Raw genomic sequence first — 56,321 nt, forward strand, 5'->3', positions numbered from 1 at the left:
GTCGTCGCCCTCGCCGTCGGTCGGGCTGCTCAGCCGGTGTAGACGGTGCCGGCGATGCCGGCGCTGGCCGGTGCCGCCAACAGCGTCAGCACCGACGCCACGTCCTCGGGACGGCCCAGCGCCGCCTCGATCCGGGCGACCTGGGCACCGTCGGTGCCGTTGGCCCGTGCCTCGTCCAGCGACCGCCGCATCAGCGGGGTGTCGATGTCGCCGGGACAGAGGGTGTGCACCCGGATCCCGCGTGGGCCGAGTTGCCGGGCCAGCGTCAGTGCCAGGCCGTGCAGTCCTCCCTTGCTCGCGCCGTAGGGTACCGAGCCGGATCCGGTCAACACGCCCGCCTTGGAACCGACCAGGACGAGTACCCCGTGGCCGTCGGCCAGGTGCCGTACGGCGTGCTTGGCGACCAGGAACGGTCCGGTGAGGTTGACCTCGATCACCCGCTGCCACAGTTCCAGCGGCAGGTCGGTGACGTCGGTGCCCTGCCCGGACATGACACCGGCGACGTGCAGCACCGCGTCGATGCCGCCGAGGTCGGCGGCGACCGCGTCGAGCACGTCGGCGACCTGCGTCTCCCGGGTCACGTCGACGGCGTGGGCGCAGGCGCTCGCCCCGGCGGCGCGGGCCTGCGCGGCGGCACCGGCGGCGCCGTCGGCGTCGGCGTCGAGCACCGCGACGGCCGCACCGGCCGCAGCGGCGGCCCGTACCGTGGCGAGCCCGATGCCGGAGGCACCGCCGATGACGACCACCCGGCGTCCGGTGAGCAGGCCGGCCGCCGGGGCGACGCCGGTCACCGGCGGACCGTTGCGCGGACCGCCTCGGCCACGTGCTCCGCCTCGGGCACCACGGCCTTCTGCAGTGCCGGTGCGGCCGGCATCGGCACGTCCGGGGCGGCCACCCGGGCCACCGGGGCCTTCAGGTCGGCGAAGCACTCGGACGTGGCCCGGGCGGCGATCTCCGCGCCGAATCCGCCGGTCAGGTTCGCCTCGTGGGCGACGACCAGGCGGCCGGTGCGCGAGACCGAGGCGCCGACGGTGTCGAAGTCCAGCGGGTTGAGCCACCGCAGGTCGATCACCTCGGTCTCGAACCCCTCCGCAGCGAGCTGGTCGGCGGCGGCCAGGGCCGCCGGGACCATCCGGGACCAGGCCACCACGGTGGCGTCCCGGCCGTCGCGGACCACGCGGGCCCCGCCGATCGGCTCGACCGGCGCGTCGGCGCGTACCGGGCCCCGGGTCGGGTAGAGCATCCGGGCCTCCGCGACCACCACCGGGTCGTCGCTGGTCACCGCAGTCCGCAGCATCTGGTACGCGTCGTCCGGGGTGGACGGCAGCGCCACCCGCAGGCCGGGGGTGTGCGCGAAGTACGCCTCCACAGAGTGCGAGTGCTGGGCGCACGCCCCCGGTGAGTACCCCTGCTGCATCCGGATCACCAGCGGGGCCTTCCACCGGCCGGCGCTGGAGTAGCGGATGGTGGCGATCTGGTTGACGATCTGATCCATCGCCACGAAGGAGAAGTCGGCGTACATGATCTCGGCGATCGGCCGCAGGCCGGTCATGGCCGCGCCGAGCGCCATGCCCAGGAAGCCGGTCTCGGAGATCGGAGTGTCGAAGATCCGGTCGCTGCCGAACCGCTTGTGCAGTCCCTTGGTGGCGCCGAACGGGCCGCCGGGCAGCGCGACGTCCTCACCGAAGTAGACGGTGTCGGACCGGCTGTCCAGCGCCCAGGCCAGCGCCGCGTTGACGGCCTGGATGTACCGCAGCGACTCAGACATAGACGTACTCCTTGACGGTCGCCGGGTCGGGGAACGGCACCTCGCGGGCGGCGGCGACGGCGGCCTCCACCTCGGCGGCCACCTCCGCGTCGATGGCGTCGAGCCGGGCGGTCAGCTCGGCGTCGGCGGCGGCCCGGATGCGGACCAGCGGCTCGCGTTCGCGGGCGGCGGCGATCTCGCCGGCCGGCCGGTAGTGCTGCACGTCGCCGCTGTAGTGGCCGACCAGCCGCTCGGTCATGGCCTCCACGATGGACGGGCCGGTGCCCTCCCGGGCGCGGGTGACCGCCTCGGTGACGGCCTGGGCGACCGCGTCCGGGTCGTTGCCGTCGACGACCCGGCCGGGGATCCCGTACCCGGCGGCGCGCTCGGCGAGTTGCCGGATGCGGACCATGTCCTCGATGCGGGACATCTCCGAGTAGACGTTGTTCTCCACCACCAGGACCAGCGGCAGGTCGAGCACGGCGGCGAGGTTGATCGCCTCGTGCACGTTGCCCTGGTTCATCGCGCCGTCACCGATGCTGACGACCGAGACGGCGCCGCTGCCGGTGCGCTGCGCGGTGAGCGCGGCGCCGGTGGCGATCGGCACGCCGGCGCCGACGATGGAGTTCTCCCCCATGAACCAGCGTCCGGGGTCGGACAGGTACGGCGAGGCGGCCCGGCCGCCGTTGACCGCCGAGTCACGACCCATCATCTCGGCGAACAGCCCGGTCATGTCCACACCTCGGGTCAGCGCCCAGCCGTGCCCACGGTAGGTCGCGGTCACGTGGTCGCCGTCGCGCAGCGCGCGGGCGGCACCGACCGGGATCGCCTCCTGACCGTTGCACAGGTGGATCGAGCCCGGGATCTCACCGTCGTCCTTGAGGGCGGCCAGCCGCTCCTCGAACCGGCGGATCCGGGCCATCGCCCGGTAGTCGTCCGGCAGACCCATCACACCCCCATAGATGAATAAGAGCCCTATTCCGGCTCGTTCGGATTGGAGCCTAGACCAGGGACATCATGCTATGGAAGAGTGCATGAGCAAGTTTGTGGCCGTTATAGGGCTCTAATTTGGGGGCAGCATGGAGATCACCGCCGTCGAGTCGGTGGTGCGGGGCGACGCGCACTTCGCCGCGGTGCACACCTCGACCGGGCTGGTCGGCGTCGGGCAGTCCGCCTGCTGGGGGTATCCGGGAGCCGTCCACGCGGTCGTGGAGGCGTTCCGCCCGCACCTGCTCGGCGCCGACCCGAGCCGGATCGAGCACCACTGGCACCACCTGTACCGGATGGGACCGTTCCGAGGGTCGGTGCTCACCGCCGCCGTCTCCGCGATCGACCTGGCGCTGTGGGACCTGCTCGGCAAGCGGCTCGGCGTACCGGTCTGGCAGTTGCTCGGCGGTCGGGTCCGAGACCGGATCCGGCTGCACCTGCTGCTGCCCGGCAGCGGCGCACAGGACCTCGCCGCACAGGCCGCGGCGGCGGTCGCCGACGGGTTCACCGCAGTGAAGTTCGACCCGCTGCCGGCGAACTACGGTGACCTGTCGCTGGCCCGACTGGTCACCGAGACCGAGGCGACCACCGCCGCCGTCCGGGACGCGGTCGGACCCGACGTCGACCTGATCATCGAGCTGCACCGCAAGCTCACCCCGTTGCAGGCCGAGGCGATGATCCCGGCGGTCGGCCGGCTGCACCCGCTGATGGTCGAGGACGCGATCCAGATCGACAGCGTCAGCAGCCAGGCCGAGGTCACCCGCCGCGCGCTCGGAGTGCCGATGGCCAACGGCGAACGGCTGCACACCATCTGGGAGTTCAAGGAACTGCTGGCGCAGGGCGGGGCCCAGTACGTCCGGCCCGACCTCGGCCTGGCCGGCGGCATCAGCCACGCCCGTAAGATCGCCGCGTTGGCGGAGTCGTACCACGCGGCGGTGGTGAGCCACAACTGCCTCGGACCGCTGCTCACCATGGCCTCGGTGCACCTGGACACGGCGATCCCGAACTTCGTGACTCAGGAGTACTCCCCGCTCGACGACCTTCTCGCCGACGGTCCGGCCCGGGCCTGCGTCCGCCGCGAGGGCGGCTTCCTGCCGATCCCCGAGGAACCCGGTCTCGGCGTCACCCTCGACCTCACCGACGAGACCCCGCTGGACCTGACCGGCCGCCCCCTCACCCACATCCCCCACCGCGCCGACGGCTCCATCGCGTACGCCGTCTAGAGCGGCACGGATGTAAGGAGGGGTCCCCTGCTATGCACGAGGCGTTAGCAGGGGACCCCTCCTTACATCCGACGGCCCGAGTGCTGGAAGACCGGGTACGCCCACAGGGGCTCGCCGTCGGCGTCGGCGATCTCGGCGAACAGGTGCGCCAGCGAGGCCGTCCAGCGCGCCTGCACCTCGGAGGCGCCGGTGACCCGGCCGGCGTGCTCGAATCCCCACCGGGTCCGCAGGACACAGATCAGCAACAGACCGTGCCGGTAGATGTGGTAGTCGTACACGCCCGCCTCGTCGAGCAGGGCGGCCATCTCCGGCCACAGCTCGGCGTGCCGGCGCTCGTACTCGGCCGCCGCCCCAGGCCGCAGGCGGTACAGGTGGCACACCTGCACTCCCGGCCCGCGGGCCGGTCCCGTCCCCGATCCGGTGCCGGGATCGGGGGCGGGACCGCGGTGACCCGCGCTCGGACATTGAGGAGTATCCGGGTCGGGCCGGTCGGTCGGTGTGCTCACCTGCCGGAGCCGGCGAGCGCACCGGAGACGAGCTGGCGCTGGAACACCAGGTAGATGATGAGCACCGGGAGCAGGGCCACGATCAGGCCGGCGCTGACCAGCGGCACCGACACGTCGTACTGGCCGCTGAGCAGGGAGACGCCGACCATCAGCGTCTTGGAGTCCGAGCCGCCCATGATGACCAGCGGCAGCAGCAGGTCGTTCCACATCCAGACGAAGTTGAAGATGGCCAGCGCCGCCAGGGCCGGGGTGGCGATCGGGGCGAGCAGCCGGAACAGGATGGTGAAGTGTCCGGCCCCGTCGACCCGGGCCGCCTCGATCAGTTCGTCGGGCACCTGCTGGAAGTAGCCGGCGAGCTGGTACGTGCCCAGCGGCAGGCCGAAGGCCGCGTACGCCAGGATCAGCCCCTGGTACTCCCCGGACATGCCCAGGTCCAGCACGGTCTGGTAGAGCGGATAGATGATCGCCTGGCTGGGGATGGTCAGGGTGATGATGATGAACAGGAAGACCAGCTTGCCGCCCCGGAAGCGCAGCTTGGTCACCGTGTACGCGATCAGCATCGCGGCCAGCACCGACAGCACCAGGCCACCGACCGTGGTGATGATGGAGTTGAGCAGCAGTCGGGGCATGTTCATCCGCTTGAACGCCTCGACGTAGTTCTCGAAGGTGATCCCGGCCGGCAGCCCGAGCGGGTCGCGGGCGAACCCGGTCTGCGTCTTGAGCGAGCTGACCACGGTGAAAAGCAGCGGGTAGAGCGCCGCCACCGCGACCACCACCAATGCAAAGACCAACAGGTAGCGCCCGATCTGGGCGGAGTGTCGCCGGTTCATCGCGGCTTCCGGGTCCCCTCTTTGAACATGTGCCGCACGCTGAAGATCGACAACACGGCGACGAAGACGAACAGGGCGATGCCGATGGCCGAGCCGTAGCCCCGGTCGAGGAACTGGAAGGTGGTGAGGAAGACCAGGTACTCGGGGAGCATGGTGGCGTTGCCGGGGCCACCCTGGGTCAACGCGTAGATCAGCGGGAACAGCCAGATCAGCACGCCGGAGGCGCAGAGCACGCTCCAGTACGCCACGGTGGGACGCAGCATCGGCACCACCACGGAGAAGAGTCGCCGCCAGAAGCCGGCCCCGTCGAGGTACGCGGCCTCCAACACCTCCTCGGGGATGGTGGCGAGCCCGGCCAGGTAGGTCATCACGCCGAGGCCGAAGAAGCTCCACAGCGCCACCGCGACGAGGGAGAAGAGGGCACTGTTCTGCCCGTTGAGCCATTCGATGGCCAGCGGCTCCAACCCGACCGCGCGCAGCAGGGCGTTGATCGGCCCGTCCGGGCTGAGGATCTGCCGGAACATGATGCCGACCACGATCGGCGCGATGGTGTACGGGACGAAGTAGACGGCCCGGAAGAACTTCCAGCCCGGTGCCCGTTGGTGGATCAGCACCGACAGCACCAGCGGCAGCACGATCCAGACCGGCAGCGTGGCCACCACCAGCAGGGCGTTGCGGAAGCTGGCCAGCACCACCGGGTCGTCGAACATCCGGGTGAAGTTGTCCCAGCCGGCGAACGAGCTGTCGCCGAACCCGCTGGAGGACTCGAAGCTGGTGATGACGCCCCGGATCAGCGGCACCAGTTTGAAGGTGACCGCCAGGGCCATCCCCGGCAGCACCAGCAGGGCGCCGAGCCACCATTCCCGGGCGTGCAGCGGTCGCCGGTTGCGGCGTACCGGCGGGGGTGGGTTCGTCGCGACGGCCGAATCGGCGGCCGACGCGGTGGAGATGCTCATCGGGCTGTCCTCCCCGGAGGCTGGCGGGTGGGGTGGCGCCCGGCCACCCCACCCGGTGCGACTAGTTGCCCTGCTTCTTCGTCGGGCTGCGCTCCAGCGCCTGCTGCATCTGGTCGGCCCACTTGTCGACGGTGAGCTGACCGAGCGTGATCTGCTGCCAGCCCCGGGCCAGCGCGTCGGCCTCCGGGCCGGAGAGCATGACACCGGCGTGCAGGGTCGGCTCGGCCACGAACTCCTGGATCTTCTTGAAGGCCGGCGACGAGGGCAGCAACGCGGGGTCGACGTTCTTGTTCAGCGGCTGGCTCTTGGCGTGCTTCACCCAGAGTTCGCCGTTATCCTTGCCGGCCAGCCAGGTGATGAACTCCAGGCCGGCTTCCTTCTTCTCGCTCCACTTGGTCACGCCGTAGACGGCGCCCTCGATGCCGGAGAACTTGCCGGCCAGCGGCGCGGACTGGTTGATCACCGGCCACCGGGTGACGCCGAGCTTGTCGTCGCCGAGGGCCTTGCCGAACGCCTCCCAGTTCACCGCGTCCGAGATGATGGTGCCGGCGAAGCCGGCGTCACCGCGCTGGAAGATGTCCGCGCCGTCGGGCAGCATCGTGATCGACGGGGCGTTCTTGTTCGTCCAGCCCTTGGTGGTGATCTCGGCGAGCTTCTCCAGGACCTGGACCAGCTTCGGGTCCTTCCAGGACAGCGTGCCGGCGAGCAGGCCGCGAATGTCGTCCTCGGTCAGGTAGTTGCGGGCGATCTCCGGGAAGTCCCAGTACGCCGGGAACGTGCCGGACAGCCCCAGCGCCAGGCAGGTCTTGCCGGAGTTCTTGATCGCCTCGCAGGCCGCGCCGAACTCGTCCCAGGTGACCGGCGGGTTCTCCGGATCCAGCCCGGCGCCGCGCAGCACGTCCTTGTTGAAGTACATCACGTTGCCCTGGTACGAGAAGGGCACACCGAAGCAGTCCTTGCTGGTGTCGAAGCCCTCGCAGGCGCCGCTGTAGGTGACCAGGTCCTTGTTGATCTCGGCGGCCCGATCGCCCAGCGGCACGTACGCGCCCCGCCGGTCGAACAGCTCCAGCCCGGCGTTGTTGGCCATCACGTCGGGCCCGGACTGCGAGGTGATGTACGGCCCCTGCACCTCCGGGTACTTGTCGAACGGGACCGACTGCAGGTCCAGCTTGATGTTCTGGTGGCTGGCCTCGAAGGAGGTCTTCACCTGCTGCCAGTACTCGGAGCCGCCCGGCTCCCAGGTGAGCACCTTCAGGGTCACCGGGCCGTCGGCGGCGTCGCCACCGCATCCGGCCAGCATCGCGGCGGTGGCCACACCGGCGGCGAGGACGCCGGTCAATCTACGTCGAAACATCGGCGCAAGCTCCTGTCAGGAGAGGGGTTCGAGGGAGATCCGACGGGGTTCGCCACCGGCGGCGGCGCTGTCGGCCATGGCCGTGGCGACCTGCACCACGTGCAGTCCGTCGGCGAGCGGGACGACCGCCGACGTCTCGGCGCCGGTCACCTGACCGACGAAGTGGCGCAGCTCGGCGGCGAGCGCGCCGCCGCCGTCGGCCGGCGAGAGCAGCCAGTCCGGCGCCTCGGTCTGCCCGGCCTGGACGAGCAGCGTGGGGTGGCCGAGGTCGACGTGGGCGACCCCGTCGGTGCCGTACACCTCGACCAGGTCCGAGGTGTGGTTGGGCGTGGTGTCAGGCAGGAGGTAGCTGTTGCGGATCGACGACACGACGTCGTTGGCGTGCCGAAGCTCCGCCCACACCAGGACCGGCGAGGCCGGTCCCGGTCGGGTCCGGGTGGTCGCGCGGACCTCGACCACGGGCGACTGGGCGTACCAGATGGCCAGGTCGACGTCGTGCACGGCGGTGAGCAGCGCCGGGTGCTCGTCGGGGAACAGCCGGCTGAGCGCGCGCGGCCGGTCCCGGCGGGAGGAGACGGCCAGCACCTGGCCGAGCCGGCCGGCGCGGACCGCATCGTACAGCGCCCGGTGCGGGGCGCTGTGGCGCAGAATGTGTCCGGGTTGGCAGAGGACCTGGTGGGTGCGGGCCGCCGCGACGATCGCGGCGGCGTCGGCGACCGTGGCCGCGAGCGGCTTCTCGACCAGGACCGGCACCCCGGCGGCGAGCAGCGTGACCGCGACCGCCCGGTGGGCGGGTCCGGGCACGCAGACCGAGGCCGCCTGCGGAGCACCGGCGGCGAGCAGATCCTCGACGGTGCCGAAGGTACGGGCGACGCCGTGCGCGGCGGCGGCCCGGTCCCGCACGGCGGGGTCCGGGTCGACCAGCGCGGTCACCGGCACGCCGAGCGACCGGTACGCGGCGACGTGCCGCAGCCCGAACGCGCCCGCGCCGACGACGGCGACCTCCAGCGCGACGCTCATGCCGCGCCTCCGCCGAGCCGGGTGCCCGGGGCCGACACCGGGAGGCCGCCACGGATGACGACGCGGTTCATGCCGACACCGCCGCAACGTTCGCGTCCGGCCCGGCGGGCACCGGTACGGTCGCCGCGCTGGAGGTCGGAGCGGCGGTGAGTCGACCGTCCAGCACGGCCCGGGTGAGCCGTTCGAAGGCGGTCACGCCGACGTCGAGGCACCGCTCGTCGACGTCGAACGATCCGGAGTGCAGTGGCGCACCGCCGCGCTCGCCGGTGACGCCGAGCTTGACGTACAGGCTGGGGCCGAGCGCGCCGAGCAGCGCGAAGTCGTCGGTGGTCAGCGGCGGCACCGCGAGGTCGACCACCTGCATCAGGCCGGACAGTTCGGCGTGGGCGAGCGCGACGAGTTCGGCCGCGTTGCGGACCGCCGGCATCTCGTTGGCCCAGGTGAAGCGGACCCCGAGGTCGAGTGCGGCGGCCTGCTGGCGGGCGACCCGCTCGATGACCGTCTTGAGCCGTTCGCGGGTGCTCCCGTCGTGGGTGCGCAGGGTGCCGGTGGCCTCCGCGTACGCGGCGACCTGGCTCTGGCTGGCGCCGCCGGAGATGGTGCCGATGTTGAAGGCGACCAGTTCGTCGGCGTTGCGCGACCGGGCCACCGCGGCGTGCAGCAGGTTCACCATGCCGCTGAGGCCGAGGATGGCGTCGCGGCCCAGGGCCGGGGTGGCGGCGTGCGCGGCCCGGCCGAGGACCTCGATGCGGAACGCGTCCTTGGCCGCCATGGCGGTGCTGCGGTCCACGCCGAGCGTGCCGACCGGCAGATCCGGCCAGCAGTGCAGCCCGAGTACGGCGTCGAAGCGCCGGCCGCGCAGTGCCTCGTCGGCGAGGACGGCGGCGGCGCCGGAGTCCTCGCCGAACGGGATCTCCTCGGCGGGTTGGAACAGCACGGCCACAGAACCCCGGGCCGGCGGTTCGGCGGCGAGCCGCGCGGCGGCGCCGTAGGCGACGGTCATGTGCACGTCGTGTCCGCAGGCGTGGCAGACCCCGGCGTCGGCCGACGCGTACGGCTCGGTCTTGGCGTCCTGCACTGGATAGGCATCCATATCGGCCCGAAGGAGTACCGACGGCCCCGGCAGAGGTCCTTCGAGTTCGAGGAGCAGCCCGGTACCGGCGATTCCGGTCCGCAACCGCCCGAACGGCTGAAGCTTCTCGGCCAACGTCCCGGCCGTGCGGTGTTCAGTAAACCGCAGCTCGGGGTGGCGATGGAGCTGACGCCTCAGCCGTACCAGCTCATCAACCCCGTCGTGTCCCCGCGCCACTCGGTCCACCCCTCGCTCGCGACCTGCAATCCGGACCTAATTGAGACAAGAACCTAAGTCAGGGGGGTGTCCGCGTCAATAACCAGCCAGAATTTGGGTTATCGTCCGTGACCATGGACCGCGCTGACGCCCATCTGCACCTGTTCGCCGACGGCTACCCGGGCCGGTACGGACGCTCCCCGGCGGGCGGCCAGGAGATCGCCGCATATCAGGACATCCGCCGCGCGCACGGCATCGATCGGGCCCTCGTGGTCGGGTACGAGGGCGAGCCACGCTTCGCCGGCAACAACGACTACCTCGCAGGGCTGGCCGCCCGGCACACCTGGATCGCCCCGGTCGCCTATGTTCCACCAGGTGGACCGGCGGACGGGCAGCTGGCCCGCTGGTGGGCGGCGGGGTTCGTGGGAATGGCCGCGTACCTGACGGACGACGCACAGGCCGACCGCTTCACCGCCTGGGCGACCGGCCTCGCCGCCGAACTCCGCGCGGCCCGGGCGGTGATCAGCCTCAACGTCACGCCGGCCGCCACCCGCCGACTCGGCCCCGCGCTCGCCGCCCTCGACGAGTGTCCGGTGCTGGTCAGTCACCTCGGACTGCCCGGCAGCCAGCCCACACCCCCGTCCCCACAGCAGGCCGCCGAGATCCTGGCGCCGCTGCTCGACCTTGCCCGACTGCCGCACGTCGGGGTGAAGATCTCCGGCCTGTACGCGGTCAGCGATCCGCCGCACGCCTGGCCGCACCCGGCGGCCCGGCCCTTCGTCGAACTACTCCTGGGGCGCTTCGGCAGCCGGCGACTGTACTGGGGCTCGGACTTCCCGCCCAGCCTCGATCATGTCTCGTTCGTGCAGACGCTGGAACCCGTCGGGCTGGACGGCCTCTCCCCCACCGAGCGGGCGGACGTCCTCGGCGCCAACCTGTGCCGCATCCTCGACCAGGCGCCGGGGCGGGACGCGTCAGCGGCTGCGCCGTCCTGAGGGCGAACCGGGGGACCGGAACGCCGGCAGGTCACACCGCACCCGCCACGGTATCGGGGGCGGGCAGGCCGAGGACGTCCACGGCCAGCCGGTGGATGGTGTCGAGGGTGAGGTCCCGGCCCCCGGCCGCCTCCACCATGAACAGCAGATGTCGTACGCCCGGCAGCGCCGCCGCCCGGGCGACGGCCTCCCGGCAGCGGCGGGGCGAGCCGACCGGATGGATGTCGATCAGGTGCTCCACATAGCGCACCGGATCGCGGCGCCCACCTGTGACGCCGTCCAGGCGGACGTACTCGGCGGTGCCGGCCAGCAGCGGGGGGAGACCGGCGCGGACCGCCCGCGCCGCCGCGTCGTCGGTCCCGGCCACCTGGGCGAGATGGGCGCTGGCATGGTGGATGCCGGCGGGATCGTGCCCGTGTGCGCGGGCCACCCGCGCGTGGCGGGCCAACAGCTCCGCCTTCTCGGCCAGGTCGGCGTGCAGGCCGAGCAGGAGCGGGAGGCCGTACCGGGCGGCGAGGTCGACGGTGCCCGGTGAGGTGGCGGCCACCCAGAGCGGCACCCGGCTACGCGGTCGCGGCACCACCGGCACCGGCCGGAACGGGAAACGCGCGTTGCCGGCCACCGTCGGCGTCCCGGACAGCCACCGCAGCAGCACCTCCATCGAGTCGCCGAAGCCGTGCCGGAACCGGTCCAGGCCGGTGCCGAAGACCTCGAGGTCCACCCACGGCCCGCCCCGGCCCACCCCCAGCCGGAACCGGCCGCCGGAGAGTTCGTGCAACAGCACCGCCTCCTCGCCGAGCGCCACCGGATGCCGGTTGGACAACACACAGGCGGCGGTGCCGACCGCGATGCGACTGGTGGCGCCGAGCAGGTGCGCGGCGAAGGCGACCGCCGAGGGGCAGACACCATAGGGGATGAAGTGGTGCTCGGCGATCCACACCCCGTCGAATCCCGCGGCCTCCGCCGCACGGCCGTACCGGTGGGCGCCGGCGAGCGCCTCGGCGTGGGTACCGCCGGGGCGGTGCCCGGCGAGCAGGAACAGGTGCGCGTGGACGTCCGGTTCCGCTCGCCGGGCACGGTGGGGATCAGCAGTCACGCAGCTCGGGCGACTGGTTGAGCAACTGGCCCCGGGTGGAGACGAACCGGCGGTAGGTGTCCGAGTCGACCGCCGACGGCCGGAAGGCCGCGACCCGATGGCAGTTCTGGAAGGCCAGCTTGACGCCGAAGTGACGCTCCAGGCTGGACCGGATGGCGTCGCTGGCCAGCGCCCGCAGCAACTGCCCCCGCTCCGCCTCGCTGGGCGGCGGGAGCACATTGTCGGCGAACTCCTCGCCGGAGGTGGCCAGGTCGGCCGCCACCCGGCTGACGGTCTGCCAGGCGTACGGCAACGACTCCCGTACGCAGGCCACGAACTCCTCGTCGCCGACCGGACCGGACTCGGCGGCCCGCATCAGGTCGGGCGGTACGGTGAGAGACATGCTCCTCCTCAGTTAACGATCACGGTTGTCGCTTTCGTTGGGCTGAGCACATCACGACCGTGACCACGCGTCAATGCCCCGAACACGGAAGGGCACGACGCCGTCCGGTCTGCCTTCGGTAGATCTCCATCGATCACACCGCGTCGCGGCGGCGCCGGTGGTTGCCGCAGGTCGTCGCTGCCGGCGTGGCAGCGGTGGCCGTCACAGGGCGGGGCGGACGACGAAGGTGGCCGAGGACGAGGAGGCACCGTCGCCGAGTGGGGACACGTGCATCTGCCGGTGCCCGTCGTGGCGCAGGTAGCGGTTCGGGTAGTTGTAGGACCGCAGTGACGTGTGCGTACCGCTGATGCCGGCGACCTGGCAGAACGTCGCGTCGGCGCGGAACAGGTCGCTGCCGTCGGCGCGGTGCAGGAACACCCGGAACTCGTGGTGCCGCAGGTAGTGACCGGGGAAGTTGACCGATTCGAAGGAGTGGCAGGCACCGGCGAGCCCGGTGCGTACGACGAATGCGGCGTCGGCTCTCGTGCCGGCACTGCTGCCGGGGTCGACCGCGTCGACGCGGGCCTGGAAGCCGGCGTGTCGTACCCGGCGGCCGGGGAGGGCGGCGACCTCCAGGCCGACGCGGGCACCCGGGCTCAGGGGGGTGCCGGCCGGCGCCGTGGGCGTGGAGGGGGGACGCGCGGAGTCACCGGCGGCAGTTGGCGGGACGGCGGGGACGGGATGCGCCGACGTGGCACCCGGGGTGGCCCGGCGGGACAGGCTGGCGCCGCCGCCGGCGGTCGGGGTGACTCCCGGCGGGAGGGTGGGGGCTCCGGTGGCACCCGGGGGCGCGATGACCTCGGGATCGCCCGAGCCCAACGGTGGTCCGTCCGGGCGCGGCACCGCTGCGGTGAACTCGCCGCGTACCGGGTCCGGCGTGTGCCCGTCGTACAGTGCCGTCGCACCGACGATGGTGCTGACGGCGACCACCGCGAGCCCGCAGAGCAGCAGCTTGCGTCGGGCATCGGCCGCACCACCCGGGCGGTGCGGCGCGTCGGAGCGCGGCAGCGAGCCGGTGGCGGGTTCGTCGCCGGGACGCTCCGGGGCGGGTCCGGTGCCGGCGGAGGTACGGATCCGTTGGGCGGGTGCGGACAGGACCATGCGGAGCAGGACCGGAGCCGGAGTGCTCCGTCCCGGAAGATCGGCGGCTCGGGCGTGCTGCCCGCCGCTGCCCGGTCGGGTGACCGCTGTCGGAACGGCGTCGGCGTCGGTCGGGGAGATCCAGCCGCCGATGCGCAGGCGTGGCTGCTGAGTGCCCTTTTCGGACATGATGGTCTCCTGCCGCTTTCCGCGCACGCGTCCGCCCGGACAGATCATCTGGTTGCGGCACATACGCTCTCATCACCACACGGGTTGACGCCAGTCCTCGCAAGCGACTACGTCGAGCGGGCGCTGAGGCTGTCGGAGGCGGTGTCGCGGACCAGGCGATCGCCGAGCACCGTGGATATCGACGTGAGCCGGCGCGCGTCGGCTTCCACGTCGGCGTTTGCGAGTTCTCCCGACGGCGGCTCCACGCCGGGCTCGACCGGAGTGTCGGCCACGTGCCCCTGCGCGACCGTCGTACGGCGACCAGGACCGCTGCGGCCTCACCGGCGGCGGCCGCCCGGGCGTCGTCCCAGCCGGCCTCCGTGGCGCGGTGGCCGGGCGCATCACCTTCCCGGTGTGCCTCGTGGTGGTGTAGGCGGGCGCAGGGCTCGTCGCGCTTCGCGTCCCGACCGCCTCTGCATCTGACGCCGGGTGGCCCGGGGCGATGCATGCCCCGGGCCACCACTACACCTGGCAGCGCCGCTACTCGCCTGACGGCGCGGTCAACGCGACACCGAGACGCGCGGGCGAACCGAAGTTCGGGGTTCCGTCGGCGTTCCAGGTGAACTTCTGCGCGCGGGTGGAGCGGTTCATGTCGCAGCCGCCACCGGCCGAGTCGTTGGCGTGATAGACGATCCAGTCCTCGGTGCCGTCCGGGCTCTTGAAGAAGCCGTTGTGGCCGGGGGCGTAGACGCCGTTGGCGTCGCTGCGCTGGAACACCGGCGTGGGGTGCTTCGTCCAGTGCGCCGGATTCAGCGGGTCGGTGCCGGTGAGGGTGAGCAGGCCGAGCTTGTAGTCGGGTCCCCAGCACGCAGACGCCGAGTAGACGACCATGACGCGACCGTTGTGGTACAGCGGTTCGGGTCCCTCGTTGACCGGGTGGGTCTGCCGCTCCCAGGACAGCGTCGGTGAGCTGAGTCGGCTCCGGGAGCCGGTGAGGGTCCACGGGTTCGACAGTCGTTGGATGAAGTTGGACTGTCCGTAGGAGCCACCGGCGTTGTAGGTACCCATCAGGTACAGGTTGGCGCCGACCCGCAGCACGCTGGCGTCGAGTGCCCATTCGCTGCCGAGGTCGGCCTTGAAGGTGTACGGACCCATCGGGTCGGTGCCGGCGGACTCCAGCACGTGCAGGCGCTGGGTGGGGTTGAAGTCCGCGACGTTCTGCCCGGCGGTGTAGTAGAAGTACCAGCGGCCGTTGATCAGGTGGAACTCCGGCGCCCACATGTTGCAACAGCCGTTGGGCCGTCCGGCGAGGTTGAAGATCACCTGGTCGGTGGCGGTGGCCAGCCCGGCGAGCGTCGCGGAACGCCGCATGGTGATGGTGGAGTTCCAGGTCGTGGTGGCCAGGTAGTAGTAGCCGTTGTGGTACTGCAACCACGGGTCCGGGCCGTTGCGCTTGATCGGGTTGGTGAAGGTCCCCGGCGACGCGCCGAGGGCGACGAGTTGCCACTGCTGGTTCGCGCCGTCGAGGTCCTGGTACTGCGACACCCGCGCGCCGTCGGCGGTGGACCACTCCCACACGTCCAGGGCCTTGCCGCTGTTGCGGTTGATCAGCCGGATGTGTCCGCCGGCGGAGTCGGCGAGCCGGAACTGCTGTCGGGCGTCGTTGCGGTCGCTGTTCTGCACGAGTTGGATGCCGTCGGCGGTGGTGGGCAGGTCGAGCACCTTGCCGCTGTGCACCGACTGCACGCGGTACCAGCCGCCGCCGGAGTCCAGGAAGCGCCACTGCTGCCAGGCGCCGTCGTTGCGGGTGTACTGGTTGATCGCGGCACCGTCGCCGGTAGCCAGGTTGTAGACGTCGAGCGCCTTGCCGCTATGCCCGTTGACCAGGACGTACGGCACACCTGGCTGGACTGTCGCGGCGGAGGCTGCCGGTGTCACGACGACTGTGCCCACGACGGTGAGCAGGGCTATCAGTCCCGCCGCGAAGAAGGCACGTCGGTGGTGGTTACGCATGGTGATGGGGGCTCCTTCGGGGCTCAGTGGACGGACTGCCAGGCCAAGGCGGTGCCGACCGCGACGAGCGCGGACAGGCGGGGAAGCGCTTTCCAGATGGGCGGATCGGTGGAGGTCATGTCGGTCCCTGTGTGGTACGCCAGCGGCGCGGAGCAGCCACTGGCGCTGCGGTAAGCCGATGGCCGATCGCCGCCGCGAGACTTCCGATCGATCTGCCAGATCGGCCAGGCGCCCTCAATGTTGTCGCTAACATCGAAGACAGTCAAGTTAACGGTTCGGATTCCTCGCGTTCACATGAAACGCTGCGCACCGGGTCGCTGTGGCAGGCACGTTTCCGGTACGTTAGCGCAAACACAACGCCTGGTCTGGGTTCGGGTCGGCGACCGTCCGCGACTCCTACCCTACCGGCGAGCGGATGTGGTGCAGCCGCGCCCGTTCCCAGGTCGCGTCGTCGAGGTCCATCGCGTTCCAGTACGCCTGACGCCCCTGGGCCGGCAGGTCCCAGACCGTCGAGTGCTCCGCGTCGGGAAAGCCGACGGACAGGCTGCCGAAGTCGATGACAGCGTGCAGGCTCCCCTGCCTGACCAGCAGGTGCGTAGGCTTCAGGTCACCGTGCAGCCACATCGGGGCGTCGGCGGGCTCCGGCAGGGCGAGCGCCGACCGCCAGAGCCGCTCCAGCGACACCACGTCCAGGTCGCCGCCGACCGTGCCGCGACAGTCGCGCAGACACCCGCTGATCCACTCGTCGCAGGACTGCAGGGCCCCGCCGCGATACCAGCTCAGGTCACCCGTCCGGGACGCCCCCATCAGGTCCACCCGGTGCAGGTCGCGGACGAACACCGCCAGATCCGCCCCGAAGGCGGCCCAGTCGCCGACGCTGTCCTGCCGGGCCTCGTCGACATTCCCCCCAGAGCGTCCTAGGAGGATGGTCTGCTGGGGTGGCGGGGCGCAGGCGGGTGTCCGCGCGGTCGGATGTCGCACCCGTGGGCCATGATCTTTCTCAGCACGGCGGCGCCGACACCGGTCGGCGCGGCATCACCACGGCGGACGCCGAGTCCGCGGCGGGCAGGAGGATTGCGGTGACGGACGCTGACGGGACCGCCTGGCGGCGGCGGAGCGTGCTGGCGGTGGTGCCGCCGGCCCGTCCACGCAAGCTGGCGAAGGTGCCCTTCGTCGAACTGGCCGACGGCCGCCTGCAGGGTGTCGTCTCCAGCGGCTCGGACATCGAGCGGGTGTACGTCTCGTCGGTGACCGCCGGCACCCACGCCTACCACTGCAGCACCAACAACAACCGGCCCTGTGGCGGGCTACGGGGCACGCCCTGCAAGCATCTCCAGGCCCTCGCCGAGGAGGCCGTCCTCCAGTACGGCGTCGACCGGGTCGCCCGGTACCTGCGGGTCGACGCCGGTGACGGGGTGCGGAGCGGGGCCGACCTGTGGGCCCGGATGGACGCCCGGCCCGAGCCGACCCCGGCTGCCGTGGTGTTCAGCCGCTTCCTGCACCACCTGGCCTACCTCGAACTGGCGGACAGCACCACCGCGCTGCCCGAACTGCACTGGTTCCCGGCGACCGGGGCGGGTCGCTGATGCTCGGCACGCAGCTCGCGCAGTTGCAGGAGGACACTCCGGTCGGGCTCTCCGACGCCGACACGGTGGTCGCCGGCTTCGACGACGCCCTGGTGAGCGGATTCGCACGGGTCGGCGACGAGGCCGCCGCAGCCCTGGCGGCGCTGGCCGACGCGGTGGCCGGCACCCCGCTGGGCGCCCGGGTGGCCGACGCGGTGGACACGGTCACCGCCGGCGGGTTCAGGCCGGACGACCTCGCCGTCCTGGCCGGTGCCCGGTCGGCGCTGCTGGGCGCGGCGCACGACGCGCTGCTCGGTCGGTTCGACGCCGCGGTCGGGCGGGACCGGGCACTGTGGACGGCACCAGCCGGTGCGTCGGCCGAGACCTCCGCCGCGAGCAGCGCGGCCGGTGCGTGGCTGCACGAGGTGGCGGTGGCCGGTTGGCGCAACGTCGACCACGAGCTGCTCTCCGCCGCCGGGTCGCCGGTCGAGGCCGCTCTGGCCGAGCCACGGCTGCGCCGCCTGGCGGTGCTGCTCGACGGGCTCGCCGCCGAACTGCGGGCGAGCCTCCCGGTAGCCACGATGCCGCAGGTCCCGGCCCGTCGCTGGGCGGACCTGTGGACCCGGGCCGTGCTGCTCGCGCAGGACCGGACCGGTCCGCTGGACGACGGCGAGCGGGTCTCCGGGCGTCTGCTCCCGCTCGGGGTGGACGTGCACGAGCACGCCACGGCGGTGCAGGTGCAGGTGCACGCCGTCCTCGAACCGTCCGACGGTGGACCGGCCCGACTGGTCCGTACGGCGGTGGCGGCCGGGAAGGTCGAGACGATCACCGGGCCGGCGGTGTGGCGGCTGCTGCCGGCGTACCCCGTGCTGCTGGCGGCGGTGGCACAGCGGCGGACGGTGACTGTGACCCGCCTGCCGCTGCGCGGCGGTGACCTGTCCTGGTGCGAGTCGCAGGCCCGCCTGGGCGAGCACGCCGACCCGTTCGCCACCGGCCGGCTGCTGCTCGCCGACGTGACGGCGGCGGCCACCGCCCCGCTGGACCGGCATCCGGCCGCGATCGCCGAGCCGGTGCTGCTGGAGGGCTACCGGATGCGGAAGGGCGACGACGGGCTCACCCTCGACCGGGACGGCCAGTCGATCGGCATCGCCGTCGACCGGCTGCCGGCGGCCGGCCCGCTCACCGCCGCACTGGTCACCGCCTCGACCTCCTGCCTCGGCCTGGCCCGCTGGGACGACGGGCGGTGGTGGGTGCAGCCGCTGGCGGTACAGGCCACCGTCAAACGCGCGCCCGTCGAGGCGCACAACGGCGACTGGGCCGAGGGCGTCACCGACCCGAAGGTGGCCAAGGCCGAGGCCAGGGCGGGCGACGCCGTGGCCGTGTTGCGCGAGCGCGCGGGACGGTTGCTGCGCCGATGACCGACTCCCCTGACGACCAGGCCGCCGCCAACCGGCGGCAGGTGCTCTACTGGCGGATGCTGGGCCGGATCTTCGACCCGGACGAGCAGCCCGCGCTGGAGTCGGCGAGCATGGCCGTGGTCGAGGACCTGGGACTGCCGGCCGCCCTGCTGGACCCGGCGGTGTCGGTGGACACCGTGGTGCAGCGTTTCCCCGAGGTGGCCGACGAGTTGCGCGGCCTGCTCGCCGACACCGAGGCTGTGTCGACCGACGAGGACGGGTCGCATCAGCCCGGTGAGGCCGAGGTCCGCCGGGCCGCGCTGGTGTCGAAGTTGCTGCTGAACGTCTTCGCCACCGGGGCGGGGTCGGTCACCGCCGGTCAACTGGCCCGCTGGCAGGCCGACGCCGGCTGGTTCGAGCAGGCGCTCGGCAGCGCCCCCGGCGAGCTGCGCCGGCAGGGCACCGGCCTCGGTGCCGCCCTCGCCGGCATCGAGGGTGACCTGGTCCGGCGGATGCGCCTGCGGGAGGTGCTGGCGGATCCGGCGCTGGCCAGCCAGCTCACGCCCAGCATGTCGCTGATCGAGCAACTGCTGCGGGACAAGGCCAACCTGTCCGGCGTCGCGTTGGCCAACGCCAAGGCGCTGATCCGCCGGTTCGTCGACGAGGTCGCCGAGGTGTTGCGGACCCAGGTGGAGCAGACCAGCGTCGGCAGCATCGACCGGTCGGTGCCGCCGAAACGGGTCTACCGCAACCTCGACCTGGACCGCACCATCTGGCAGAACCTGACCAACTGGAGTCCGGACGACGAGCGCCTCTACGTCGACCGGCTCTACTACCGGCAGACGGCGCGCAAGACCACGCCGTCGCGGCTGATCGTGGTGGTGGACCAGTCCGGGTCGATGGTCGACTCGATGGTCAACTGCACCATCCTGGCGTCGATCTTCGCGGGTCTGCCCAAGGTCGACGTGCACCTGATCGCGTACGACACCCGGGCGCTGGACCTGACCCCGTGGGTGCACGACCCGTTCGAGGTCCTGCTCCGCACCAAACTCGGCGGCGGCAACGACGGGCCGGTGGCGATGGCGATGGCCCGCCCGAAGATCGTCGAGCCGAGGAACACGGTGATGGTGTGGATCTCGGACTTCTACGAGTTCAACCGATCTCAGCCCCTGTTCGACGGCATCGAGGCGGTGCACCGGTCGGGGGTGCGGTTCATCCCGGTCGGCTCGGTCAGCAGCTCCGGTCAGCAGAGCGTCAACCCGTGGTTCCGGCAACGCTTCAAGGACCTGGGCACCCCGGTCGTCTCCGGCCACATCCGCAAACTCGTCTTCGAGCTCAAGAGCTTCCTCACCTAGGAGAGACACCCCTGATGTCCGAGATGCTGCGTGCCCCTGCCGAGGTCAAGTACGCCGACGAACTCGACTTCCTGGAGTCGGTGGACACCGGTCCGAAGCCGTACTCGTGGCGGCTGAGCCCGCGCATGGTCCGGCTGTTCGTGCTCGGTTCGGAACGCGCCGACGGCCTGGACCGGGAGATCCCGCAGAAGTGGTTCGGTGATCGCAGCTTCGTCGAACGCAGCATCGTGACGCTGGCGTCGGACCGTGGCCTGCTGCTCATCGGTGACCCGGGCACCGGCAAGAGCTGGCTGGCCGAGCTGCTGGCCGCCGCGATCTGCCGCAACTCGACGCTCGTGGTGCAGGGCACCGCCGGCACCACCGAGGACCACATCAAGTACTCGTGGAACGTCTCGATGGTCATCGCCAAGGGTCAGTCGCGCGAGTCGATGATCCCCTCGCCGATCATGACCGCGATGGAGCAGGGCGTGGTCGGCCGTTTCGAGGAGCTGACCCGGTCCACCAGCGACGTGCAGGACGCGCTGATCTCCATCCTGTCCGAGAAGTACGTCTCCATCCCCGAGCTCAACGACGACCACATCGTCTTCGCCCAGCCCGGATTCTCGATCATCGCGACCGCGAACAGCCGGGACCGGGGCGTCAACGACCTGTCGTCGGCGCTGAAACGACGGTTCAACTTCGTCCGGATCCCGGTGGTCACCAACAGGCGCAGCGAGGCGGAGATCGTCCGGTTCCGTACCGAGGAACTGCTGCGCCGGCACCACGTGGAGCTGGACGTGCCGCCCACGCTGTTGGACATCCTGTTGCAGAGCTTCGCCGACCTGCGGGCCGCCGCCGCGTCGGCGGCCAGCGACGACGAGAAGTTGGAGTCGGCGCTGTCCACCGCCGAGCAGATCGGTGTGCTGGAGGACGCGATCCTGCACAGCCAGTTCTTCGGCGACCGGACCCTACGCGCCGAGACGCTGGCCGGGTCACTGATGGGGTCGCTGGCCCGGCGCAGCCCGGAGGACCTGGCCATCCTCAACAAGTACCTGCACGCGGTGGTGGAGCCCCGGGCCAAGCAGGACGGCGGCGAGTGGCACGGCTTCCTCGACGGTGGCCGTCAGGCGATCGCCGCCCTGTCATGAGCGCCCCCGCGACCGTCGGCACGTTCAGCGCCCTGCGTGAACAGCTCACCGACGCGGCCACCGCGTTCGCGGACGGTCCCGACGCGCTGGCCGGCATCCTCGCCGGGATGGTCGACGACGTGGACCGGGCACTGGGCGAACGGCTGGAGATCTTCCCGGTCTGCCACCATTCGCCGGCCTCGGCGCTGGCCATGGTGCGCCGGCTGCGGCGCAAGCAACCCCGGGTGATCTATCTGGAGCTATGTGAGGACCTCCAACCGCTGCTGGGGGAACTGCGCAACTGCCGGCTCCCGGTGGCGGTGCAGGCGTTCGCCTCGCAACTCGACGGCTTCCCGGCCGCATGGGGTCCGCTCAGCGTGATCGCGCCGGTCACCGAGGCGTCCGCCGAATACCAGGCGATCGCGTACGCGCTTGAGACGCCCGGGGTGGAGCTGGTGCTGGTGGACCGCTCCACCGATCACGTCTTCCAGTGGTCACCGCGCGACGAGGCGCCGTCCCCGGGCGAGCCGGCTTCCGGGGAGAGCGGCGCCGACGCGGGCGAGCAGGCGGCGCTGCACGGCGACGCGGTGGGCGTGGAGATCGGCGACCTGCGTCCCCGGTTCGCCGAACTGGAGGCGCATCTGCTGCACCACGGCAAGGTGCGGCACTGGTCGGAGTGGTGGGACCAGTACGTCGAACGGCCACTCACGGTCGCCGACCACGACACCTACCGTCAGGTGATGGTGCTGATCGGCAGCCTGTTCCGACGGTTGCGTCCCGCCGGGTCGGTCCGCACCGACCGCGACGAGGATCGGGAACGCTACATGTGGACCCGGATCCGGCAGCACCTGGCCGCCTCCGGCGCCGCGCCCGAGGACTGTCTCTATGTCTGCGGCGCCTTCCACGCCGCCAGCCGGGTCGAGCAGTTCGGCCTGGACTCCACCGCCCCGAACTTCGACATCTCCCCGCGCACCGCGACCCGCTGGCGGTACGGTCTGATCCCGTCGAGCCACTCGGCGATCGAGGCCCAGTTCGGTCTCGCGCCCGGATCGGTGTCGATCGCCGCCGCGACCTGGACGAAGGCGGTGAGCGGGTCGGGTCTGACGCCGTACCGGCTGGACGGTCAGCGTGGCGGCACGCCCCGGGGCCGGCGCGGACGCGTCGAGCCGGAAACCGTGCCGGCCGAGGCGGTCAGCGATCGGCTCGTCGGGTTCCTCGCCGCGCCACCCGCTCTGGACGGGCTCGACGAGGCGGAACTGCGCCGGTGGTGTGTGGACATCGTCCGGTTGGCGCGACGCAACGGCTACCTGGCCAGCACCGCCGACGCGATCGCGGTGTTCGAGACGTCGATCCTGCTGGCCGGGCTGCGCAACCGGGCTCGACCCACCCCGTACGACTTCGCCGACGCGGCGGTGACCTGCATCGAGAAGGACGTGGCGCCGGGTCGGCGTGACGTGCGTCGGCTCTGCGAGATCCTGCTCGGCGGGGACCGGATCGGGCAGGTCGGCTACGACGCCCTGCCGCCGTTGGCCCGCGACGTGCTGGACCGGCTCCAGCCGCTCGGTCTGGACCTGGAGAAACGGACCGTGCAGCGGGCCCTGCTGGACCTGCACGGCAAGCCGGAGTTGGCCGGCTGCGCTGACCTGCTCTGGATGCTGCGGCACGTGCTGCCGCCGGGCGCGGTCCGGCCGATCATGGGTGAGCGTCGGCTCGGCCACCGGTCGATCCAGGAGAGCTGGGACCTGGCGTTGGGTCGCCACCAGCGCGCGCTGATCGAACTCGGGTACGAGGGCGTGACCGTCGAACAGGTGCTGGAACAGCGCCTGCGTCGGGCGGCACACGGCCCGGGCGCCACCGCCGCAGGCGCTCTCGCCGCCGTCGAGGACGCCATCCGGCTGTTGGACAGTCCCCGACTGGTCGACGAACTCGGTGCCCGGGCGGTGGAGTTGCTCGCCGCCGAACGCACCGTCGACGACGCCCCGCGCGTGCTGCGCCGGATCCGTCGGCTGCTCGCCCATCACCAGGCCACCGCGCCGACGTTGCCGGCCTGGTGCGCGGCGTTCGTGACGACCGGGTACGCCCACTACTGCACGTTGCTGCCGACCGCGTTCGTCGAGGAGGAGACCGGCGTACGGCAGGTCGGTGCGATGCTCGGTTTCCTGTTCAGTCTGGAGAGTCTGGCGCTCTCCCTGGGCTGCGACCGGTCCCAGCTGGAACTCGCGGTGGGTCAGTCCCACCCGCAGGCGCCGGCCAAGGTGGCCCTGCTCTGGGCGGCCCGTCACCAGCTCGGTCTGCTGCCCCTGACCGGGTTGCGGGCCCAGTGCCGGGAACTGCTGGCCAACCCGCTGGTGGTGCCGGCCTTCCCGCAGTACCTGTCCGGGTTCGTGCACGCGCTGGAACCGGTGCCGGGGCTCGCGCCGTTCGTGGTGGAGACGATGTCCACCGCGTTCGCCCGGCTGCCCGACCCGGTCCTGCTGCCCTGGCTGCCCAACCTCGTCACCACCCTGCGTCAGCATGGTGCGGAGGCGGTGCCGCTGCTGGTCCGGGAGGCGGGGCGTACCTTCCCGGGCACGCTGTCCGCGCTGGACTCCTGGGTGCCGCCCTGGCAGGGCACCGCTTCCACCGCCACGCCGCGTCGCGTCGGCGGGGCGGCCGGGCAGCAGGTGCACGCTCTGCTGGCCGGGCATCCGGAGCCGGTGGACGCGGTCGCCGAGTTGCTCGGTGTCGGGGACGGCTGGCGGGGTCCGCGCGGCGGCGCGGCGGCCCTGGTGGAGGCCCACCCGAGCACCGCCGAGGCGGTCGCGGTGCTGCTGTCCGGCAGGTGAGCGGCGACGCGTGTCGGCGTCAGGCAGCGCGGGCCGCCGAGCCGGCCCACGCCGCTGGCGTCGTGCCGCAGAGCGGCCCCGGCGCGTCGGGCGGGGTCACTCGCAGAAGACCTGCACCTTGGCGTCGGACTGGTCGACGTCGACGGTGACGTCGTCGAGCTGCTCGACGAGGTCCTCGATGTGCTGCGGCTTGAGTTGGGTCAGGTCGATCGGTACGCCGGACTTGGCCAGCTCGACGTTGACCTTGCTGAGCGCCTGGGGCGGGACCAGGCTGGTGAGGCGTACCCCGGCGCGCAGGAGTTGCAGCGGGACCCGGATGTTGACCCGGCCCGGCCCGTCGTCGTCCTGCGAGGTCACCATCACGCGCAGGTACTTCGGTCGGGCCTTCGGCCGGGGCGGGGTTGCCGTCGGCGATTCCGGCTGCTCGCGCTCCAGGGCGCCGATGAGCTGTTCCGCCTCGTCGGCGGTGATCTTCCCGTCGGCCAGCATCTGCAGGATCTGGCGGCGCTGCTCGTTCATGTCGGTCCTCTTCCTCGACTCATCTGACGCTTACCAGCAGGGCCTTGCGGCCCTGCGCGATCTCGATCCGGGTGCCGGGCAGGGAGCACAGCACCTGTCCGACACCCCGCAGCGCGGCTGCCGGATTCACCCGGGCGACGAGACAGGCGACCAGTGCGACCGGCACGGCGAGCAGCAGCAGGGGCGCGAGCAGCAGCAGGACCGGCAGGACCGGTACGTACCGCCGCCGCCAGCGGCCGTCGGGGCGGCGGTGCCGGATGGTCACCAGCTGCGGAATCATCGTGACCTCTCCAACTCGGCAAGCGCCTGTGCGACGTCGATCTCTCCTCGCCGCAGCCGGTCGACGACGTCGGCGCCGGTGGGGGCCGGGTCGGTGTCGACGAAGTCGAGCTGCGTGGCGATCCGGTTCAGGCGGGACTTGATCGTCGGGTAGCTCACCCCGAAGATCCGTTCCATCTCCTTGATCGAGCCGTGCGACCGGACGAACGCGGCCACGAACACCTGGTCGTCGGCGCCGAGTTGGGCCAGTTGCGGCGGCTCGAACTGCCCCTCGACCGCGATGCCGGTGCCGGTGAGGCGGACCCGTTCGACCACGAACGGCTGTCCGCGGGTCAGATCCGTCAGCTCCTGCCAGTCCACCTGCCTACCTCCCACCACCGATGACCTCAGGAGTCAATTCTGGCATAAATTTTCTCAATCCCATAGCGGGCTACACTTGATTTTCTTAATTCCTACTGCACTTGGCGCGTCTCTCGACAGGGCGGGCAACCCGGAACGATTACCATCGTCATCTAGCGGGGAGAGGACCGGCACGACGACCGCCCGATGCCTCCGCCTTGGCCAGCAACCGCAAGCTCGACCACAACCGCCAGATTCGCAGGGAGAGCCATGGGTGATCGGATCGACGTCGCCGAGGCGACGCGCGCCAAACACGAGACCGCAGCGGTGTTCGACCGTGGCGCCGCCACCTACGATCGCACCGGGGTGGAGTTCTTCGGCCCGATGGGGCGGGAGCTGGTACGCCGAGTGGGGCTGCGCCCGGGACAACAGGTCCTCGACGTGGGCTGTGGGCGGGGCGCCGTCCTGCTGCCCGCGGCGCAGGCCGTGGGGCCGACCGGCGGCGTCGTCGGCATCGACCTGGCCCCGACGATGGTCGACCTGACCCGCGCCGACGTGGCCACCGCCGGCCTCGCCCACGTCCGGGTGGACGTCGCCGACGCCGAGGATCCGCCCCTGCCCGAGGCCACCTTCGACGCCGTGCTCGCCGGACTCGTCGTGTTCCTGCTGCCCGCTCCACTGGACGCGCTGCGCGCCTACCGGCGGCTCCTGCGGCCCACCGGACGGATCGGCGTCACCACCTTCGCCGCCCACGATCCACGGTTCAACGACGCGCTCACCGCGTTGGCCCGGCACCTGCCGCCGGAGCGCCGCCAGCCACCGAACAAGGGGAAGCCCGAGCACTTCGCCACGCGCGAGTCGACCGGCGAACTCCTGCGCCGTGCCGGCTATCACCAGGTCACCATCGACGACGTGCCGTTCGAGAGCCGGTTCCGTGACATCGACCACTTCGTCGCCTGGGCGTGGTCGCACGGGGCCCGCGCGATCCTGGAACGCATCCCTCCCGACCGACTGCCCGCCGCCCTCGCCGATGCGGCACACGCCCTGTCCCCCACCGGCGAGAGCCTCCAGTTGACCACCAGCGTCCGGTTCGCCATCGGTAGCCGGGCGGAGTCCTGACGGCGGCAGAAACTTCCGGGAACTTCCGGCGAGGCGTACCCGACCAGGTAGTCGAGGTACGTGCTTCCCTGTCGCCGTACCCCTCGCGGAAGGTTGTCCACACATGCACTTCACAGTTCGTCGGGTCGCGCAGATCGGTGCCCTCGGGCTCTTCACCGCCGCGACGGTGGCACTCACCGGTTCACCGGCCGCCGCGCACGTCACGGTCAGCCCGTCGGTGACCACCGCCGGCTCGTACGCCGTGCTGACGATGGGGGTGCCGCACGGTTGCGACGGTTCTGCCACCACCAAGGTGTCCATCAAGATCCCCGACCAGATCGTCACGGTCACGCCCACCGTGAACCCGAACTGGACGGTCGAGAAGGTGATGGCGGCCCTGAACCCGCCGATCACGGACGGACACGGCAACGAGGTCACCCAGCGGGTGACCGAGGTGGTCTACACCGCGAACACGCCACTGCCGGACGACCTGCGTGACAAGTTCGAACTGTCGGTGAAGCTGCCGGACACCGCCGGTGAGACGCTGGTGTTCCCCTCGGTGCAGACCTGCGAGCAGGGCGAGGCGGCCTGGGTGCAGCTGCCCGAGGCGGGCCAGGAGGGTCACGAGTTGGATTACCCGGCACCGAAGTTCGTCGTGACCGCAAAGGCCGACGCCGCCGACACGGCCGACGCCGCCCACGACGCCGAGGAGCAGCCGGTGGCCCAGACCAGCACGGAGTCCGAGGGCGGCACCGGGGCGGTGGCGTGGATCGCGCTGGGGCTCGGCGCGCTGGGCCTGGTGGCCGGCGGGTTGGCGCTGGTGCGTACCCGCAGGACCGCCTGACGGGCGGGCACGGGTGACGTCCCGCAGCAGCTCGGCGGGCCGCCGGGCCAGCGGGCGGGCACGGTGGGCCTGGTCCACCGTGCTCGCCGGCCTGCTCGGCCTGCTGGCCGCCGTCGTCCCGGCGGCGCCGGCCGCCGCCCACGCGGTCCTGCTGGGCACCGATCCGGTCGACGGCGCCGTGCTGGCGACCGCGCCGGCCCAGATCACGCTGACCTTCAACGAGCAGGTGACGGTACGCCCCGGCGGTGTCCGGCTGCTCGACGCGGCCGGCGATGAGCTGTCCAGCGACAGCCGGTCGGTGGACACCACGGTGGTCCTGACCGTGCCGCCGGAGCTACCCGGTGGCACCTACATCCTCACGTACCGGGTGATCTCAGCTGACAGTCATCCCGTATCGGGTGGATTCAGCTTCGCTGTCGGGGCGCCGAGCAGCTCCGCAGTCGCAGTGCCGGAGAGCAACCCGGGGCGCGGACTGGACATCCTGCGTCAGGTCAGCGAGGCGGCCTCCTACCTCGGTCTCCTCGTCGGTGCGGGCGTACTGGTCTTCTTGCTGGTGCTGTTGCGCGCCGACGCGCCGGTGCTGCGGCGACGGCTGCTGCGGCTGGTCGCCTGGTCGGTGGGTCTGACGGTGGCGACGCGGCTGGTCCTGGTGCCAGCCGTCCCCGCCTGGCAGGACGGCCGCGACCTGGACGGGCTGACCGACCCCGCCCTGTGGACAGCCGGGCTCGGTGCCGAGGAGTCCCTGAGCTCACTGCTGGTGGTGCTGGGTCTGGGCACCGCCTGGTGGGCCACCGTGACGGTGGGTTCCCCACCCACCACCGCGACGACCGGCGGGTCCACCGGTGCCGCCCGGCGGGCGGCGCTGACCGCAATGGCGTTCACCGGTGTCGCGCTCGCCTGGGGGGCGGTCGCTCTGGTCGGGCACACCCGGACCTACGGCCCGGCCTGGCTGGTCGTCACGGCCGACGTGCTGCACGTGGTCACCGCCGGTGTGTGGCTGGGCGGGTTGGTGGCCCTGGCATGGACGCTGACCCGGTCGGCCGACCTGCCGCCCGGTGCGGCGGCGCGCACGGTGTCCGCGTTCTCGCGCACCGCCGCCGTCCTCGTCGGTGTGCTCGGCCTGACCGGGGTGCTGCTCGGGTGGCGCATCCTGGGGTCCTGGGAGGGGCTCTGGAGCACCGCGTACGGGACGGCCCTGCTGACCAAGGTCGGGCTGACCGTGGTGGTCCTGGCCGTGGCCGCGCACAACAGGTTCCGGCTGGTGCCCCGGGTCGTGGCCGCCGACCGTGACGACGGATCCGCGGCGGCGTGGCGACTGCTACGCCGCTCCGTCCGGTGGGAGGCGGCGTTGCTGGTCGGTGTGGTCGCCACCACCGGGTTCCTGGTCACGCAGAGTCCGGTCGTCACCGCGACGGGTACGCCTCCAGCGGCCGACGCCGGGGAGCGCCCGATCGTGGTGGAGGCGCCGTTGGGGTCGGGTCGGGCCGTCGTCCGGCTGACCCCCGGGGTGGTGGGAGTGAACTCGATGGAACTGGATCTCCTCGACGCGGCGGGCCAGCCCGTCGAGCCGGTGGACGACCCGAGGCTGACGGTCCAGTTGCCCGCGATGGACGTCGGCCCGCTGGAGCGGACGCTGTCGCAGACCGGTCCGGGCCGGTACGAGGCGGTCGTCGACCTGCCTCTCGCCGGCTCCTGGGTCCTACAGGTCAGCGTGCGGACCTCGAAGTACGAGAATCCGATCGCCCGCCTCCCGGTGGAGGTCGGATGACGCCGCGACGGTTGCTCCGGACGGCCGCCGTGGCGGCCGGTGTGATCGCGTACCTGGCGTTGGGGGCGGTGCCCGCCGCAGCGCACGTCGAGGTTGCGGGCGCGCGGCCGAACGGTGACGGCACCACGACCCTGACGTTCGCCTTCGACCACAGTTGCGACGACTCCCCCACCACCGAGCTGGTCGTCGCCCTACCCGAGGGGGCGACCGCCACCGGCACCGTGGAGCCGGACGGCTGGTCCGCCGCCGTCGCCGGGGATCGCGTCACGTTCACCGGGCCGGGGCTGGAGACCGCCGAGGTGGGCGTGACCACCCGGATCGTGGCTCAGGCGGGCGACACACTGCACTTCCCGGTGCTGCAACGGTGTGCCGACGGCAACTCGCTCGACTGGATCGACCGCACCGCCGACAGCGACTACCCGGCACCGAGATTGATCGCGACCAACGCCGTGCTCGAAACCCCACCGGAGGCGACCGTCGCGCCGCCTCCCGCCGCAGGCGGTGTGACCCCGCCGGAGGCCGGGGGCGCGACGCTGGGTCAGGCGCTGACCGTGCTCGTCGTGTTCGTCGCCGCCGCAGCGGTGGCCGGGTTCGTGGTCGCGCGGCGCACCACGTAGGGCGTCGACGGTCTCCGAAACGGGAGGGGCCCCGGCCGATCGTCGACGATCGGCCGGGGCCCCTCGGTGCGGCCCGGATCAGGCCAGGTCGAACCGGTCGAGTTCCATCACCTTGGTCCAGGCGGCGACGAAGTCGGCCACGAACCTGTCGCGCGCGTCGTCGCTGGCGTAGACCTCGGCGAGCGCCCGGAGCTGCGAGTTGGAACCGAAGATGAGGTCGACCGCGGTAGCGGTCCACTTCACCTCGTCGGTGGCCAGGTCGCGGATCTCGTACACGTGCTCGTCGGACTCCGACGCCTTCCACCGGGTGCCCGGAGAGAGCAGGTTGGTGAAGAAGTCGTTGGTGAGCACGCCGGGCTGGTCGGTGAGGACGCCGTGGCGGCTGTCACCGACGTTGGCCCCGAGGGAACGCAGGCCGCCGATCAGGGCGGTCATCTCGGGCGCGGTCAGGTTGAGCATGTAGGCCCGGTCGATGAGCAGGACCTCCGGCTGGGTCTTCTCACCCGGCCGCAGGTAGTTGCGGAACCCGTCGGCACGCGGCTCCATGACCCGGAACGACTCGACGTCGGTCTGTTCCTGGGCAGCGTCGGTACGGCCCGGGTGGAACGGGGCGGTGGTCTCGACCCCGGCGTCGCGCGCCGCCTTCTCGACGGCGGCGGAGCCGGCCAGCACGATCAGGTCCGCCAGGGAGATCTTCGCGCCACCGGCGGAGTTGAACTCCCGCTGGATGTCCTCCAGGGTCTTCAGCACCCCGGCGAGTTGCTCCGGCTGGTTGACCTCCCAGCTGCGCTGCGGTTCGAGGCGGATGCGGGCACCGTTGGCGCCGCCCCGCTTGTCGGTGTACCGGAAGCTGGCGGCCGAGGCCCACGCGGTCGAGACGAGCTGGGCGGTGCTCAGCCCGGACTCCAGGACCTTGGTCTTGAGCGCCGCGACGTCGGCGTCACCGACCAGCTCGTGGTCGACGGCCGGCACCGGGTCCTGCCAGAGCTGGGCCTCGGGGACCCACGGGCCGAGGAAGCGGCTGACCGGGCCCATGTCGCGGTGCAGCAGCTTGTACCATGCCTTGGCGAAGGCGAGCGCGAACTCGTCGGGGTTCTCCAGGAAGCGGCGGGAGATCCGCTCGTACGCCGGGTCGACGCGCAGCGACAGGTCCGTCGTGAGCATGGTCGGCTTGTGCTTCTTCGACGGGTCGTGGGCGTCCGGGATGATCGCCTCGGCGTCCTTGGCGACCCACTGCTTGGCGCCGCCGGGGCTGGTGGTCAGCTCCCACTCGTAGCCGAAGAGGATCTCGAAGAAGCGGTTGCTCCACTCGGTCGGCCGGTCGGTCCAGGTGACCTCGAGGCCGCTGGTGATCGTGTCGGCGCCCTTGCCGCTGCCGTGCGTGCTCAGCCAGCCCAGGCCCTGCGTCTCCAGCGGGGCGCCCTCGGGCTCGGGGCCCACGTGGTCGTCGGCGATGCCGGCGCCGTGGGTCTTGCCGAAGGTGTGGCCACCGGCGATGAGCGCGACGGTCTCCTCGTCGTTCATCGCCATCCGGGCGAAGGTCTCCCGGATGAAGTGTGCCGCCGCGAGCGGGTCGGCATTGCCACGGGGGCCCTCCGGGTTGACGTAGATCAGACCCATCTCGGTCGCGCCGACGCCCTGCGCCATCTCCTTCTCGGAGACGTAGCGCTCGTCGCCGAGCCAGGTGTCCTCCGGGCCCCAGAAGATCTCCTCGGGCTCCCACACGTCCGGGCGGCCGAAGCCGAAGCCGAAGGTCTTGAACCCCATCGACTCCAGGGCCACGTTGCCGGCGAGCACGAGCAGGTCGGCCCAGGAGATCTGCTGGCCGTACTTCTGCTTGACCGGCCACAGCAGGCGGCGGGCCTTGTCCAGGTTGGCGTTGTCCGGCCAGCTGTTGAGCGGGGCGAACCGCTGCCCGCCGTCGCCGGCGCCGCCGCGCCCGTCCTCGATGCGGTACGTGCCGGCGGCGTGCCAGCTCATCCGGATCATCAGGCCGCCGTAGTGGCCGAAGTCGGCCGGCCACCAGTCCTGGGAGGTGGTGAGGACCTGGGTGATGTCCCGCTTGAGCGCCTCGACGTCGAGCTTGGCGAACTCCGTGGCGTAGCTGAAGTCGGCGCCGAGCGGGTTGCCCTTGGACGAGTGGGCGTGCAGCACCGAGAGGTCGAGCTGGTTGGGCCACCAGTCCCGGTTGGTACGGGGGCGACCGCCGGTCTTCGGGGTCGGCGAGTCGATCGCCGGGTTCTCGCTCTCGCTGCCGTGCGCGGTCACCGAGTCGTGCGCGACCGGGCAGCCGGCCTCGGCCTTCTTGTCCACGCCCTGGGCGCTCGACGGACGGTCGTGCTGTGCGTTACTCAATGTGCTTCCTTCCGACCTGGCGGATCACTGGTGGTGCGTGCGGTCGCAGTCGGGGCAGGTGCCCCAGAAGACGACCTCCGCCTCGTCGACCACGAACCCGTGGTCGTCGGAGGCGGTGAGACAGGGGGCGTCACCGACGGCGCAGTCCACGTCGGCGATCGCGCCGCAGGAGCGGCACACGACATGATGGTGGTTGTCCCCGACCCGGGACTCGTACCGGGCGACGGCTCCGGCAGGCTGGATGCGACGCACCAGACCGGCGTCGGTGAGCGCCCGCAACACATCGTAGATGGCCTGGTGGGACACCGTGGGATGGTCGGCCCGGACCAGCCGGGTCACCGTGTCGGTGTCGACGTGCGGGTGATCCCGCAGCGCCGCGAGCACCGCCAGTCGGGGCCGGGTCACGCGCAACGAGACGGCCCGGAGCTGCGCCTCGAAGTCGGCCGTCATGCCGGCCAACCTACTCCACTCTTTTGGAATCAATCAAATTTGCTGACGCTCCGCATGCCGCGTGTCGCGGTGCGCCGCCGGTGCGGGTTTCGCCGCCGGCTACTTCGGTCACGACGAGTTCGCCGAGCACGCGCCCGGCATGAAGATCATCGACGACGCGCTCGAACTGCGCGGACGGATCTTCGGGGCGTTCGAGCTGGCCGAGTTGGAGGCGCTGGACCGGCTGCCGGGCGTGGCGCAGGTGGCCATCCAGGGCGGGCGGCCGGCGGCCCGGCAGATCCTGCGGCGGCTCCGGGGCGAGCCGGCCGGACAGCCGTTCCGGTACCGGGACAAGGGCAGCATGGCGACCATCTCGCGCTTCTCGGCGGTGGCCACCGTCGGTCGGCTGCGGTTGGCCGGGCTGACCGGGTGGTTGCTCTGGCTCGCCGTGCACCTGCTGTACCTGGTGGGCTTCAAGAACCGGGTCACCGCCGTGCTGCACTGGTTCGTCAGCTTCATCGGGCGTGGCCGCTCCGAGCGGACCGTGACGTTGCAGCAGGTGGTGGCGCGTACCGCGTTGCAGGAGGTCACCACGCAGGCCGAGCCTCCGGCGGTCGCGGCCGCAGGCGGGTCCGACGGGTCGGCGGACGCCCCGGCCGACGCGCCCGGGCAGCGGACGGCCGTGCCCGGCCCCGAGGCCGCGCGGCACGGTGCGCCGGAGCGGCCGACCGGCTGGCCTTCCGGCAACGACGCGGGTGGCTAGATCGGGAAGTGGCCTCGACGCCAGTGCCAGTGGCGACCGGCGCGCAGGTGGTCGACGACCGCGCGGTGCAGCGCGGTACGGCGCGGCAGTTCGTCCAGCGGTGTGCTCAGGCTGCGGAACACGAACCGCAGCACCTCGACGTCGGCGTCGATTCCTTCCGGTTCCTCGTAGGGTTCGAGCGTGAACCTGCGCTGGAAGCGGACGATGTGGGAGTCCTCCGGCAGGTACTCCCGCAGTTGCGGGTCGAGCAGCCACGAGCCGCAGGAGAACGTGGTGTACTCCTCGTCGGGGAAGTGGCGCGGGAAGAAGGCGCGGGCCGCATCGAGCGAGTCGGTGACCGCCTGCGGGGTGAGCGGCCCCGCCTCGGGGATGTGCAGGCCGATGCTGCCCTCACCGCGTTGGTGCTGCAACCGGCCCAGCTCGTAGAGGCTGCCCCGGGCGTGCAGGGTCAACCAGCTCTGCATGACCGGCCAGCCCTCACGGTGCATCCGGCGGTCGACCGCGAGGTTGCGGCCCAGGTCCGCCAGGGTCGTCCAGGACACCGCGTCGGGGACGCCGTGGTCACGGTGAAACGCCCGCACCACGTCGAGCAGGGCCAGGTACGCGTACACGTACAGGTGCTGCCAGGCCGGGCCCCGATCGCGGGGCAGCTCCGGGCCGGGCGGCAACCATTCGTGGCCGCCCAGGTCGGCGCGGACCAGCGCGATCGAGCGGTCGAGCAGCCACCGCAGCTCCGGGGTCCACAGCGGCGAGTCGGGGTCGGGCCAGCCGGCCATGATCTCGGCGGCGTCGTCCGGGCGTACGGCGAGCCGGTCCAGGATCGCGGGCGCGTCGGCCTTCGCGGGCAACGGGGCCGACGGCCGGTCACCGGCGAGCCGGTGGACGCGCGCGACGTCCTCGACGGGTACGCCGAGCCGGGCGGCGATGTCCTCCAGGTCCACGTCGACGAACCTACTCAGCGAGGTGACTTCTTGCGAGCCCTCCTCTGGCGGGGGTACGCGGCCACCACGGGTGCCGGGGCGATCCGCAGCAGGTCACCGGCCCGAGGTGTGATCAGGTCAGCCATCCGAGGAACCTCCGGTGCAGCAACCCCGCCGGGGCCCACCCCATGTCCCGACTCGCCGCCAGGAAGCACGCACCCATGTAGAGCGCGAGGGACACCGGAGCCCGGTCGTACTCGGCCCGCAGCTCCTGACGACGGGTCCGACACGGCCAGGGCGCACCACAGCCCGCACACGTCCAGATCGGCACCACCGGCCCGTGCGCCGTCACGACCCCTCCCCCGGCCAGTGGCCCCGATTGACGGGCACCCGGTACCGCACCCGACACGGCAGATCCCGACCACACCGACACGTCACCCGCCTCAGCAGGTGATTCCACGTCGGCCGGTGCCGACGCGCCCGCGTCAGAGCCGCCGCAAGCAGGAACTGGTCGTAGGTCATGTACCGAGACATGCCGCGCTCCTCGGAAGCAGGCCAACATGGGCACCATCACCATAAGTGCCGTATTGACGTAAACACAACACTGCGCCAGCATGGTGTCACCTAACGTGCGCTCGTGAGCAGCGAGAGCGACTTCGATCCGGATGTCGCTACATGGAAGCAACTCGCGGACCGGCTGCGGCAAGCCATCCGCTCAGGCCAGCTTGCCCCCGGCCAGCGAGTTCCGACCGAGCTGAGCCTCACTCAGGAGTACCAACTCAGCAGACTCACGGTCCGCCGCGCACTTCAGCAACTGCGAAGCGAGGGCTTGATCGTGGTCGTGCAGAGTCGTGGCACGTTCGTCAGGGGCGAGCAGGAGCGCAGCATTGTAACCCTGAGTAAGGGCGATCAGGTGCAAGCCCGAATGCCCGACCCTGACGAGCGGCGGAAGTACGTCCTCCACGAAGGCGAGCCCGTCGTCCTGGTGACCAGAACAGACGGCAGGGTGCAGGGTTACGGCGCGCATCGCGTCACCATCGTCAGCGGATAGCCGAACGGCGACTATCAACCTCGGCACCGTGCAGACGATGGCGCGGATGGGGGCGAGGCACCGTCTCAGTGCCCGGCGTCGTCGGTGCGCGGGCGGACACCGCCGACGAAGGCGTCGAGCGTCGGTCCGTGCAGTACCGCACCGGGCAACGGGTCTCGCCGCACCCGCTGCGTCAGGCGTGTCACCGGCAGCCGACCCGGGCGGGTGGCCGCCGCGAGCACCAGGTTGCCGTACCGCCGGCCGCGCAGCATCCGCCGGTCGGCGACGACGCAGACGTCGGCGAAGACCGCGCGCAGGGTCGCCGCCTGCACCCGGGCCAGGAGCAGCGGCGGCAGGTCGGTGACGTTGACCAGGTAGACGCCGTCCGGCCGCAGCACCCGGGCGACCTCGGCGGCGAACGCCACGGTGGCCACGTGCGGCGGCATCCGGGCCGCCCGGTAGATGTCGGCGAAGACCAGGTCGTACGCGTCGGCGGAGGTCTCGGTGACGGCCTGGCGCGCGTCGTCCACCCGGATCTCGACCCCGGGCTGCCGCAGCGGCAGGTCCCGGGTCACCACGTACGACTGCTCGACGCCACCGGCCAGGAGCGTGCGCCCGGTGGGCCGGGCCGGGTCGACGACCAGCTCCAGCCGGTCGTCGGTGGCCTCCATGAGCAGGCAGGCTAGCCCAGCCGCCGGTGCCGCACCCGCAGGACCCGGCGGCGTCAGCTCCCGAGCATCGGTGGGCGGTCGCTGTTGAGGTGGAACGCGCGTTCCTCGGCCTCCTGGCGGGCCGCGACGAAGTCGCGTTGCCAGTCGGGAGCGCCGTCCGGGATACGGGCGACCACGTTCTCACCGTGGATCCGGCCGTCCGCGTCGGTGAGGCTGACACCGACCACGGTGTGCCCCCGACCGGGAATGGCGTAGTGGCGCACCGTCCACCGCGCAGACACCTGCGCAGCCTGGCGGCGGCGTCGGGCGCCGGCCGTCAGCACCGCTCCGATGAGCGCAACGGCGGCCAGCACGACGAGAAGGACAGCCAGGAACGCGATGATCCGCATCCGCCCGAGGGTACCCGGCCTGCGGCCCGAGCCGCATCCACCAGCGGTGGGTCCACCGCACCGAGCCCGGGACGCCGGTCACCGCCGTACGGCGGCGTCCGTTCGAGATCTTGGACACTGTCCGTCAGCCGGGAACGGCACGTGTCCAAGATCTCGCACCGCATCCGGTTCCTGGTGCGGATCCGCGTGGCACAGCGCCCGAGCTGAGCGCGCCGGTCTCAGGGGATCGGCAATCCGGCGGGTGTGCCGCTCTGCTCGGGACGGCGCTCCTCGCCGACGGCCGCCCGTACCTCCGCGTCGTGGGCACCGAGCGCCGGGCCGGTCCAGCGGATCGTGCCGGGCGTCGCCGACAGGCGCGGCGACACGTTCTGCATCGGGACGGGACCGAGGTCGGGATCGGGCACCCGCACGATGCTCTCCCGCGCCTGGAACTGCGGGTCGTCGAGCATGTCACGGGCGGTGTACACGCGACCGGCCGGGACGGCGTGCTGTTCCAGGATCGCCAGGACCTCGTCTGCCGGGTGCTGCGCGGTCCAACCGGCGATCAGGTCGTCGAGTTCCCGCTGACGCACACCACGGGCGACGTGGGTGGCGTACTCCGGCGAGGTGGCCAGGTCGGGCCGTCCCATGGCGGCGGCGAGACGGCGGAACACGGTGTCCTGGTTCGCCGCGACGAGCACGAAGTCGCCGTCGGAGGTCGGGTACACGTTGGAGGGTGCGACGCCGGGGAGTACGGCTCCGGACCGTTGCCGGGTGACTCCGGCGACGGCGTAGTCGGCCACGAGGGCCTCGGTCATGGCCAGCACCGACTCGTAGATGGACACGTCCACGACCTGGCCGACGCCGGTGCGCTGCCGGGCGTACAGCGCGAGGAGGGTGCCGTACGCGGCGTGCATCCCGGCCAGCATGTCCCCGATCGACAGTCCGGTGCGGCTGGGCGGCCGGTCCGGGTCGCCGACGAGGTGCCGCAGGCCACCCATCGCCTCGCCGATCGAGCCGTACCCGGCGCGGGCGGCGTACGGCCCGGTCTGGCCGAAGCCGCTGACCCGGACGAGGACCAGTCGCGGGTTGATCGCGGACAGTTCGGCCCAGCCCAGTCCGTATCGTTCCAGGGTGCCCGGACGGAAGTTCTCCACCAGGACGTCGGCCTGCGCGATGAGCGCGAGGACGAACGCCTTGCCGTCGGCGGACTTCAGGTCGGCGGTGACGCTGCGCTTCCCACGGGCGATCACGCTCCAGGACAGTGACTTGCCGTCCTTGCTGTGTCCCCAGCGGCGCATCGGGTCACCCTCGGCGGGCTGTTCGACCTTGACGACGTCGGCGCCGAAGTCGGCCAGCAACTGGCCGCAGAACGGCCCGGCGATGAGCTGGCCGAGTTCGACGACCCGTACCCCGTCCAACGCCGGTATCTGCTGCTGCATCGGTGTTGCCCTTCAGTCGATCCGGCGAAGTGAGGTGCGGTAGTGGCGCGCTGTCTCGATGTAGCCCGCGGTGTTGATCCGTAGGTTGTCGGCGTCGGGCGGGGTGTCGCGGATCGACACCGGCACACCGAGTGCCATGGTGCGGGGCGGGACGACGAAGCGGGGCGGCGCCGTGCCGTCCTGGATGTTCGTGCCCGCGCCGATGACGATCTCGTTGCCGTCGCCACGCAGCACCGCGCCGGGCCACACCGAGGTGTCGGGTCCGAGGACGACCCGACCGATCACGACCGCGTCGGGATGCACGTACGCGGACGGGTCGATGCGCGGAACCAGGTCCCCGAGGGCGTAGATCGGCACGGGTCACAACTCCAGCGACTTGCTGATGATGGTCTTCAGGACCTCGCTGGTGCCGCCGTAGATGCGGGTGACCCGCGCGTCGGCGTACATCCGGGCGATCGGGTACTCGGTGACGTAGCCGTACCCGCCGTGCAGTTGCAGGCACCGGTCGACCACACGGCCCTGCATCTCGGTGCAGAACAGCTTCGTCTTGGCCGCGTCGGCCGGGGTCAGTTCCCCGTTCAGGTGTGCCCGCACCGCCGCGTCGAGCAGGGCCTGTCCGGCCTCCAGTTCGGCCGCCATCGCCGCCAGTTCGAACTTGGTGTTCTGGAACTGTCCCAGGGAGCGGCCGAAGACGGTGCGTTCCCGCACGTACCGGATGGTGTGTTCGTGCGCGGTGGCGGCCTGCGCGACGGCGCCGACGGCGATCGCGAGGCGTTCCTGTGCGAGGTTGTGGGTCAGCGCCGTGAACCCGGATCCCTCCGGACCGAGCCGGTTGGCCACCGGCACCCGTACCCCGTCGAACGCCAGTTCCACGGTGTCCTGCGTGGACAGCCCGATCTTGTGTAGCCGGCGCCCGACGGTGAAACCGGGGGTGCCCTTCTCCACGGCGAGCAGCGACAGCCCGGCCCGGCGGTCGTCGGGGTCCCGTCCGGTGCGGACCACGACGACGACGAGGTCGGCCAGTTCCCCGCCGGTGATGAACGTCTTCGCGCCGTCGACGACGTAGTGGTCGCCGTCGCGTACCGCCGTGGTGCTGATGCCCGCGAGGTCGGATCCGACGCCCGGTTCGCTCATCGCGATGGCGGTGTAGAGGTCCCCGGAGGCGAGCCCCGGGAACCACCGTCCGCGCTGGGCCTCGTCGGCGAAGGCGAGGAAGTACGGCAACACGATGTCGAGGTGGGTACGCAGACCACCGAGGGTGACGACGGCCCGGGCGGCTTCCTCCTGGATCACCACGTTGTACCGGTAGTCGACGGTGCCACCGCCGCCGTGCTCCTCGGGGACGGCGAAGCCCATGATCCCCACCGCACCGAGGGTGCGGAACAGGTCGCGGGGCACGATGCCGTCCTCGCGCCACTGCTCGTGGTGCGGCGTCACCTCCCGTTCGATCACCTTGCGGACCAGCAGCCGGAACTCCTCGTGTTCCGGTTCGAACAACGTACGGCGCATCGGGTCAGACGCTCTCTTCCTGTGCCGGCCGCTTGGCCTGGTCGTGGTCCTCCCAGAAAATGATCTTCCGGTTGAGGAAGGCGAGGATGCCGTGCACCGCCAGACCGATCGTCGCCATCACGATCAGCAGCGCGAAGACACCGTCGACCTGTAGCTGTGCGTTGCGCTGCAGCAGCATGTAGCCCAACCCCTGGGACGAGCTGATGAACTCACCGGTGATCGCGCCGAGCAGGCTGAACACGGCGGCGACCCGGAGGCCGGCGAAGATGTACGGCAGCGCCACCTTGACCCGCAGCATCCAGAACGTCTGCCACTCCGAGGCCTGCAGCATCCGCATCAGGTCGCGCTGTTCGCGGGTGAAGGACTTGAGCCCGACGATGACGTTGACGAACACCGGGAAGAACGCCAGCACGGTGGCCAGCGCGACCTTGGGCGCCATACCGAAGCCGAACCAGGTGACCAGCATCGGCGCGATCGCGATCTTGGGGAAGTTCTGGAAGGCGATGATGTACGGCGAGAACCCCTTCTCCAGCACGGGCAGGCGTACCAGGATCGCCGCGACGATGATCGCGGCGGTGGAACCCAGCGCGAACCCGATGCCGAACTCGGTGACCGTCACCAGCAGGTTCCGGTAGAGCTCCGTGCCGGTGAGCATGAGCCACAGTTCGTCGAGCACGTCCAGCGGCGCCGGCAGGATCAGCGGTTCCACGCCGAAGACCTCGATGGCCGACACCCAGACGCCGAGCGCGATCAACGCGATCAGCGGACTGACGATGAGCGTCGGGTGGCGACGCACCAGCGACCGGGACGGCCGTTTCGGCGCCGCGTCCGGCCTGGTCGCCGGCGTTCCCGTGTTGCCGGTGGCCGACTCGCTCCTGGTGATGGTCATCCCACAGCTCCTCGTGCGTGCAGGTGCCCGCGGATGCGGTTGGTCAGCCTCGACGCCTCCGGCGAGTCCATGACGTCGAACGTGCGGGGCCGGGGCAGGTCGATCTGGACCTGGTCGAGGATCGTGCCGGGCCGGCCGGAGAGCACCACCACCACGTCGCTGAGGAACACCGCCTCGCTGATCGAGTGGGTCACGAACAGCGTGGTGGCGCCGGTCTCCGACCAGATCCGCAGCAGCTCGGAGTTCATGGTCTCGCGGGTGAGCGCGTCCAGGGCACCGAACGGCTCGTCCATCAGCAGCAGGCTGGGCCGGCTCATCAGCGCGCGGACCAGCGCGGCCCGCTGCTGCATGCCGCCGGACAGCTCGCGGGGGTAGCGGTGCTGGAAACCGTCCAGCCCGACCAGCTCCAGCAGGTCCTCCGCCCGTTTGCGCGCCTGCGGCGAGCGGTCCCGGGCGACGTCGGCCGGCAGCATCACGTTACGGAAGATCGTCAGCCAGGGCAGCAGCACCGGCTGCTGGAACACCATGCCGAAGTCCCGCCGTGGTCCGTCGACCGGCGTACCCGCCACGAGGGTGGACCCGCCGCTGCTGGTCTCCAGCCCGGCGACGATCCGGAGCAGGGTGGACTTGCCGCAGCCGCTCGGCCCGACCAGCGACACGAACGAACCCTGCCGGACCTCCAGGTCGATGTCGGTCAGCGCCACCACGTCTCCGGCGCTGGTGCGGAAGGTCTTGGACACCCCGCTGACCTCGACCCCGGGCGCCACGCCGACGGCGCCCGGTCCGCTTGTCGCTTGCATGGTCACGCTGACCTCCATCAACTGGGTGCTGTCACGGCCCGCACGGCCGCCTTGTCGAACGCGTTCACGCCCGCGATCAGCGACCCGTCGTAGATCGCGCTCACCTCGACAGACTGCTTGATCTGCCCGTTCTCGGTGAGGTACTGGATGATGTATTCGAGCTGGTCGTTCCGGATCGAGCCGTACTCGCCGTTGTCGGCTGCCTTGATCGACTGCAACCGGGCGGTGACCTGCGCGACGCCGGCAGCGATCACCGTGCCGTCCTCACCCGAGGGCCTGGTCTCCGGGAACTTCCGGTAGTGCGCCTTGACCGCTTCCTCGGGGTTGGCCTGCATCCACTCGGTGGCCTTGGCGACGCCCCTGGCCCACGCCTCCAGCTCAGCCTTCTTGTCCGCCATGATCGACTTGGTCGTGGCCGCGACGACCCCGATGACGAGCTTGTCGTTGATCGCGCTGTCGAGGACCTTCAGGTCCGCGCCGGCCTGCTGGAAGCCGACGACCGACGTGTCGGTGTCGCTGACCGCGTCGACCTGGCCGCTCTTGATGGCGTTGGCGGCCTGGGCACCGGTCCCGATCGCGACGAACTTGATGCTGTTCGGGTCGACACCGGCCTCCGCCGCGCCGGCCTTGGTGAACGTGACCGCGCCGGTGGCGAGGTTCGGCACACCGACGGTCTTGCCGCCCAGGTCACCGAGGCCGTTGATCGGGCTGTCCGCGGGGACGGCGGTCGCGACGATGCCGCGCTGGCTCAGCGAGTACGGGATCACGAACGGCTGGCCCTCGGAGATCGGCGGGACGACCGCCTCACCCGAGACGACGGCGACGTCGATCTGGTTGCCGACCATCGCCGACAGCGCCACGGCGGTGCCCTCGATCCGAGTGATCTCGACCTTGAGATTGTCCTCGCCCCAGAAGCCGAGAACCTCGGGCAACGAGGTGTACATGGCGGCACCGGGAGACAGCACGGCACCGGCGAAGCCGAGCCGGATCGTCATCTCGCCGTCGGAACCGCTGCCCGCAGAGCTGTCGTCACCACACGCAGTGAGAGGCAGGAACGCGAGCGCGGCCAACGCCGCCACCGCCCTGCGCCTTTTCATCGTCGAAGCCACCGAATTCCTCCAAAGCCTGAAACAATCCCTGGGAATGCAGATGAGTGAGGGTCACAGGAAATGTGCTCGAAATCATGGTCACGGCCAGGGGAGCGGTGGTCAACGTACGATTCGGGTCCAGCGCATACCTAGTTCGACTGCACCCATAGCGCGGAAGTATCGGTCGCATTCGGCAACACGACGCGTCAGCTGGCGAGGCTGACCTGACGACTCGCGGCGGCAGCGCGGGCGTCGCGGATCCGGGCGTCCACGGCGGCTCCGGCGGCGACCAGGCCGAGCCCGAGATCCTGCTGCTCCTTCAGGGCGGTGACCCACCGCTTCGCGTCGGTGTGGATCACGCCGGTGAGCGCGTTGACGCCGACCGACCGGTCCCCCGGGCGGCGCAGCAGCCGCAGCCTGCGGACCTGCGCGGGCGCGATCTCCTGGACCACGGCGCCGCGCGCCTGCGCCCCGATCGCCAGGCGCAGGGTCAGAAACGTCGAGCCGACTCCGGCCAACACGAGCGGGATGGTGGAAGCGGTACGGGCGACCTCCACGACGACCTTGACGGCGACGCCCCGGGCCGCCATCGCCCGCTCGACGTCCGTCCATGCCTGGCCCCGGCGGTCGCCGACGACCATCGGCACCCCGGCGAGCTGTTCCAACGGGACCGGCCCACCCGAACAGGGCGTGCCGGGCGGGGAGACCAGTACGACGTGCTGCTCGCTGACCAGCAACTGTTCCAGTTCGTCGCAGACGATCAGGCCGGCGGTCAGACCCAGCTCGCAGTCCCCGGAGCGGACGAGTTCGGCCACGCCGTCGTCGCTCTCGCTCTCCTCGACCCGCACCACCGTGTCGGGATACTTGCGACGGAAGCGGCCCAGCCACGGGGCGAGGGGGTCGGCGACGAGTCCCGCCCCGGCGGCGACGGCGATCTGGCCCGCGTGCAGCTCACGTACCCGCTGCACGGCGACCTGCGCCCGCTCGACCGAGCGGACGACCTGGCGGGCGGGGCCGACCAGGGCCTGCCCGGCCGGGGAGAGCACCAGGCCGCGGCCGACCCGCAGGAACAGGTCGGTGCGCAACTGCCGTTCGAGACTGCGGATCGCCTGGGACAGCGACGGCTGGGACAGGTGCAGCGCCTTTGCCGCACGGGTCACCCCGCCGTAGTCGTGCACGGCAAGGAAGTACTCGAGCTGACGAACCTCGATGCTGGTCATCCCGCACCTCACGCATCATCGCCGGGGGTTTTAGCCGGCGAGTGTTCCAGAACCAAGTCTGGTTTTCAACGGTTGCGTTACCACGAGATGTCGTCGATAGTCCCTGGTCAGAGGGAGTGACAGCGATCGAGGCTACGGGGAGTCAGAACCAGTTCTGCCGCTGACCGGTTTCGACGGCAGATCCAGCAGCCGGCAGGCGAGCGCGATCTCGAACCGAGCCTCGTCCGCCGAGAGCAGACCGGCGATCCAGTTGCGGGTGGCCGAACCGAAGCACCCGGCCACCACCCGCAGCACCATCCACGCCTCGTAGCCGGGGGTGCTGTCATGTCCGTGCGCGATCACCGAGAGCAGCCGTAGGTGCATCTGCTGGACCTCGTCGTGGGTCTCGCGGTAATCCGGGTTCGTGCCGACCAGCACCCGCGCCAGCGCCGAGGTAACGTGCGGCTGCCGCTGCTGCGCGGCGAACTCCCGCAGCAGGTACCCGCTGACGCGCTCGCCCGGTGTCGTGCCGGTCGGTTCGATGTCAGCCTGCTGCACCCGGACCAGCGCCCGCTCGAATCGGGCCCGGGCCATCGCCAGGAGGAGGTGGTCCTTGGACGGGAAGTAGCGGTACACCGTCGCCAGCGACACCCGGGCGTCCTCGGCGACCCGCTTCATCTGCAGCGCGTCCTCCCCACCCACGGCCAGCATCACCGAGGCGCTGGCGAGGACGCGACTACGCCGGTCGTGCTGGGCCGGAGTGCGCGGCTGAGCCGGGGCTGCCACCACGCGCGACGCGGCCACCTTCACCGCAGAGGCTTTCACCGTCACGTGGGACATCGTGGCGACGGAACGGCCCGCCGTCCAATCCACAGCACCGGACTTGTCCGTCATCGCCCCTCGAACCGGGCGGGTCGGCGTTCGAGGAACGCCGCGATCCCCTCCTGCGCGTCCGCCGAGAGCCGGTTGATCGACTGGGCCATCGTCTCCGCGGCGAGGGACTCCTCGACCCCGCGGGCCCACGAGTCGCGGAGCATCTGCTTGGTGAGCCGGGTCGCGATCGGCGGACCCGCCGCCAGCCGGGTGGCCAGGGCCGCGACATGTCCGGGCAGCTCGTCCGGCGCCACGACCTCCTCCAGCAGGCCCCACTCGCGGGCGCGGTCGGCGTCGACGATCTCCGGCAGCAGGCACAGCCGGGTGGCCAGGCGCGGCCCGACCAGTCGGGGCAGCAGCCACGACGTCGCGAAGTCCGGCGACAGTCCGCGGGCCAGGAACATCGTGCCGAAGCGCGCCCGGCTGCTCGCCACGACGAAGTCGCAGGCCAACGCCAGGCCGAATCCGGCGCCCACGGCGAGCCCGTCGACCTGCGCGATCGTCGGCTGCGGCAGCGACACCAGGGTCTGGCAGGTGCGGGCGACCGCTGCGAGCTGGGCGTGCGGGTGCGGTGCCCGGTCGCCGCCGTCGAGGTCGCCGCCGCTGCAGAACGCCCCGGCGGTGCCGGTCACCACCACCACCCGGGCGTCGCCTGCCGCCGCCTCGTTCAATGCCGCGCCCAGCTCGTCCCAGGCCGCGTACGTCATCGCGTTGCGTCGTGCCGGCCGGTCGATCGTCACGGTCAGCACCGACCCGTCACGGGTCACCCGTACCGCCCGCGTACCGGCGCCGCCGGGTGCCCGACCAGGGTCAGCCGGGCTGCCGGTCGCGGCGCCGTGCTCCGCCGTGCTCACGCGGTCACCGCCAGGGTGGCGGCGAGCTGGGCACGGACCGTCTTTCCGGAGGCGTTCTTCGGCAGCGTGGCGACGACCACGACCCGCGCCGGCGTCTTGTAGCCGGCCAACCGGGACCGACAGTGCGCGCGCAGCTCGTCGGGGTCCGGCACGGCACCGGGCCCGGCGACCACGGCCGCCACGACGATCTGCCCCCACCGCTGGTCCGGCAGGCCGACCACCGCCGCCTCGGCGACCGTCGGATGGTCGACCAGTACGTTCTCGATCTCGGCGGGGAAGATGTTCTCGCCGCCGCGCAGGATCATGTCGTCCACCCGGCCGGCGAGGTAGAGGTACCCCTCGTCGTCACGCCGGGCCATGTCGCCGCTGCGGATCCAGCCGTCGACGACCTTGGTGGCGGTGAGCTCGGGATTGCCCACGTAGCCGCTCATCACCGTGTCGCTCCGGGTGCGGATCTCGCCGACCGTGCCGACGCCGACCTCGTTGCCGTCCGCGTCACACAACCGCAGGTCGACCCCGAACATGGGGCGGCCGATCGAACCGAGCAGGTGCGGCCGCCCGGCGAACGCGGCACGGTGGTCGGCCGGACGCAGGATGGTCTGTCCACCGCCCTCGGTGCCGGCGCCGAACGTGTTGTACAGGTCGCAGCCGAATGTGTCGTGCAGCCGGCGGACCAGCTCGGGAGGCATCGCGGAACCGCCGTAGGCGATGCTGCGCAACGCGGGGACCGGGCCCACGTCCGGATGGTCGAGCAGCGCGACGACCATGCTCGGCACCAGCAGGCAGCGGGTCACCACGCCGCTGCGCAGGCAGCCCAGCACCGCCGTGGCATCGAACTGCGGGAGCAGCATGAGCGCCGCGCCCCGGGAGATCGCGTAGTAGAGCCAGCCCATCCCGGAGACGTGGAACAGCGGGGTGCCCGCGTACAGGCACTCCCGCGGCTGGAAGCCCTGTTCGAGCACGCCCTTGGCGGTGTTGGCCTTGATCATCCGCTGGGTCTGCGCGACCACGCGCGGTGTACCGGTGGTCCCGCTGGTCAGCATCCACAGCAGCACGTCGTCGTCACTGGTCGCGGCCGGCAGGCTGGCCTGACCGGGCGGGTCGTGCGCGTCGGTGAACTCCTCGACGGAGGCCACGCCGGACAGCGGTCGGTCCAGCGTCAACACCAGTCGCAGGTTCGGTGCCGCGGCCCGCAGGTCGTCGAACAGGTGTGCGTAGCGCGACTCCAGCACCAGCACGGCCGGGTCCGCCAGCGCCGTCAACGCGGCCAGCTCCGCGGCGGCGAGCCGATAGTTCAGCGGCGCTCCGATCGTGCCCAGCTTGAGCGAGGCGAACAGCGTCACCGCGTAACCGACGCTGTCGGTGCCCAGGATCGCTATCCGTTCACCTGGAGCGATGCCGGCCGCACGTAGCGCGCTCGCCAGCCGCGACGCCCGGTCCTCCAGGCCGCGCATCGTCAGCGCGACCCCGTCGGGGGTCCGCAACGCCGGTGCGTCCGGGTACGTGTGCGCACTCATGGTGGGCCAGTCACCCGGTCCGACGGAGGCCAAGGATCTCAATCGGCTCACTCCCGCAGAATGTGCTCTCGAATATGCCCACGCAACTGCCACAGACGACGCTAGTCGGCACACAATCCGTGTCAAGGTGCGGCCGCCGAAGCATCCGATAGGCATCCCCTATCTGTTCCGTGCACAGGTGTATTGGACGTGGCCGCGATTTGCCGTAATCGTCAAAGGCGTCAGTGGCGCAATGGCGGCAGGAGAACTGAACGTGAATCTGGACAAGGCCACCGTCGTGGTTACCGGTGGAGCCTCGGGGCTCGGTCTGGCCACTACACGCCGGCTCGTCGCCGGGGGCGCGACCGTGGTGATGGTCGACCTGCCCACGGCGACCGAGGCCGGCACGACCGAAGCGAAGGCCCTCGGCCCGGCCGCGACGTTCGTCGCCGCCGACATCACCAGCACCGAGGAGATGTCCGCTGCCGTGGACGTCGCGCGGGAGCGTGGACCGGTACGCGGGCTGGTGCACTGCGCCGGCCGGGGCAGCGACCGGATGCGCATCCTGGACAAGGAGGGCCAGCCGGCCCCGATCGAGGGCTTCGCCGAGGTGGTCCGGATCAACCTCGTCGGCACGTACAACGTGCTGCGTCTGGTCGCCGCAGCGATCGCGGAGTCGGAGCCGGTCGACGGCGAGCGGGGCGCCTGCGTGCTCACCGCGTCGGTCGCCGCGTTCGAAGGACAGATCGGTCAGGCGTCCTACACCGCGGCGAAGGCCGGGGTACACGGGATCACACTGGTCACGGCGCGGGACCTGGCGAGCCGTGGAATCCGGGTCAACACGATCGCGCCCGGGGTGTTCGACACCCCGATGCTGGGGCGGCTCCGCGACGACCTGCGCGCCGGGCTGGCCGCAAGCGTACCGAGCCCGAAGCGGCTCGGCGAACCGGACGAGTACGCGGCCCTCGCGGTGCACATGCTCTCCAACGGCTACCTCAACGGCGAGACGATCCGGCTCGACGGAGCGATCCGGATGGCGCCACGCTGATGGCCACCGTCCCGCACGCACCAGCCGACGCACCCGCCGTCCTCCTGCACCGCCACGGTCACGTCGCGGTCGTGACGGTGAGCCGGCCACACCGGCGCAACGCGATCAACCGGAGCACGGCGGAGGCGCTGGCCGAGACGTTCACCTCGCTCGACGCCGACGCGAGCGTCCGGGCCGTCGTGCTCACCGGCGCCGGTGGCACGTTCAGCGCCGGCATGGACCTGCGCGACTTCCCGACCCAGGGCCGCCCCAGCGTGCCCGGCCGTGGGTTCGCCGGATTCGTCCAGGCCCCGCCGCGACTGCCGGTCATCGCCGCTGTCGAGGGGTGGGCGCTGGGCGGCGGGTTCGAGATGGTGCTCGCCTGTGACCTGGTCGTGGCCGCCGAGGACGCCCGGTTCGGGCTGCCGGAGGTGACCCGGGGGCTGGGCGCACGGGGCGGTGGCGCGTTCCGGCTGCCCCGTCGCCTGCCCTACGCCCTCGCGATGGAACTCGTCCTCACCGGCGAGCCGATCGATGCCACCCGCGCGGCCGGATGCGGGCTGGTCAACCGGCTCGCCCCGCCCGGCGGAGCGCTCGACGCCGCGATCGGGCTGGCGCAGACCGTCGCCGCCAACGCACCGCTCGCGGTCGCCGCCAGCCTCCAGGTGGTCCGGCGCAGCCCGGACTGGCCCGACGCCGAGGCGTTCAGCCGACAGGACCAGTGGTTCGACCCGGTGTTCGCCTCCGCCGACGCGGCCGAGGGTGCCCGCGCCTTCGCCGAACGGCGGGTTCCCGTCTGGACGGGGCGGTGACGATGCCCGAGGCGCCGTTCGACACGCTGGTCGCGGAGATCCACGCCTTCGCCGCCGCCGAAGGTCTGGCCCGTCACGATCCGGATGCCATGGTGGACGAACCCGGCGGCGGCGACGGCGGGCTGGCCACTTCCGCGGCGTTCCAGCGACGGCTGTTCGACGCCGGGCTCGCGTGGTTCGACGGACCTGTCGCGCACGGCGGCCGGGGCCTGGACCCGGACACCGCGAACGCGCTGCGCGACGTGCTGTGCGGGTACGTCCTGCCCGACCAGGCGTACTTCACGGTCAGCCGGCAAATCGTCGCGCCGACGATCCTCGCGCACGGCACCCCGGAGCAGCGGGACCGATGGATCCGGGCGCTGTGGCGGGCCGATGTCCTCGCCTGCCAACTGTTCTCCGAGCCGGAAGCCGGCTCCGACCTCGCCGCGCTGCGCTGCACCGCGGTCCGCGACGGTGACGAGTGGGTGGTCAACGGCCAGAAGGTCTGGTCGTCGTGGGCCCACCTCAGTGACGTCGGCGAACTGCTCGCCCGTACCGGCAGGCCCGCCGACCGCCACCGGTCCATCACCGCCTTCCTGGTCGAGATGGACCGTCCCGGCATCACCGTCCGGCCGATCCGCCAGATCAACGGCGACAGCCACTTCAACGAGGTCTTCTTCGACGACGTCCGGATCCCCGACAGCGCCCGGCTCGGTGCCGTCGACGACGGTTGGGCCGTCGCGATGTCCACGCTGACCAGCGAGCGCGCGGCGATGGGCAGCCGGGACAAGACGTACCTGAGCCAGCCGTTCCGACGGCTGCGCGCCCTGGCCGGCGACCGTGACCGCCTCGGCGAGGCCGAACGCGAACTGCTGGCCGAGGCGTGGATCCGCGAGCAGCTCGCCGGCGTGACGGCCGACCGGGTCGCCACCGCCGGACTCTCGCCGTCGGTGGGCAAGCTCGCCCTCGTCGACGACCTCGGATTCTACGGCCGGGCCGCAGCCCGGCTACTCGGACCGGACCTGGTCGCCGACGGTGGTACACCTGGCGCCGCCACCTGGTCGGACTTCCTGCTCAGTTCACCCGCGCAACGCATCGCCGGCGGCACCGACCAGATCCAGCGCGGCATCGTCGCCGAGCGGGTGCTCGGCCTGCCCCGTGACCGGCACCCTCGAACGAAAGGACCCGCAGCGCCATGATGACCGGGGAACAGTACCGGCAGAGCCTCCGCGACGGCCGTCAGGTCTATATCGCGGGCCGGCGGATCGAGGACGTCACCGAGGAGCCGCTGCTGCGGCAGAGCATCGCGATGACCGCGGCGAACTACGACGAGTTCTACCGGCCCGGCGACGACGCGTACGGGCCGCTGTTCTTCATCCCGCGCAGCGTCGAGGATCTGCGCTACCAGGAGGTGGAGCAGCTCAAGTGGGCCAACCCCACCCGTACCACGTCGGTGAGCCTGCTCATGCTGATGACCGCCGCCAGCCGGATCCGGTCGCAGCTGCCCGGCTACGCCGACCGGGTGATGGACTACTTCGAGCACGCCAAGAAGGCGGATCTGCGCTGCGTGCAGACGATCACCGACGCCAAGGGCAACCGGGCGCTCTCGCCGATGAAGCAGGACGACCCCGACCTGTACGTCCGGGTGGTCAGCCGGGACTCGGGCGGTGTGGTGATCCGTGGGGCGAAGCTGCACATCACCGGTGCCCCGATCGACCACGACCTCATCGTGATGCCGACCAAACGGATGAAGCCCGGTGAGGAGGACTGGTCGATCGCCTGCGCGGTGCCGGTCAACTCCCCCGGCGTACGGATCGTCGCCACCACGTACGCGCCGCGCCCGGACCTGCCGACGGACTACTTCCCCTACAGCGGCCGGCGCAACATGGCCGAGGGGTTCGTCATCTTCGACGACGTCTACGTGCCCAACGAGCGGGTGTTCCTCGACGGCGAGGTGGAGCACTCCGCCACGTTCGCCCACTCGCTCGGGCTGTGGGAACGCATCGGCAGCGTCGCGCACTACGTCGAGATGGCCGACACGCTCGTCGGCATGGCCCAGCTCATCGCCGAGGCCAACGGGTTGCAGCGCATCCCGCACATCCGCCAGAAGATCGCCGAGCTGATCAACTACGCGACGATGGTGCGGGCCGGGCTGGAGGCCGCCGTCAACAACGCCCAGTTCACCGCGGAGGGTTGGGCGTCGCCGGACGAACTGATGACCAACGCGGCGAAGTACTTCGCCGCGTTGAACTACGCCGAGATGGTGCGCAACCTGCACGACGTGGCCGGCGGCAGCGTCCTCACCGCACCGATGCTCGACGACCTGCGTCACCCGGAGACGGGCGAGTTCGTCGCGAAGTACATGCGCACGATGGAGGGCGTCGACGCCGAACACCGGATGCGACTGTTCCACGGCATCCGTGACTTCACCGCGGACACGTTCGGCGGCTGGCAGAGCGTGACCATCCTGCAGGGCGGCGGAGGGCTGCACGCGCAACGCCTCATCGTCGAGAAGCACTACGACATGACGCACGCGAAGCACCTGGCCCGCAAGGTCTGCGGGATCGAGGAGCCGGACGCCGATCCGACGCCGGGAAGCGTGTCGTGACCGCTGCGAAGGAGGTGGCCGCCGAGCTGGGCACCGCGCTGCGGGACTTCCTCGGCGGGTACGCCACACCCGTCGTGCCGGTGGAGGATGGCGAGCGCGTGTGGTCGCGGCTCTGCGGCGAGCTGGGCCTGGCCGGGTTGCTCGTCCCGGAGTCGCGGGGCGGGCTGGGCTTCGGCGCGGCCGAGCTGGTCGCCGTCGCGGCGGAGCTGGGCCGCGCGGTCGTCGGCGGACCGTTCGTCCCGGGTGCGGTCGCGGCGGCGACGGCACTGTCGGCGGTGGGCACCCCCCGCTCGGATGAGCTGCTGGAGGGCATCGCCGCCGGGTCCCCACTGCCCACGCTGGTCCACGTGCCCTTCGCGTCGGGCCGTCGGGTGGCGGCGTCGACGGCGGCGGACGGCGCGCTGACGCTGACCGGCACGGTCGGGCCGGTGCTGGCCGTCCCGCCGCCCTGCCCGGTGCTGGTGCCGGCCGACGTGGCGGGGTCACCGGTGCTCGCCCTCGTCGCGCCGGACGCACCCGGTGCGACGCTGACCCCCCTGCCGTCGCTGGACCTGAGCCGACCGGCCTGGCGGGCCGGGTTCCACGAGACTCCCGCCACCGTCCTCGCCGACGGTGTCACCGCCGCCGAGGCGATCCGGCGGGCCGAGATCGCGACCTGTATCGCGCTGGGCGCCGAGTGCGTGGGCGTCGCCGGGCACGCGTTGGAGCTGACCGTCGACCACGCCAAGACCCGCCACCAGTTCGGGCGGCCGATCGGCGCGTTCCAGGCGTTGGCGCACACGCTGGCCGACCTCACCGTCACGGTCGAGGTGGCGCGGTCGGCCGCCGCGTACGTCACGCGGTGCGGCGGGGACGAGCGCAGCACGCACACGCTCGCGGTCAAGGCGTCCGAGGCCGCCGTGACGGTCACCACCGAGGCCATCCAACTGCACGGCGGGATCGGCTTCACCTGGGAGTACCCCGCCCACGTCCTGCTGCGCCGGGCGCACTCCGCCGCGGTGCTCGCCGGGACACCGGACCAACACCGGCGCGCACTGTTCGCACTGGTCGACGAGAGGTGAACGATGAGTACTGACGACCGATCCCGGGTGCGGTTCGTCGCGCCCGCCGCCGTCATGGGCGGTGGCTTCTCCACGAAGTCGTTCCGCGCCGCGCTGGAGACGAAGCCCGACTTCATCGCCTGCGACGCGGGCAGCACCGACTGGGGTCCGTACTACCTGGGGACCGCCACCACCTGGGCCGGCTACCGGCAGACCCGCCGAGACCTGGAACGCATGGTGCTCGGTGCCCTCGACGTCGGGGTGCCGCTGCTCATCGGGTCGGCCGGGTTCACCGGTAGCGACGCCGGGCTCACCTGGTTCCGCGGGATCGTGGCGGACATCCTCGCCGCGCACGGCCGTACCGCCCGCATCGCCACGATCCGCACCGAGCAGCCGAAGGACTGGGTCCACGGCAAGGTCCGCAGCGGACAGACGTGGGGGCTCGACGGCCGACCCGACCTGACCGGGGCCGACGTCGACCGCGCGACGCGGATCGTGGCGATGATGGGCCCCGAGCCCTACGCCGAGGCGCTCGACGCCGGTGCGCAGATCGTGCTGGCCGGCCGGTCCTCGGACGCGGCGATCTACGCGGCCGTCCCGCTGATGCGGGGCATCGCGCCCGGCCCGGCCTGGCACATGGGCAAGACCGTCGAGTGCGGGTACGCCATCGAGGAGCCGATCGGTGCCGGCGAGTGCATCGTCGGCGAGGTCGACGACGAGGGCTTCACGGTACGCCCGGTCGGCGGCCGGTCCCGCTGCACCGTACGGTCGGTCGCCGCGCAGATGCTGTACGAGAACGCGACGCCGTACCTGTTGCGGGAACCCCCGGGAACGCTGGACACGTCGGCCGCCCGGTACCTCCAGCTCGACGAACAGACCGTCCGCGTCGTCGGGGCGACGTTCACATCGGAGCCGTACAGCGTACGTCTGGAGGGCGTCGAACAGCTCGGCTACCGCAGCATGTGCCTGTTCGGGGTCCGCGACCCCGCCGTGGTGGCCAACGTCGCCGACTACACCGCCGCCATCACCGATCTCGTGCACCGCACCGCCCGGGACCGGTACGGCCTGGACGAGTCGGCGTACACGTTCGGGTTCCGCCGGTACGGCTACGACGCCGTCCTCGGCGACGCCGAGCCGAACGCCGCCACCGGTTACGCCGGCTGCTACGAGATCGGGCTGGTCGCCGAGGCGGTCGCCGCCGACCAGGAGATCGCGCACGAGATCGTCTCGGGGGCGATGCCGTTCTTCATGCACGGCGTACGGGTGCCCGGCGTCGCCAACTCGGCCAACGGCGCACTCGCCTACGCCCCGTCGGTCGTCAACGTCGGCCCGGTGTTCAACTGGAGCGTCTGGCACGCCGCCGCGCTCGACCACCCGATGGAACCGTTCACGCTTGAGGTCGCCGACTCGGCCGCCGTGAAGGAGTTGGTCAGCTCATGAGTGACATCCGCTCGGACTGCAGCACGTTCCGCACCCGCAACGCCGGTGCGTTCCTGGTCTCCGCCGACATGGTGTTCAACACCGAGGAGGCGTACCTCAAGTGGCGCGACTCCGGAGTCGTCAACGCCGAGGCGATCGCCGAACTGCTGCGTGTCGACCCGGCGACCGTGCAGGTCATCGACTATCCGTCGGCCAACGCCATCAAGGTGACGATGCCCCGCCGGACGGTGGCCGGTGGCCCCGACGACACCGACCTGGACAGCGCGGCGCAGTTCGTGCCCCTGCTGTCGTTGCGCCTGCCGTGAGCCGGGGACCACTCGCCGGAACCCGCGTCGTGCTGCTCGCCGGCGCGGGTCCGGCGCCCTTCGCCGGGATGCTCCTGCGTGACCTGGGTGCCGAGATCATCCGGGTGGACCGGCCGGGCAGTGACAAGGGTGTCTCCGGGCTGCCGGCGCACCTGGACTCCCGATCGCAGGGGGTGCGGGCGGTCACCGCCGACCTGAAGTCCGACGAGGGGCGGGACGTGGTCCGTCGGCTGGTGGCCACCGCCGACGTGTTCGTCGACCCGTACCGCCCGGGCGTCGTGGAGCGGCTCGGGCTCGGTCCGGCGACGCTGTGTGCCGCGCATCCGACGCTCGTCTACGTGCACATGACCGGCTGGGGGCACGAGGGTGCCTGGGCGCAGCGGGCCGGGCACGACATCAACTACCTCGCGGTGGCAGGGGCGCTGCACCCGACCGGTCCGGCCGACCGGCCGCCGCTGCCGCCACTGAACCTGCTCGCCGATTTCGGCGCCGGTGGCACGTACCTCGTGATGGGGGTGCTCGCGGCGCTGTTGGAACGGACCCGCACCGGTCGGGGCGCGGTGCTGGACGTCGCGATGACCGACGCGGTGGCGTCGCTGACCACGCTGCTGCACGACATGCGCGCGGCCGGGCTGTGGTCGGACGAGCGGGAGTCCAACATCTTCGACGGCGGCGCGCCCTTCTACCGCACGTACCGCACGGCCGACGGCGGGTTCATGGCCGTCGGGGCGATCGAACCGGCGTTCCACGCGGCGTTGCTCGCCACCCTCGGGATCGATCCGGCCGGTTGGCCGCAGCACGACCGTAGCCGCTGGCCGGACCAGCGCCGGGAGCTGGCCCGAATCTTCGCGTCGGGCACCCGCGCCGAGTGGGAGCAGGCGTTCGACGGCGTGGACGCCTGCGTGACCCCGGTGCTCACCCCCGGCGAGGCGCCCGGCCATCCCGCGCTCGCGTCGCGGCGGACGTTCGTCGACTCGGGCGGTCGTCCGGCACCCGGCCCCGCACCCCGTAAGGCGACCCGGTGACCTCCGCCGCAGCCGACGGGCTGCTGTCGGAGGTGTCGGCGTTGCAGGCGGCGTACTGCCGGGGCGTGGACGACCGCGACCCCGATCTGCTGCGCGCGATCGTCGCCGACGACGTGGAGGTCGTCGGCGCCGACGGGGTGCTGCGGACGGGGGCGGAGGAGTTCGTCGGGCTGTTCGCCCGATACTGGACGAGCGCCGCGTCTCCTGTCCTGCACCTAGTGTCGAACGTGGAGGTGCTCGGCGACGGCGACCCGTTGGCGGTCCAGGCGCTGTTCCACTCGGTGTCCCGGACGGCTGATGACCAGATCGTGCAGACCTGGGGTCGGTATCGTGACCTCGTGACCCGGGCGGGGCACGGCGGCCTGGTCTTCGCCGCCAAGCGGATCTCAGTAGTGCACCGCCGCTGACGTCCCGCCGGAGACCGTGAGGACCTGGCCGGTCAGGCCCGAGGAGGCCGTCGACGCGAGGAACACCACGACGGCGGCGACCTCGGCCGGCTCGACGAAGCGACGCAGCGACTGGCGGGCGGCCAGCCGCCGCAGATGAGCCTGCGGGTCGGTGCCGGGCGGAACGTCGGCCAGCAGCATCGCGCGGACCTCATCGGTGAGCACGACACCGGGCTGGACGACGTTCGCGGTGATCCCGTCCGGGCCCAGTTCGCGGGCCATCGAGTGGGTCAGGTGGACGAGCGCGGCGTTGCGTACCCCCGAGCTCACGTTGTGCCGGGCGATCCGCGCCGCCTCACCGCCGATGTTGACCACCCGGCCGGAGCCACCGCCCCGTAGGTGCGGCGCGGCGGCGCGGACCACGCGGAGGTAGCCGACGACCTTCTCCTCGAAGTCCGTCCGCAGCAACGAGTCCGTCGTCGAGAACAGCCCGTCGGGCACTCCGCCGGAGACCCGGGCGGCGTTGTTGACCACGACGTCGACGCCGCCGAGCACGTCTGCCGCGTCCGCCACCGCGCGCTCGCAACCGACCGGATCGGTGATGTCCGCCGCGTGCACCGACGGCACGGGCCAGTCGGCGTCGCTGCACGCGGCGACCACTCCGGCGGCACCGGCGGGGTTCCGGCAGAGCACCGCGCAGCGGGCGCCCGCCGCCGTCGCGGCCTCGACGATCGACCGGCCGATACCCCGGGAACCACCGGTGACGAGCACCCGGCGGCCGACCAGGGAGCTCACTCGGCCAGCTCGACGATCGTGGCGTTGGCCAGGCCGCCCGCCTCGCACATCGTCTGCAGGCCGTACCGGATGCCCTTGTCGCGCATGTGGTGCAGCAGCCGGGTCATCAGGATCGCCCCGGACGCGCCGAGCGGGTGTCCGACCGCGATCGCGCCACCGAGCGGGTTGAGTCGTTCCGGTTTCGCACCGGTCTCGGCGAGCCAGCCGAGCGGCACCGGCGCGAACGCCTCGTTGACCTCGAACGCACCGATGTCGTCGATGCCGAGGCCGGCCCGGGCGAGCACCTTGTGCGTCGCCGGCCAGGGCGCGCTCAGCATGACGACCGGGTCGTCGCCGACGACCGTACCGGTGTGGAAGCGGGCCATTGGCGTCAGGCCGAGCGCGCGGGCCCGGTCACCGGTGGTGACGAGCAGGGCGGCGGCGCCGTCGGAGATCTGGGACGAGTTGCCCGCGTGGATGACGCCGTCGGGACGGAACGCGGTCTTGAGGCCCGCCAGGGTCTCCACCGTGGAGGTGCGGCGGATGCCCTCGTCGACGGTCAGCTCCGGCAACGTGACGAGTTGGCCGGTGAAGGCGCCCGCGTCGGTCGCCTCGGCGGCGAGCGTGTGCGAACGTACCGAGAACTCGTCGAGCGCCGTGCGGGACAGGCCGTACCGCTCGGCGATCATCTCCGCGCCCTCGCCCTGGCTGAAGGAGTCGCGGGCGTAACGGGCGCGGACCTTCGGGCCGTAGGGCATGCCCGTCGCGCGGGCCGCGCCCAGCGGCACCCGCGACATCATCTCCACACCGCCGGCGACGACCGTGTCGGCCATCCCGGACAGC

58 protein-coding genes (1 of these 58 running past the window's edge) are annotated in these 56,321 nt (G+C 71.6%); 22 read left to right on the forward strand and 36 right to left on the reverse strand.

The features are described 5' to 3' along the window. Window positions 1-29 precede the first annotated feature (29 nt). Genes ID554_RS30270 through ID554_RS30280 form a run of 3 tightly spaced genes read right to left on the reverse strand, consistent with a single transcriptional unit; the run spans window position 30 to window position 2,696 of the window. Window positions 30-791 (reverse strand): SDR family NAD(P)-dependent oxidoreductase, encoded by a 762-nt coding sequence (locus tag ID554_RS30270; protein WP_117226894.1) that lies wholly within the window; start codon window positions 789-791, stop codon window positions 30-32. Beyond that, a complete protein-coding gene (locus ID554_RS30275) occupies window positions 788-1,768 on the reverse strand; it encodes an alpha-ketoacid dehydrogenase subunit beta (protein WP_117226893.1) in 981 nt (326 codons plus the stop codon). Before ID554_RS30275 ends, ID554_RS30270 begins: the two co-directional genes overlap by 4 nt. After that, a complete protein-coding gene (locus tag ID554_RS30280) occupies window positions 1,761-2,696 on the reverse strand; it encodes a thiamine pyrophosphate-dependent dehydrogenase E1 component subunit alpha (protein ID WP_117226892.1) in 936 nt (311 codons plus the stop codon). The genes ID554_RS30275 and ID554_RS30280 overlap by 8 nt, the downstream gene beginning before the upstream one ends. A 130-nt stretch (window positions 2,697-2,826) precedes the next feature. Here ID554_RS30280 and ID554_RS30285 point away from each other — a divergent pair, with 130 nt between their 5' ends. Continuing rightward, window positions 2,827-3,957 carry a mandelate racemase/muconate lactonizing enzyme family protein gene (locus ID554_RS30285; protein WP_117226891.1) on the forward strand — a complete coding sequence of 377 codons (1,131 nt, stop codon included), beginning with the start codon at window positions 2,827-2,829 and terminating at the stop codon, window positions 3,955-3,957. A gap of 62 nt (window positions 3,958-4,019) precedes the next feature. Here ID554_RS30285 and ID554_RS30290 read toward each other — a convergent pair whose 3' ends face one another. From ID554_RS30290 to ID554_RS30315, 6 genes are all read right to left on the reverse strand, one after another. Beyond that, entirely contained in the window at window positions 4,020-4,337 is a 318-nt protein-coding gene (locus ID554_RS30290) for an L-rhamnose mutarotase (RefSeq protein ID WP_158573681.1), read from the reverse strand. A 122-nt stretch (window positions 4,338-4,459) separates the two neighbouring features. After that, window positions 4,460-5,293 (reverse strand): carbohydrate ABC transporter permease, encoded by an 834-nt coding sequence (locus ID554_RS30295; RefSeq protein WP_117226889.1) that lies wholly within the window; start codon window positions 5,291-5,293, stop codon window positions 4,460-4,462. Continuing rightward, window positions 5,290-6,249 carry a carbohydrate ABC transporter permease gene (locus ID554_RS30300; RefSeq protein WP_117226888.1) on the reverse strand — a complete coding sequence of 320 codons (960 nt, stop codon included), beginning with the start codon at window positions 6,247-6,249 and terminating at the stop codon, window positions 5,290-5,292. Before ID554_RS30300 ends, ID554_RS30295 begins: the two co-directional genes overlap by 4 nt. A 61-nt stretch (window positions 6,250-6,310) precedes the next feature. Then, window positions 6,311-7,603, reverse strand: a complete 1,293-nt coding sequence (locus tag ID554_RS30305) for an ABC transporter substrate-binding protein (protein ID WP_223884347.1) — start codon at window positions 7,601-7,603, stop codon at window positions 6,311-6,313. 15 nt (window positions 7,604-7,618) lie between these two features. Further along, complete coding sequence (locus tag ID554_RS30310) at window positions 7,619-8,623, reverse strand: Gfo/Idh/MocA family protein (RefSeq protein WP_117226887.1); 1,005 nt, start codon at window positions 8,621-8,623, stop codon at window positions 7,619-7,621. Window positions 8,624-8,690: 67 nt separating this feature from the next. Continuing rightward, the gene (locus ID554_RS30315; RefSeq protein WP_158573680.1) at window positions 8,691-9,932 is read right to left on the reverse strand and encodes a M20 metallopeptidase family protein; all 1,242 of its coding nucleotides are present in this window, start codon (window positions 9,930-9,932) and stop codon (window positions 8,691-8,693) included. Window positions 9,933-10,045: 113 nt separating this feature from the next. Between ID554_RS30315 and ID554_RS30320 the strand changes: the two genes are divergently transcribed. Then, window positions 10,046-10,906 (forward strand): amidohydrolase family protein, encoded by an 861-nt coding sequence (locus tag ID554_RS30320; RefSeq protein ID WP_147333398.1) that lies wholly within the window; start codon window positions 10,046-10,048, stop codon window positions 10,904-10,906. A 31-nt stretch (window positions 10,907-10,937) separates the two neighbouring features. On the opposite strand, the gene ID554_RS30325 is transcribed toward ID554_RS30320, so the two are convergent. The 6 genes from ID554_RS30325 to ID554_RS30345 form a co-directional block, all read right to left on the reverse strand. Next, window positions 10,938-12,002, reverse strand: coding sequence for an LLM class flavin-dependent oxidoreductase (locus ID554_RS30325; protein ID WP_223884348.1), 1,065 nt, complete (start codon window positions 12,000-12,002; stop codon window positions 10,938-10,940). Further along, on the reverse strand, window positions 11,992-12,384 hold the full coding sequence (locus tag ID554_RS32235; protein WP_223884349.1) for an SCO5389 family protein: 393 nt from the start codon (window positions 12,382-12,384) through the stop codon (window positions 11,992-11,994). Before ID554_RS32235 ends, ID554_RS30325 begins: the two co-directional genes overlap by 11 nt. Window positions 12,385-12,585: 201 nt before the next feature. Then, window positions 12,586-13,692: an AbfB domain-containing protein gene (locus ID554_RS30330; protein WP_199489136.1), complete on the reverse strand. Its 1,107-nt coding sequence runs from the start codon at window positions 13,690-13,692 to the stop codon at window positions 12,586-12,588. A gap of 107 nt (window positions 13,693-13,799) precedes the next feature. Further along, window positions 13,800-13,964 (reverse strand): hypothetical protein, encoded by a 165-nt coding sequence (locus ID554_RS30335; RefSeq protein WP_158573679.1) that lies wholly within the window; start codon window positions 13,962-13,964, stop codon window positions 13,800-13,802. A gap of 247 nt (window positions 13,965-14,211) precedes the next feature. After that, the gene (locus ID554_RS30340) at window positions 14,212-15,684 is read right to left on the reverse strand and encodes a family 43 glycosylhydrolase (RefSeq protein ID WP_117226882.1); all 1,473 of its coding nucleotides are present in this window, start codon (window positions 15,682-15,684) and stop codon (window positions 14,212-14,214) included. 396 nt (window positions 15,685-16,080) lie between these two features. Next, window positions 16,081-16,665: a phosphotransferase gene (locus tag ID554_RS30345; protein WP_117226880.1), complete on the reverse strand. Its 585-nt coding sequence runs from the start codon at window positions 16,663-16,665 to the stop codon at window positions 16,081-16,083. Window positions 16,666-16,802: 137 nt separating this feature from the next. Between ID554_RS30345 and ID554_RS30350 the strand changes: the two genes are divergently transcribed. The 5 genes from ID554_RS30350 to ID554_RS30370 are packed head-to-tail and all read left to right on the forward strand — an operon-like array spanning window position 16,803 to window position 23,932. Next, window positions 16,803-17,270 (forward strand): hypothetical protein, encoded by a 468-nt coding sequence (locus ID554_RS30350; protein ID WP_191088944.1) that lies wholly within the window; start codon window positions 16,803-16,805, stop codon window positions 17,268-17,270. Continuing rightward, complete coding sequence (locus tag ID554_RS30355; RefSeq protein ID WP_117226879.1) at window positions 17,270-18,667, forward strand: hypothetical protein; 1,398 nt, start codon at window positions 17,270-17,272, stop codon at window positions 18,665-18,667. The genes ID554_RS30350 and ID554_RS30355 overlap by 1 nt, the downstream gene beginning before the upstream one ends. Continuing rightward, the gene (locus ID554_RS30360) at window positions 18,664-20,001 is read left to right on the forward strand and encodes a VWA domain-containing protein (RefSeq protein ID WP_117226878.1); all 1,338 of its coding nucleotides are present in this window, start codon (window positions 18,664-18,666) and stop codon (window positions 19,999-20,001) included. Before ID554_RS30355 ends, ID554_RS30360 begins: the two co-directional genes overlap by 4 nt. A 14-nt stretch (window positions 20,002-20,015) precedes the next feature. Continuing rightward, window positions 20,016-21,128: an ATP-binding protein gene (locus ID554_RS30365; protein ID WP_117226877.1), complete on the forward strand. Its 1,113-nt coding sequence runs from the start codon at window positions 20,016-20,018 to the stop codon at window positions 21,126-21,128. Then, window positions 21,125-23,932 (forward strand): DUF5682 family protein, encoded by a 2,808-nt coding sequence (locus tag ID554_RS30370; RefSeq protein WP_117226876.1) that lies wholly within the window; start codon window positions 21,125-21,127, stop codon window positions 23,930-23,932. The genes ID554_RS30365 and ID554_RS30370 overlap by 4 nt, the downstream gene beginning before the upstream one ends. Window positions 23,933-24,028: 96 nt before the next feature. On the opposite strand, the gene ID554_RS30375 is transcribed toward ID554_RS30370, so the two are convergent. From ID554_RS30375 to ID554_RS30385, 3 genes are read right to left on the reverse strand one after another with little or no spacing between them, the layout of a single operon-like run. After that, window positions 24,029-24,451: an SHOCT-like domain-containing protein gene (locus ID554_RS30375; protein WP_117226875.1), complete on the reverse strand. Its 423-nt coding sequence runs from the start codon at window positions 24,449-24,451 to the stop codon at window positions 24,029-24,031. A gap of 19 nt (window positions 24,452-24,470) precedes the next feature. Further along, window positions 24,471-24,731: a hypothetical protein gene (locus ID554_RS30380; RefSeq protein WP_117226874.1), complete on the reverse strand. Its 261-nt coding sequence runs from the start codon at window positions 24,729-24,731 to the stop codon at window positions 24,471-24,473. Then, complete coding sequence (locus ID554_RS30385) at window positions 24,728-25,105, reverse strand: DUF2089 domain-containing protein (protein WP_223884350.1); 378 nt, start codon at window positions 25,103-25,105, stop codon at window positions 24,728-24,730. The genes ID554_RS30380 and ID554_RS30385 overlap by 4 nt, the downstream gene beginning before the upstream one ends. A gap of 234 nt (window positions 25,106-25,339) precedes the next feature. Here ID554_RS30385 and ID554_RS30390 point away from each other — a divergent pair, with 234 nt between their 5' ends. The 4 genes from ID554_RS30390 to ID554_RS30405 all read left to right on the forward strand — a co-directional run bounded on the left by ID554_RS30390 (window position 25,340) and on the right by ID554_RS30405 (window position 29,396). Then, window positions 25,340-26,188 (forward strand): class I SAM-dependent methyltransferase, encoded by an 849-nt coding sequence (locus ID554_RS30390; RefSeq protein WP_117226872.1) that lies wholly within the window; start codon window positions 25,340-25,342, stop codon window positions 26,186-26,188. A 103-nt stretch (window positions 26,189-26,291) separates the two neighbouring features. Then, the gene (locus ID554_RS30395) at window positions 26,292-27,011 is read left to right on the forward strand and encodes a YcnI family copper-binding membrane protein (RefSeq protein ID WP_117226871.1); all 720 of its coding nucleotides are present in this window, start codon (window positions 26,292-26,294) and stop codon (window positions 27,009-27,011) included. A gap of 13 nt (window positions 27,012-27,024) precedes the next feature. Continuing rightward, entirely contained in the window at window positions 27,025-28,779 is a 1,755-nt protein-coding gene (locus ID554_RS30400) for a copper resistance CopC/CopD family protein (RefSeq protein WP_117226870.1), read from the forward strand. Beyond that, window positions 28,776-29,396 carry a DUF1775 domain-containing protein gene (locus ID554_RS30405; protein ID WP_117226869.1) on the forward strand — a complete coding sequence of 207 codons (621 nt, stop codon included), beginning with the start codon at window positions 28,776-28,778 and terminating at the stop codon, window positions 29,394-29,396. The genes ID554_RS30400 and ID554_RS30405 overlap by 4 nt, the downstream gene beginning before the upstream one ends. 78 nt (window positions 29,397-29,474) lie before the next feature. On the opposite strand, the gene katG is transcribed toward ID554_RS30405, so the two are convergent. Next, complete coding sequence (gene katG / locus ID554_RS30410) at window positions 29,475-31,751, reverse strand: catalase/peroxidase HPI (RefSeq protein WP_117226868.1); 2,277 nt, start codon at window positions 31,749-31,751, stop codon at window positions 29,475-29,477. 24 nt (window positions 31,752-31,775) lie between these two features. Further along, complete coding sequence (locus tag ID554_RS30415; RefSeq protein WP_117226867.1) at window positions 31,776-32,201, reverse strand: Fur family transcriptional regulator; 426 nt, start codon at window positions 32,199-32,201, stop codon at window positions 31,776-31,778. A gap of 61 nt (window positions 32,202-32,262) precedes the next feature. Between ID554_RS30415 and ID554_RS30420 the strand changes: the two genes are divergently transcribed. After that, window positions 32,263-32,943 carry an NAD(P)/FAD-dependent oxidoreductase gene (locus ID554_RS30420; RefSeq protein ID WP_191088667.1) on the forward strand — a complete coding sequence of 227 codons (681 nt, stop codon included), beginning with the start codon at window positions 32,263-32,265 and terminating at the stop codon, window positions 32,941-32,943. Here ID554_RS30420 and ID554_RS30425 read toward each other — a convergent pair. Beyond that, window positions 32,940-33,884 (reverse strand): acyltransferase domain-containing protein, encoded by a 945-nt coding sequence (locus tag ID554_RS30425; protein WP_117226866.1) that lies wholly within the window; start codon window positions 33,882-33,884, stop codon window positions 32,940-32,942. The two genes, ID554_RS30420 and ID554_RS30425, sit on opposite strands and share 4 nt — an antisense overlap. A 112-nt stretch (window positions 33,885-33,996) precedes the next feature. Next, window positions 33,997-34,215 carry a hypothetical protein gene (locus ID554_RS30430; RefSeq protein WP_117226865.1) on the reverse strand — a complete coding sequence of 73 codons (219 nt, stop codon included), beginning with the start codon at window positions 34,213-34,215 and terminating at the stop codon, window positions 33,997-33,999. A gap of 285 nt (window positions 34,216-34,500) precedes the next feature. On the opposite strand from ID554_RS30430, the gene ID554_RS30435 reads away from it, so the two are divergent. Continuing rightward, the gene (locus tag ID554_RS30435; protein ID WP_117226863.1) at window positions 34,501-34,914 is read left to right on the forward strand and encodes a GntR family transcriptional regulator; all 414 of its coding nucleotides are present in this window, start codon (window positions 34,501-34,503) and stop codon (window positions 34,912-34,914) included. A gap of 65 nt (window positions 34,915-34,979) precedes the next feature. Here the strand turns inward: ID554_RS30435 and ID554_RS30440 are convergent, their stop codons facing one another. From ID554_RS30440 to ID554_RS30495, 12 genes are all read right to left on the reverse strand, one after another. Continuing rightward, entirely contained in the window at window positions 34,980-35,564 is a 585-nt protein-coding gene (locus ID554_RS30440) for a spermidine synthase (RefSeq protein WP_117226862.1), read from the reverse strand. 53 nt (window positions 35,565-35,617) lie between these two features. Then, window positions 35,618-35,953 carry a hypothetical protein gene (locus ID554_RS30445; RefSeq protein WP_117226861.1) on the reverse strand — a complete coding sequence of 112 codons (336 nt, stop codon included), beginning with the start codon at window positions 35,951-35,953 and terminating at the stop codon, window positions 35,618-35,620. Between the two features lie 218 nt (window positions 35,954-36,171). Continuing rightward, window positions 36,172-37,374 (reverse strand): CaiB/BaiF CoA transferase family protein, encoded by a 1,203-nt coding sequence (locus tag ID554_RS30450; RefSeq protein WP_117226860.1) that lies wholly within the window; start codon window positions 37,372-37,374, stop codon window positions 36,172-36,174. Between the two features lie 12 nt (window positions 37,375-37,386). Further along, a complete protein-coding gene (locus ID554_RS30455) occupies window positions 37,387-37,731 on the reverse strand; it encodes a gamma carbonic anhydrase family protein (RefSeq protein WP_117226859.1) in 345 nt (114 codons plus the stop codon). Window positions 37,732-37,734: 3 nt separating this feature from the next. Further along, window positions 37,735-38,883 (reverse strand): acyl-CoA dehydrogenase family protein, encoded by a 1,149-nt coding sequence (locus tag ID554_RS30460; RefSeq protein WP_117226858.1) that lies wholly within the window; start codon window positions 38,881-38,883, stop codon window positions 37,735-37,737. A gap of 4 nt (window positions 38,884-38,887) precedes the next feature. Further along, complete coding sequence (locus ID554_RS30465) at window positions 38,888-39,772, reverse strand: ABC transporter permease (protein ID WP_117226857.1); 885 nt, start codon at window positions 39,770-39,772, stop codon at window positions 38,888-38,890. Beyond that, on the reverse strand, window positions 39,769-40,572 hold the full coding sequence (locus ID554_RS30470) for an ABC transporter ATP-binding protein (protein ID WP_191088945.1): 804 nt from the start codon (window positions 40,570-40,572) through the stop codon (window positions 39,769-39,771). Before ID554_RS30470 ends, ID554_RS30465 begins: the two co-directional genes overlap by 4 nt. A gap of 17 nt (window positions 40,573-40,589) precedes the next feature. Next, on the reverse strand, window positions 40,590-41,669 hold the full coding sequence (locus ID554_RS30475) for an ABC transporter substrate-binding protein (RefSeq protein WP_117226855.1): 1,080 nt from the start codon (window positions 41,667-41,669) through the stop codon (window positions 40,590-40,592). Between the two features lie 197 nt (window positions 41,670-41,866). Continuing rightward, entirely contained in the window at window positions 41,867-42,880 is a 1,014-nt protein-coding gene (locus ID554_RS30480) for a LysR family transcriptional regulator (RefSeq protein ID WP_117226854.1), read from the reverse strand. A gap of 132 nt (window positions 42,881-43,012) precedes the next feature. Beyond that, window positions 43,013-43,690 (reverse strand): TetR/AcrR family transcriptional regulator, encoded by a 678-nt coding sequence (locus tag ID554_RS30485; RefSeq protein WP_158573678.1) that lies wholly within the window; start codon window positions 43,688-43,690, stop codon window positions 43,013-43,015. A 59-nt stretch (window positions 43,691-43,749) separates the two neighbouring features. Beyond that, window positions 43,750-44,586: an enoyl-CoA hydratase/isomerase family protein gene (locus ID554_RS30490; RefSeq protein ID WP_158573677.1), complete on the reverse strand. Its 837-nt coding sequence runs from the start codon at window positions 44,584-44,586 to the stop codon at window positions 43,750-43,752. Continuing rightward, complete coding sequence (locus ID554_RS30495; RefSeq protein WP_158573676.1) at window positions 44,583-46,103, reverse strand: class I adenylate-forming enzyme family protein; 1,521 nt, start codon at window positions 46,101-46,103, stop codon at window positions 44,583-44,585. Before ID554_RS30495 ends, ID554_RS30490 begins: the two co-directional genes overlap by 4 nt. 253 nt (window positions 46,104-46,356) lie before the next feature. Between ID554_RS30495 and ID554_RS30500 the strand changes: the two genes are divergently transcribed. From ID554_RS30500 to ID554_RS30540, 9 genes are read left to right on the forward strand one after another with little or no spacing between them, the layout of a single operon-like run. Then, a complete protein-coding gene (locus tag ID554_RS30500; RefSeq protein ID WP_117227011.1) occupies window positions 46,357-47,130 on the forward strand; it encodes an SDR family NAD(P)-dependent oxidoreductase in 774 nt (257 codons plus the stop codon). Beyond that, window positions 47,130-47,921, forward strand: coding sequence for a crotonase/enoyl-CoA hydratase family protein (locus ID554_RS30505; protein WP_117226850.1), 792 nt, complete (start codon window positions 47,130-47,132; stop codon window positions 47,919-47,921). Before ID554_RS30500 ends, ID554_RS30505 begins: the two co-directional genes overlap by 1 nt. Window positions 47,922-47,923: 2 nt before the next feature. Further along, on the forward strand, window positions 47,924-49,099 hold the full coding sequence (locus ID554_RS30510; RefSeq protein WP_117226849.1) for an acyl-CoA dehydrogenase family protein: 1,176 nt from the start codon (window positions 47,924-47,926) through the stop codon (window positions 49,097-49,099). Next, window positions 49,096-50,508, forward strand: a complete 1,413-nt coding sequence (locus ID554_RS30515) for a 4-hydroxyphenylacetate 3-hydroxylase N-terminal domain-containing protein (RefSeq protein ID WP_117226848.1) — start codon at window positions 49,096-49,098, stop codon at window positions 50,506-50,508. Before ID554_RS30510 ends, ID554_RS30515 begins: the two co-directional genes overlap by 4 nt. After that, window positions 50,505-51,569, forward strand: a complete 1,065-nt coding sequence (locus ID554_RS30520) for an acyl-CoA dehydrogenase family protein (protein WP_117226847.1) — start codon at window positions 50,505-50,507, stop codon at window positions 51,567-51,569. Before ID554_RS30515 ends, ID554_RS30520 begins: the two co-directional genes overlap by 4 nt. A 3-nt stretch (window positions 51,570-51,572) precedes the next feature. Beyond that, entirely contained in the window at window positions 51,573-52,988 is a 1,416-nt protein-coding gene (locus tag ID554_RS30525; protein WP_117226846.1) for an acyclic terpene utilization AtuA family protein, read from the forward strand. Then, a complete protein-coding gene (locus tag ID554_RS30530; RefSeq protein ID WP_117226845.1) occupies window positions 52,985-53,293 on the forward strand; it encodes a DUF4387 family protein in 309 nt (102 codons plus the stop codon). Before ID554_RS30525 ends, ID554_RS30530 begins: the two co-directional genes overlap by 4 nt. Then, window positions 53,290-54,318, forward strand: coding sequence for a CaiB/BaiF CoA transferase family protein (locus ID554_RS30535; protein ID WP_117226844.1), 1,029 nt, complete (start codon window positions 53,290-53,292; stop codon window positions 54,316-54,318). The genes ID554_RS30530 and ID554_RS30535 overlap by 4 nt, the downstream gene beginning before the upstream one ends. After that, entirely contained in the window at window positions 54,315-54,725 is a 411-nt protein-coding gene (locus ID554_RS30540; RefSeq protein ID WP_117226843.1) for a YybH family protein, read from the forward strand. The genes ID554_RS30535 and ID554_RS30540 overlap by 4 nt, the downstream gene beginning before the upstream one ends. Here ID554_RS30540 and ID554_RS30545 read toward each other — a convergent pair. Together ID554_RS30545 and ID554_RS30550 are read right to left on the reverse strand one after the other, a co-directional pair. Next, entirely contained in the window at window positions 54,705-55,499 is a 795-nt protein-coding gene (locus ID554_RS30545) for an SDR family NAD(P)-dependent oxidoreductase (RefSeq protein ID WP_158573675.1), read from the reverse strand. The two genes, ID554_RS30540 and ID554_RS30545, sit on opposite strands and share 21 nt — an antisense overlap. Beyond that, window positions 55,496-56,321, reverse strand: the 3' portion of a protein-coding gene (locus ID554_RS30550) for a thiolase family protein (protein WP_117226841.1). It continues 308 nt past the right edge of the window; only the last 826 of its 1,134 coding nucleotides appear in the window; its start codon lies beyond the right edge, outside the window; the stop codon is at window positions 55,496-55,498. The genes ID554_RS30545 and ID554_RS30550 overlap by 4 nt, the downstream gene beginning before the upstream one ends.

Source organism: Micromonospora craniellae, assembly GCF_014764405.1.
GTDB classification, from domain to species: Bacteria; Actinomycetota; Actinomycetes; order Mycobacteriales; family Micromonosporaceae; genus Micromonospora; species Micromonospora craniellae.

Coding starts and splice junctions, on each gene's coding strand:
- ID554_RS30275 (WP_117226893.1), bottom strand. CDS start 1,768: ATGTCTGAGTCGCTGCGGTACATCCAGGCCGTCAACGCGGCGCTGGCC.
- ID554_RS30280 (WP_117226892.1), bottom strand. CDS start 2,696: ATGGGTCTGCCGGACGACTACCGGGCGATGGCCCGGATCCGCCGGTTC.
- ID554_RS30285 (WP_117226891.1), top strand. CDS start 2,827: ATGGAGATCACCGCCGTCGAGTCGGTGGTGCGGGGCGACGCGCACTTC.
- ID554_RS30295 (WP_117226889.1), bottom strand. CDS start 5,293: ATGAACCGGCGACACTCCGCCCAGATCGGGCGCTACCTGTTGGTCTTT.
- ID554_RS30300 (WP_117226888.1), bottom strand. CDS start 6,249: ATGAGCATCTCCACCGCGTCGGCCGCCGATTCGGCCGTCGCGACGAAC.
- ID554_RS30305 (WP_223884347.1), bottom strand. CDS start 7,603: ATGTTTCGACGTAGATTGACCGGCGTCCTCGCCGCCGGTGTGGCCACC.
- ID554_RS30310 (WP_117226887.1), bottom strand. CDS start 8,623: ATGAGCGTCGCGCTGGAGGTCGCCGTCGTCGGCGCGGGCGCGTTCGGG.
- ID554_RS30320 (WP_147333398.1), top strand. CDS start 10,046: ATGGACCGCGCTGACGCCCATCTGCACCTGTTCGCCGACGGCTACCCG.
- ID554_RS32235 (WP_223884349.1), bottom strand. CDS start 12,384: ATGTCTCTCACCGTACCGCCCGACCTGATGCGGGCCGCCGAGTCCGGT.
- ID554_RS30330 (WP_199489136.1), bottom strand. CDS start 13,692: ATGTCCGAAAAGGGCACTCAGCAGCCACGCCTGCGCATCGGCGGCTGG.
- ID554_RS30340 (WP_117226882.1), bottom strand. CDS start 15,684: ATGCGTAACCACCACCGACGTGCCTTCTTCGCGGCGGGACTGATAGCC.
- ID554_RS30355 (WP_117226879.1), top strand. CDS start 17,270: ATGCTCGGCACGCAGCTCGCGCAGTTGCAGGAGGACACTCCGGTCGGG.
- ID554_RS30360 (WP_117226878.1), top strand. CDS start 18,664: ATGACCGACTCCCCTGACGACCAGGCCGCCGCCAACCGGCGGCAGGTG.
- ID554_RS30365 (WP_117226877.1), top strand. CDS start 20,016: ATGTCCGAGATGCTGCGTGCCCCTGCCGAGGTCAAGTACGCCGACGAA.
- ID554_RS30370 (WP_117226876.1), top strand. CDS start 21,125: ATGAGCGCCCCCGCGACCGTCGGCACGTTCAGCGCCCTGCGTGAACAG.
- ID554_RS30375 (WP_117226875.1), bottom strand. CDS start 24,451: ATGAACGAGCAGCGCCGCCAGATCCTGCAGATGCTGGCCGACGGGAAG.
- ID554_RS30380 (WP_117226874.1), bottom strand. CDS start 24,731: ATGATTCCGCAGCTGGTGACCATCCGGCACCGCCGCCCCGACGGCCGC.
- ID554_RS30390 (WP_117226872.1), top strand. CDS start 25,340: ATGGGTGATCGGATCGACGTCGCCGAGGCGACGCGCGCCAAACACGAG.
- ID554_RS30395 (WP_117226871.1), top strand. CDS start 26,292: ATGCACTTCACAGTTCGTCGGGTCGCGCAGATCGGTGCCCTCGGGCTC.
- ID554_RS30405 (WP_117226869.1), top strand. CDS start 28,776: ATGACGCCGCGACGGTTGCTCCGGACGGCCGCCGTGGCGGCCGGTGTG.
- ID554_RS30415 (WP_117226867.1), bottom strand. CDS start 32,201: ATGACGGCCGACTTCGAGGCGCAGCTCCGGGCCGTCTCGTTGCGCGTG.
- ID554_RS30440 (WP_117226862.1), bottom strand. CDS start 35,564: ATGGAGGCCACCGACGACCGGCTGGAGCTGGTCGTCGACCCGGCCCGG.
- ID554_RS30445 (WP_117226861.1), bottom strand. CDS start 35,953: ATGCGGATCATCGCGTTCCTGGCTGTCCTTCTCGTCGTGCTGGCCGCC.
- ID554_RS30450 (WP_117226860.1), bottom strand. CDS start 37,374: ATGCAGCAGCAGATACCGGCGTTGGACGGGGTACGGGTCGTCGAACTC.
- ID554_RS30460 (WP_117226858.1), bottom strand. CDS start 38,883: ATGCGCCGTACGTTGTTCGAACCGGAACACGAGGAGTTCCGGCTGCTG.
- ID554_RS30465 (WP_117226857.1), bottom strand. CDS start 39,772: ATGACCATCACCAGGAGCGAGTCGGCCACCGGCAACACGGGAACGCCG.
- ID554_RS30470 (WP_191088945.1), bottom strand. CDS start 40,572: ATGCAAGCGACAAGCGGACCGGGCGCCGTCGGCGTGGCGCCCGGGGTC.
- ID554_RS30475 (WP_117226855.1), bottom strand. CDS start 41,669: ATGAAAAGGCGCAGGGCGGTGGCGGCGTTGGCCGCGCTCGCGTTCCTG.
- ID554_RS30480 (WP_117226854.1), bottom strand. CDS start 42,880: ATGACCAGCATCGAGGTTCGTCAGCTCGAGTACTTCCTTGCCGTGCAC.
- ID554_RS30495 (WP_158573676.1), bottom strand. CDS start 46,103: ATGAGTGCGCACACGTACCCGGACGCACCGGCGTTGCGGACCCCCGAC.
- ID554_RS30505 (WP_117226850.1), top strand. CDS start 47,130: ATGGCCACCGTCCCGCACGCACCAGCCGACGCACCCGCCGTCCTCCTG.
- ID554_RS30510 (WP_117226849.1), top strand. CDS start 47,924: ATGCCCGAGGCGCCGTTCGACACGCTGGTCGCGGAGATCCACGCCTTC.
- ID554_RS30515 (WP_117226848.1), top strand. CDS start 49,096: ATGATGACCGGGGAACAGTACCGGCAGAGCCTCCGCGACGGCCGTCAG.
- ID554_RS30525 (WP_117226846.1), top strand. CDS start 51,573: ATGAGTACTGACGACCGATCCCGGGTGCGGTTCGTCGCGCCCGCCGCC.
- ID554_RS30530 (WP_117226845.1), top strand. CDS start 52,985: ATGAGTGACATCCGCTCGGACTGCAGCACGTTCCGCACCCGCAACGCC.